Annotated in this window: 50 protein-coding genes, 1 tRNA gene and 1 other RNA gene (1 of these 52 only partly in view); 25 read left to right on the forward strand and 27 right to left on the reverse strand. The window is 51.7% G+C overall.

Annotated elements, in window-relative coordinates; translation table 11 throughout:
• Window positions 1-47: 47 nt before the first annotated feature.
• The 3 genes from BLR00_RS07270 to BLR00_RS07280 are packed head-to-tail and all read left to right on the forward strand — an operon-like array spanning window position 48 to window position 3,281.
• Window positions 48-1,133, forward strand: a complete 1,086-nt coding sequence (locus BLR00_RS07270) for an IS630 family transposase (RefSeq protein WP_074631760.1) — start codon at window positions 48-50, stop codon at window positions 1,131-1,133.
• A gap of 7 nt (window positions 1,134-1,140) precedes the next feature.
• Entirely contained in the window at window positions 1,141-2,448 is a 1,308-nt protein-coding gene (locus BLR00_RS17270) for a DNA-directed RNA polymerase subunit alpha C-terminal domain-containing protein (protein ID WP_442512576.1), read from the forward strand.
• A 20-nt stretch (window positions 2,449-2,468) separates the two neighbouring features.
• Complete coding sequence (locus tag BLR00_RS07280) at window positions 2,469-3,281, forward strand: DUF2971 domain-containing protein (RefSeq protein WP_074631761.1); 813 nt, start codon at window positions 2,469-2,471, stop codon at window positions 3,279-3,281.
• 94 nt (window positions 3,282-3,375) lie between these two features.
• Here the strand turns inward: BLR00_RS07280 and BLR00_RS07285 are convergent, their stop codons facing one another.
• Together BLR00_RS07285 and acs are read right to left on the reverse strand one after the other, a co-directional pair.
• Window positions 3,376-4,386 (reverse strand): MBL fold metallo-hydrolase, encoded by a 1,011-nt coding sequence (locus BLR00_RS07285; protein WP_074631762.1) that lies wholly within the window; start codon window positions 4,384-4,386, stop codon window positions 3,376-3,378.
• Between the two features lie 25 nt (window positions 4,387-4,411).
• Window positions 4,412-6,379 carry an acetate--CoA ligase gene (gene acs, locus BLR00_RS07290; RefSeq protein WP_074631763.1) on the reverse strand — a complete coding sequence of 656 codons (1,968 nt, stop codon included), beginning with the start codon at window positions 6,377-6,379 and terminating at the stop codon, window positions 4,412-4,414.
• Window positions 6,380-6,912: 533 nt separating this feature from the next.
• On the opposite strand from acs, the gene rimP reads away from it, so the two are divergent.
• From rimP to truB, 5 genes are read left to right on the forward strand one after another with little or no spacing between them, the layout of a single operon-like run.
• Window positions 6,913-7,341 carry a ribosome maturation factor RimP gene (gene rimP / locus BLR00_RS07295; RefSeq protein ID WP_074631764.1) on the forward strand — a complete coding sequence of 143 codons (429 nt, stop codon included), beginning with the start codon at window positions 6,913-6,915 and terminating at the stop codon, window positions 7,339-7,341.
• Between the two features lie 28 nt (window positions 7,342-7,369).
• Window positions 7,370-8,860, forward strand: a complete 1,491-nt coding sequence (gene nusA / locus BLR00_RS07300; RefSeq protein WP_074631765.1) for a transcription termination factor NusA — start codon at window positions 7,370-7,372, stop codon at window positions 8,858-8,860.
• Between the two features lie 18 nt (window positions 8,861-8,878).
• Window positions 8,879-11,497, forward strand: coding sequence for a translation initiation factor IF-2 (infB, locus tag BLR00_RS07305; protein ID WP_074631766.1), 2,619 nt, complete (start codon window positions 8,879-8,881; stop codon window positions 11,495-11,497).
• A gap of 33 nt (window positions 11,498-11,530) precedes the next feature.
• Window positions 11,531-11,911 (forward strand): 30S ribosome-binding factor RbfA, encoded by a 381-nt coding sequence (gene rbfA, locus BLR00_RS07310; RefSeq protein ID WP_074631767.1) that lies wholly within the window; start codon window positions 11,531-11,533, stop codon window positions 11,909-11,911.
• A gap of 48 nt (window positions 11,912-11,959) precedes the next feature.
• On the forward strand, window positions 11,960-12,910 hold the full coding sequence (gene truB / locus BLR00_RS07315; protein WP_074631768.1) for a tRNA pseudouridine(55) synthase TruB: 951 nt from the start codon (window positions 11,960-11,962) through the stop codon (window positions 12,908-12,910).
• A 240-nt stretch (window positions 12,911-13,150) separates the two neighbouring features.
• On the opposite strand, the gene BLR00_RS07320 is transcribed toward truB, so the two are convergent.
• The 3 genes from BLR00_RS07320 to BLR00_RS07330 all read right to left on the reverse strand — a co-directional run bounded on the left by BLR00_RS07320 (window position 13,151) and on the right by BLR00_RS07330 (window position 16,267).
• On the reverse strand, window positions 13,151-13,993 hold the full coding sequence (locus tag BLR00_RS07320; RefSeq protein ID WP_074631769.1) for a response regulator: 843 nt from the start codon (window positions 13,991-13,993) through the stop codon (window positions 13,151-13,153).
• 262 nt (window positions 13,994-14,255) lie between these two features.
• Window positions 14,256-15,191 carry a GGDEF domain-containing response regulator gene (locus BLR00_RS07325; RefSeq protein WP_074631770.1) on the reverse strand — a complete coding sequence of 312 codons (936 nt, stop codon included), beginning with the start codon at window positions 15,189-15,191 and terminating at the stop codon, window positions 14,256-14,258.
• A 215-nt stretch (window positions 15,192-15,406) separates the two neighbouring features.
• On the reverse strand, window positions 15,407-16,267 hold the full coding sequence (locus tag BLR00_RS07330) for a response regulator (RefSeq protein WP_074631771.1): 861 nt from the start codon (window positions 16,265-16,267) through the stop codon (window positions 15,407-15,409).
• Between the two features lie 570 nt (window positions 16,268-16,837).
• Here BLR00_RS07330 and BLR00_RS07335 point away from each other — a divergent pair.
• Both BLR00_RS07335 and BLR00_RS07340 read left to right on the forward strand, forming a co-directional pair.
• Window positions 16,838-16,914: transfer RNA gene (locus BLR00_RS07335), tRNA-Met, on the forward strand.
• A gap of 219 nt (window positions 16,915-17,133) precedes the next feature.
• Window positions 17,134-17,643 (forward strand): hypothetical protein, encoded by a 510-nt coding sequence (locus tag BLR00_RS07340; protein WP_074631772.1) that lies wholly within the window; start codon window positions 17,134-17,136, stop codon window positions 17,641-17,643.
• Window positions 17,644-18,211: 568 nt separating this feature from the next.
• Here the strand turns inward: BLR00_RS07340 and BLR00_RS16925 are convergent.
• The 11 genes from BLR00_RS16925 to BLR00_RS07395 form a co-directional block, all read right to left on the reverse strand.
• Window positions 18,212-19,021, reverse strand: a complete 810-nt coding sequence (locus BLR00_RS16925; protein WP_081346667.1) for a PEP-CTERM sorting domain-containing protein — start codon at window positions 19,019-19,021, stop codon at window positions 18,212-18,214.
• 591 nt (window positions 19,022-19,612) lie between these two features.
• Complete coding sequence (locus BLR00_RS07350; protein ID WP_074631773.1) at window positions 19,613-21,250, reverse strand: hypothetical protein; 1,638 nt, start codon at window positions 21,248-21,250, stop codon at window positions 19,613-19,615.
• 425 nt (window positions 21,251-21,675) lie between these two features.
• On the reverse strand, window positions 21,676-21,960 hold the full coding sequence (locus BLR00_RS07355) for a gamma-butyrobetaine hydroxylase-like domain-containing protein (RefSeq protein ID WP_074631774.1): 285 nt from the start codon (window positions 21,958-21,960) through the stop codon (window positions 21,676-21,678).
• Window positions 21,960-22,961, reverse strand: a complete 1,002-nt coding sequence (locus BLR00_RS07360) for a HEAT repeat domain-containing protein (protein WP_074631775.1) — start codon at window positions 22,959-22,961, stop codon at window positions 21,960-21,962. The genes BLR00_RS07355 and BLR00_RS07360 overlap by 1 nt, the downstream gene beginning before the upstream one ends.
• Window positions 22,962-22,986: 25 nt before the next feature.
• On the reverse strand, window positions 22,987-23,715 hold the full coding sequence (locus BLR00_RS07365; RefSeq protein ID WP_256324079.1) for an ABC transporter ATP-binding protein: 729 nt from the start codon (window positions 23,713-23,715) through the stop codon (window positions 22,987-22,989).
• A gap of 107 nt (window positions 23,716-23,822) precedes the next feature.
• Complete coding sequence (locus tag BLR00_RS07370) at window positions 23,823-24,659, reverse strand: ABC transporter permease (protein ID WP_218124311.1); 837 nt, start codon at window positions 24,657-24,659, stop codon at window positions 23,823-23,825.
• A gap of 12 nt (window positions 24,660-24,671) precedes the next feature.
• Window positions 24,672-26,129 (reverse strand): ABC transporter substrate-binding protein, encoded by a 1,458-nt coding sequence (locus tag BLR00_RS07375; protein WP_081346668.1) that lies wholly within the window; start codon window positions 26,127-26,129, stop codon window positions 24,672-24,674.
• Window positions 26,130-26,274: 145 nt separating this feature from the next.
• A complete protein-coding gene (locus BLR00_RS07380) occupies window positions 26,275-26,508 on the reverse strand; it encodes a 4Fe-4S dicluster domain-containing protein (protein WP_041514331.1) in 234 nt (77 codons plus the stop codon).
• Window positions 26,509-26,519: 11 nt separating this feature from the next.
• Window positions 26,520-28,277, reverse strand: a complete 1,758-nt coding sequence (locus tag BLR00_RS07385) for a fumarate reductase/succinate dehydrogenase flavoprotein subunit (protein WP_074631777.1) — start codon at window positions 28,275-28,277, stop codon at window positions 26,520-26,522.
• 57 nt (window positions 28,278-28,334) lie between these two features.
• The gene (locus BLR00_RS07390) at window positions 28,335-29,135 is read right to left on the reverse strand and encodes a GntR family transcriptional regulator (protein WP_176759944.1); all 801 of its coding nucleotides are present in this window, start codon (window positions 29,133-29,135) and stop codon (window positions 28,335-28,337) included.
• Window positions 29,136-29,467: 332 nt separating this feature from the next.
• Window positions 29,468-30,289 (reverse strand): TlpA disulfide reductase family protein, encoded by an 822-nt coding sequence (locus BLR00_RS07395; protein WP_074631779.1) that lies wholly within the window; start codon window positions 30,287-30,289, stop codon window positions 29,468-29,470.
• 783 nt (window positions 30,290-31,072) lie between these two features.
• Between BLR00_RS07395 and ffs the strand changes: the two genes are divergently transcribed.
• From ffs to rluB, 5 genes are all read left to right on the forward strand, one after another.
• Window positions 31,073-31,171: signal recognition particle sRNA small type (gene ffs, locus BLR00_RS07400), an RNA gene on the forward strand.
• Between the two features lie 148 nt (window positions 31,172-31,319).
• Window positions 31,320-32,999, forward strand: a complete 1,680-nt coding sequence (gene dnaX, locus BLR00_RS07405; protein WP_107797721.1) for a DNA polymerase III subunit gamma/tau — start codon at window positions 31,320-31,322, stop codon at window positions 32,997-32,999.
• A gap of 15 nt (window positions 33,000-33,014) precedes the next feature.
• Window positions 33,015-33,338, forward strand: a complete 324-nt coding sequence (locus BLR00_RS07410; protein ID WP_175443936.1) for a YbaB/EbfC family nucleoid-associated protein — start codon at window positions 33,015-33,017, stop codon at window positions 33,336-33,338.
• Between the two features lie 110 nt (window positions 33,339-33,448).
• Window positions 33,449-34,045, forward strand: coding sequence for a recombination mediator RecR (gene recR, locus BLR00_RS07415; RefSeq protein ID WP_074631781.1), 597 nt, complete (start codon window positions 33,449-33,451; stop codon window positions 34,043-34,045).
• A 74-nt stretch (window positions 34,046-34,119) separates the two neighbouring features.
• Window positions 34,120-34,941: a 23S rRNA pseudouridine(2605) synthase RluB gene (gene rluB, locus BLR00_RS07420; RefSeq protein ID WP_074631782.1), complete on the forward strand. Its 822-nt coding sequence runs from the start codon at window positions 34,120-34,122 to the stop codon at window positions 34,939-34,941.
• Window positions 34,942-35,071: 130 nt separating this feature from the next.
• Here the strand turns inward: rluB and prmB are convergent, their stop codons facing one another.
• From prmB to dapC, 4 genes are all read right to left on the reverse strand, one after another.
• Window positions 35,072-35,968, reverse strand: a complete 897-nt coding sequence (gene prmB / locus BLR00_RS07425) for a 50S ribosomal protein L3 N(5)-glutamine methyltransferase (protein ID WP_074631783.1) — start codon at window positions 35,966-35,968, stop codon at window positions 35,072-35,074.
• Between the two features lie 249 nt (window positions 35,969-36,217).
• The gene (gene dapE / locus BLR00_RS07430) at window positions 36,218-37,351 is read right to left on the reverse strand and encodes a succinyl-diaminopimelate desuccinylase (protein WP_074631784.1); all 1,134 of its coding nucleotides are present in this window, start codon (window positions 37,349-37,351) and stop codon (window positions 36,218-36,220) included.
• A gap of 29 nt (window positions 37,352-37,380) precedes the next feature.
• Window positions 37,381-38,202, reverse strand: a complete 822-nt coding sequence (gene dapD / locus BLR00_RS07435) for a 2,3,4,5-tetrahydropyridine-2,6-dicarboxylate N-succinyltransferase (RefSeq protein WP_074631785.1) — start codon at window positions 38,200-38,202, stop codon at window positions 37,381-37,383.
• Window positions 38,203-38,429: 227 nt separating this feature from the next.
• Window positions 38,430-39,623: a succinyldiaminopimelate transaminase gene (dapC, locus tag BLR00_RS07440; protein ID WP_074634191.1), complete on the reverse strand. Its 1,194-nt coding sequence runs from the start codon at window positions 39,621-39,623 to the stop codon at window positions 38,430-38,432.
• Window positions 39,624-39,711: 88 nt separating this feature from the next.
• On the opposite strand from dapC, the gene BLR00_RS07445 reads away from it, so the two are divergent.
• From BLR00_RS07445 to BLR00_RS07470, 6 genes are all read left to right on the forward strand, one after another.
• Window positions 39,712-40,611, forward strand: a complete 900-nt coding sequence (locus BLR00_RS07445; RefSeq protein ID WP_074631786.1) for a DMT family transporter — start codon at window positions 39,712-39,714, stop codon at window positions 40,609-40,611.
• Window positions 40,612-40,696: 85 nt separating this feature from the next.
• Window positions 40,697-41,647 carry a D-2-hydroxyacid dehydrogenase gene (locus BLR00_RS07450; protein ID WP_074631787.1) on the forward strand — a complete coding sequence of 317 codons (951 nt, stop codon included), beginning with the start codon at window positions 40,697-40,699 and terminating at the stop codon, window positions 41,645-41,647.
• A gap of 260 nt (window positions 41,648-41,907) precedes the next feature.
• Entirely contained in the window at window positions 41,908-42,327 is a 420-nt protein-coding gene (locus tag BLR00_RS07455) for a rubrerythrin family protein (protein WP_074631788.1), read from the forward strand.
• A 100-nt stretch (window positions 42,328-42,427) separates the two neighbouring features.
• A complete protein-coding gene (locus tag BLR00_RS07460; RefSeq protein ID WP_074631789.1) occupies window positions 42,428-43,756 on the forward strand; it encodes a heterodisulfide reductase-related iron-sulfur binding cluster in 1,329 nt (442 codons plus the stop codon).
• An 87-nt stretch (window positions 43,757-43,843) separates the two neighbouring features.
• Entirely contained in the window at window positions 43,844-44,443 is a 600-nt protein-coding gene (locus tag BLR00_RS07465) for a DUF3501 family protein (RefSeq protein ID WP_074631790.1), read from the forward strand.
• Window positions 44,440-44,961, forward strand: a complete 522-nt coding sequence (locus BLR00_RS07470; protein ID WP_081346669.1) for a CNP1-like family protein — start codon at window positions 44,440-44,442, stop codon at window positions 44,959-44,961. Before BLR00_RS07465 ends, BLR00_RS07470 begins: the two co-directional genes overlap by 4 nt.
• A gap of 41 nt (window positions 44,962-45,002) precedes the next feature.
• On the opposite strand, the gene BLR00_RS07475 is transcribed toward BLR00_RS07470, so the two are convergent.
• The 6 genes from BLR00_RS07475 to BLR00_RS07500 all read right to left on the reverse strand — a co-directional run bounded on the left by BLR00_RS07475 (window position 45,003) and on the right by BLR00_RS07500 (window position 53,591).
• The gene (locus tag BLR00_RS07475) at window positions 45,003-45,752 is read right to left on the reverse strand and encodes an MBL fold metallo-hydrolase (RefSeq protein ID WP_074631791.1); all 750 of its coding nucleotides are present in this window, start codon (window positions 45,750-45,752) and stop codon (window positions 45,003-45,005) included.
• 154 nt (window positions 45,753-45,906) lie between these two features.
• Complete coding sequence (locus BLR00_RS07480; protein WP_074631792.1) at window positions 45,907-46,239, reverse strand: protein tyrosine phosphatase family protein; 333 nt, start codon at window positions 46,237-46,239, stop codon at window positions 45,907-45,909.
• A gap of 30 nt (window positions 46,240-46,269) precedes the next feature.
• The gene (gene proB, locus BLR00_RS07485) at window positions 46,270-47,388 is read right to left on the reverse strand and encodes a glutamate 5-kinase (protein WP_074631793.1); all 1,119 of its coding nucleotides are present in this window, start codon (window positions 47,386-47,388) and stop codon (window positions 46,270-46,272) included.
• Between the two features lie 234 nt (window positions 47,389-47,622).
• A complete protein-coding gene (locus tag BLR00_RS07490) occupies window positions 47,623-50,769 on the reverse strand; it encodes an efflux RND transporter permease subunit (protein WP_074631794.1) in 3,147 nt (1,048 codons plus the stop codon).
• Window positions 50,770-50,836: 67 nt separating this feature from the next.
• Window positions 50,837-52,069 (reverse strand): efflux RND transporter periplasmic adaptor subunit, encoded by a 1,233-nt coding sequence (locus BLR00_RS07495; RefSeq protein WP_074634193.1) that lies wholly within the window; start codon window positions 52,067-52,069, stop codon window positions 50,837-50,839.
• A gap of 145 nt (window positions 52,070-52,214) precedes the next feature.
• Window positions 52,215-53,591 (reverse strand): efflux transporter outer membrane subunit, encoded by a 1,377-nt coding sequence (locus BLR00_RS07500; RefSeq protein ID WP_074631795.1) that lies wholly within the window; start codon window positions 53,589-53,591, stop codon window positions 52,215-52,217.
• A gap of 329 nt (window positions 53,592-53,920) precedes the next feature.
• Here BLR00_RS07500 and BLR00_RS07505 point away from each other — a divergent pair, with 329 nt between their 5' ends.
• The 4 genes from BLR00_RS07505 (at window position 53,921) to BLR00_RS07520 (ending at window position 57,209) form a co-directional block, all read left to right on the forward strand.
• A complete protein-coding gene (locus BLR00_RS07505) occupies window positions 53,921-54,184 on the forward strand; it encodes a hypothetical protein (protein ID WP_074631796.1) in 264 nt (87 codons plus the stop codon).
• A gap of 8 nt (window positions 54,185-54,192) precedes the next feature.
• Complete coding sequence (locus tag BLR00_RS07510; RefSeq protein ID WP_074631797.1) at window positions 54,193-56,010, forward strand: sirohydrochlorin chelatase; 1,818 nt, start codon at window positions 54,193-54,195, stop codon at window positions 56,008-56,010.
• Window positions 56,011-56,361: 351 nt separating this feature from the next.
• Entirely contained in the window at window positions 56,362-56,874 is a 513-nt protein-coding gene (locus tag BLR00_RS07515) for an RNA polymerase factor sigma-70 (RefSeq protein ID WP_074631798.1), read from the forward strand.
• A 128-nt stretch (window positions 56,875-57,002) separates the two neighbouring features.
• Window positions 57,003-57,209: a FecR/PupR family sigma factor regulator gene (locus tag BLR00_RS07520; RefSeq protein WP_074631799.1), complete on the forward strand. Its 207-nt coding sequence runs from the start codon at window positions 57,003-57,005 to the stop codon at window positions 57,207-57,209.
• Between the two features lie 40 nt (window positions 57,210-57,249).
• Here BLR00_RS07520 and BLR00_RS16625 read toward each other — a convergent pair whose 3' ends face one another.
• A protein-coding gene (locus BLR00_RS16625) for a DVUA0089 family protein (RefSeq protein ID WP_176759945.1) crosses the window boundary here: on the reverse strand, window positions 57,250-57,671 show its 3' portion. 298 nt of this gene lie beyond the right edge of the window; the window shows 422 of its 720 coding nt (coding positions 299-720); its start codon lies off the right edge, out of view — the gene reads right to left on this strand; the stop codon is at window positions 57,250-57,252.

Genomic DNA, 57,671 nt, shown 5'->3' on the forward strand with positions numbered 1-57,671 from the left:
TGTGCTGGCTGTCTCCCAGATATTGGGTTCGAGACAGCGAGGACGAGATGGCAGGCAGACCGAGAGCGAAGCTGGTGTTGAACGAAGCTGAACAAGAACAATTGCATGCCTGGGCACGGCGGCGCAAAACGGCGCAAGCGCTGGCCTTGCGTTCGCGCATTGTTCTGGAATGTGCCGGTGGGGCGGAGAATCAGGAAGTTGCGCTCAAGCTTGCGGTGACGCGGCAGACGGTGTCGAAATGGCGCGGACGCTTTGTGCAAATGCGATTGGATGGTTTGCTGGACGCCCCCCGCTCGGGAGCGCCGCGCACGATTGATGATGCGCGTGTCGATGCCGTGATCGCCAAGACCCTGGAAGAGCAACCGTCGAATGCCACGCACTGGAGCACGCGCACCATGGCGCGCGAAGCCAAGCTGTCGCAAACGGCGATCAGCCGTATCTGGCGTGCCTTCGGCTTGCAACCGCATCGACAAGAAACCTTCAAGCTCTCCACCGACCCCCTGTTTGTCGAAAAGACTCGTGACATCGTTGGACTGTATATCGATCCGCCGGTCAAGGCCATGGTGCTGTGCGTCGATGAGAAGAGCCAGATACAGGCGCTGGACCGGACCCAGCCTATCCTGCCGCTGGCCCCCGGCATCGCAGAACGGCGCACGCACGACTACCAGCGCCATGGCACAACTACCTTGTTTGCCGCGCTCGATATTGCTACCGGCGAGGTCATCGGACAGTTGCACCGGCGGCATCGCAGCAGCGAGTTCCTGAAATTCTTACGTATGATCGAGGCATCGGTTCCGAGTGACCTGGACATTCATCTGGTGATGGATAACTATGGAACGCACAAGACACCCGCCATCCGCAACTGGTTCGCCCGTCATCCGCGTTTCCATGTACATTTCACGCCGACCTCCGCCTCGTGGCTCAACCAGGTCGAGCGCTGGTTCGCCACTCTGACCGAAAAACAAATTCGCCGTGGAACCCATCGTTCGACCCGTCAATTGGAGGATGCCATTCGCCATTACCTCAAACTCAATAACGCCGGTCCAAAACCCTTTGTCTGGACCAAATCCGCCGATGACATCATTGCCAGCATCGAACGCTTTTGTCTGCGAACTTCTAACTCAGGACACTAGGGACGATTTGACACCAAAGCAGATCAGAAATGGGTTTACTCATAAGAATTATTCGGTTAGAGCCATCTTTGCCAAGCGCGAGGATTGCACATTTACACCAAAGCAAATCGAACGCGGACTTGCTGATGAGAAGAGTTGGGTTAGACAGGCATTTGCTGAACGTGACGATTACACCCCTACCAAAGCACAAATAGAGCGAGGATTAAGTGATAAATGCAACTCTGTTATACGGGCATTTGTCGGGCGCATCGGTTATAAGCTTACGCGTAAACAAATGGAGCGGGGGCTTACTGATCAGGATAGTGAGGTTAGACAGATTTTTGCTGGGTACGTGACCAAGCTTTCTAAACAGAACAGATACTTGCTCACAGCGGAGCAAATCGAACGTGGGCTTATTGATGGAAACAGTGGGGTTAGAAAGGCATTTGCTGAACGTGACGATTACATACCTACACCTCAACAAATAGAACGCGGACTTACCGACAAGAGCGCTGACGTCAAGCGGGCATTTGCTGGCCGAAGCGATTACACGCTGACGCCAGAACAAATTGAACGTGGTCTTATTGATGGACGCAGTGGAGTTAGACAAGCATTTGCTGAACGTAACGATTACACACCTACCCCTCAACAAATAGAACGCGGACTTACTGACAAAACCTTTGACGTTAGGTGGGTATTTGCCGGACGAAGCGATTACACGCTGACACCAATGCAAATCGAACGTGGAATTACTGATGAGTACGTTCGGATTAGACGTCGAATAATTCGACGTAGTGATTGCACATTTACAGGAGAACAAATCAAACGAGGACTGACTGATGAGTATAGTAGCATCAGAAAGGCATTTGCTGAACGCAACAACAGTGTGCCCACGCTTGAACAAATAGAACGCGGCCTGAGTGATGAGGTCGCCCAGATCAGAGAGAACTTCGCAAAGCGCGCAGACTACACGCTCACACCTGAGCAGATAGAGCGCGGTCTTCTTGACGGAAATAATGAGGTTAGACAAGCATTTGCTAAACGCGGCGACTATATATTTACCCCCGAGCAGGTAGAACGCGGTCTAGCTGATGAAGACAGTGTGGTGAGAGAAATATTTGCTGAACGTATTCCTATAATGGAGCATTTGGTAGATGTGCTAACTGTGCGTTCCGCCAATTGCCTTCACGCAGAAGGTATTCATTACATTGGAGATCTGATTCAGTACACCGAGAACTATCTGCTGCACATCCCGAACTTCAGTCGAAAATCGTTGCTCGAAATTAGAGAGATTCTCGCCGCGCACGGTTTATCGCTAGGCATGGCCTCTAGGTAGAGGTGACAGGTTTTATTCATATGGATTCAGATACTCTTTACCATTATTGTTCAGTTGATACCTTTGACAGTATTCTTAAAAAAAAAGAAATCTGGCTAAGTAACACAAGATTTATGAATGACTTACAAGAAGGTAGATATATTCATGAACTGATTCGTCAGGGTGTTAAGGATGATGATGAGTTTGTGAACTTTGCGACAAATTACAAGCGAATATATGGCGAAGCTTATGTAGCATGTTTTTCAGAAAATGGAGACTTGTTGAGCCTATGGGAAAGATATGCGAATGCTTGCAGAGGGTTTGCTATTGGTTTTGACAAGGCACTGCTAGAGGAATTGCTCGCTCAAATAACATCGGATGAACCAGATGAACACGATTCTAGTGAAGGTATTAATCTCATAAAAATAAACTATTCAAAAGATGTAGCTGATCTTTACGGAAAACTAAAGAAAAGCTACCCAAGTATGTTTAAAAAGGTGCCTAAACACAGTCTTACGATGGAAAGCTTTAGAAACGAGGATTTCGGGAAAACACTCTGGATATATAAACATCCATTCTTTGATCAGGAACTTGAACATCGAATTATCTATTTACCCGACAAATTTAAAGAATCAAATCGAGACATCCTGGGTAATAAGGTATCCAGACTAACCTGTGATGGTATTTGCGATCACTTTCCACTAAGATTTTCAACAGTTGAGAATATAGTCGTCCGGGTTGTTATCGGACCTTTAAACAAAGCCGGAAAGTCGGTTATAGAAGGCTATTTAAAAAACATTGGATCTTCAATCGCTGAAGTAACTTATTCCGATGGGTGTGGGGTGATTAAGTAGTCGTAATGTTGGATCGCCTACTCACTTCAAAATAGCAGGTTACACTTAATATGACGATTGACATACGGCACAATGCGCTTCGCTTATTGATGCCCTACGGTTTATATTCAACCCCCCCCATCTGATCCAGCCAGTGTTCCAGTCCCTGGGCATTTAGTCCGACATCTAGACTTAACAGATCACGAATTTCATCGTGTGGCAGTTTGCAGCCATGCGCGATGATCCGCTGTAACAACAGCGTTCCAAGTTCTTCCACCAATGCCGCATGCCTGTCGGGGACGTCGCGCAGCTTCCTGGCTATCGTTGCATGGGCATCGATCAGATCATGCATCTCCCCGGCATGGCGTGGCAAGTGGCCGATGCGGCCGTAGTGGGTCAGGAAGGCGTAGGCTGGATCATAACTCATGATGCGCTCGATCGAAGCATGGGCGGCCACGGGATCGAACTGCACCGGTGTGGTGGTGGGAAAGACGAATTCCATTCCGTCCACGTCAAATTCGCGATAAGAAAGGCCAAATGTATCGCCGGTAAAAAATGACTGGTTTTTTTTATCGAAGATACAGTAGTGATGGCGCGCATGGCCCGGCGTATCCAGGAACAGTAATGGCCTGCCATTAAAGTCCAGAGTGAAGCCATCTGGTGCTTCGACTATGCGGCTTGCATCCACCGGGCGAATCACGCCATACATGCGTTTGAATTCCGCTTCGCCATAAACTGTCATTGCGCTGGCGACGAGCCGGGCGGGATCAGCCATATGCCGCGCGCCGCGCGGATGCACCACCAGTTTCGCACGGGGAAAACTGTGCATGAATTCACCCGCGCCGCCGGCATGGTCGAGATGTATGTGAGTAACGAATACATAGGCCACATCCTCAGGGGCAAGATTTTTTTTTCGCAATACTTCCATCACGCCGGCAACGGAAGATGAAGTTCCCGTATCCACCAGCGCCGCTCTACTGCCCTCGACGATCAGGTGAATCGCAGCGAGCCCTGGCCGCAAGTAGTCCGCATCGATAGCGCTGACACCGTTGTCATAATCGGTGATGCGGGGCAAGGCGGAGGGCGTGGCAAGCGTCTTCGCCCCATGAGACAAATTGTTGTGCATAGGAGAATGAGGTGTAATGCGCGAATTACGCGATGGGCTGTTTCAACTGCTCAAGTATTGCCGGGTTCTCCAGCGTGGAAATGTCCTGGGTGATCTCTTCTCCCTTGGCGAGGGTGCGCAGCAGGCGGCGCATGATTTTGCCGGAACGGGTTTTGGGCAGGTTGTCGCCGAAGCGGATTTCCTCGGGCCGGGCAATGGGTCCGATTTCCTGGGATACCCAGTTGCGCAGTTCAATAGCGATATTATGCGCACTCTCACCCTGAGGACGCGTACCTTTCAGCACCACGAACGCCACGATGGCTTCACCTCTGATGTCATCAGGCTTGCCCACCACCGCCGCTTCCGCGACCAAGGGACTGGCCACCAGCGCGGATTCAATCTCCATGGTACCCAAACGGTGGCCGGAAACATTCAGCACATCGTCAATGCGCCCCATGATCCAGAAATAGCCATCCAGATCGCGATTGGCGGAATCGCCGGCCAGATAGTACTTGCCACCCAGTTCTTTGGGGAAGTAGGTATTCCTGAAGCGTTCCGGATCTCCCCATAAGGTACGTGCCTGAGACGGAAATGGCCGTTTGATGACAAGGAACCCCCCTTTGCCGTTTTCGATATCGTGCCCGGCTTCATCCACAATGGCGGCCATGATGCCGGGCAGTGGCAACGTGCAGGAACCGGGTTTGAGCGGGACCGCGCCAGGCACGGGGGCAATCATATGGCTGCCCGTTTCGGTTTGCCACCATGTATCCACCACCGGGCAGCAGGATTGCCCGACGACAGTGTAGTACCACATCCATGCCTCGGGATTGATCGGCTCGCCGACCGAACCGAGCAGGCGCAACGAGGACAGGTCGTATTTTCCCGGTAAATCCGGCCCATTTTTTATCAATGAGCGAATGGCTGTGGGTGCGGTATAAAAAGTAGTGACTTTATGGTCCTGGATTATTTTCCAGAAGCGGCCCGCGTCGGGATAGGTGGGAACACCCTCGAACACAATCTGGGTCGCGCCGACCGCCAATGGACCGTACGTCACATAGCTGTGCCCGGTGACCCAACCGACGTCGGCGGTGCACCAGAAAATATCGGTGGGCTTGTAGTCGAAAACCCATTTCATGCTCAGGATTGCACCCAGCAGATAGCCCGCGGAAGAATGTTGTACGCCCTTTGGCTTGCCGGTGGAGCCGGAGGTGTAGAGCGTAAACAGCGGGTGTTCGGCACCGATCCATTCCGGCTCGCAAACATCACTTTTGCCGTTAGTCAGTTCGTGCCACCAGACGTCGCGTGAAACGTGCCATTGCACATCTCCGCTGCCGCGTTTGTAAACCACCACGGATTTCACCGAATCGGTCCCACCCAGCGCAATCGCGTCATCCACCGCGGTTTTCAGATGGTTGATTTTACCGCCGCGGTGTTGTTCGTCAGCGGTAATGACAGCCACTGCACCCGCATCGATAATCCGTTCGTGCAGGCTCTTGGCGGAGAAGCCGCCAAAGACCACTGAATGCGTCGCGCCAATACGGGCGCAGGCCTGCATCGCTACCACGGCTTCAATGCTCATGGGCATATAGATAATGACACGGTCGCCTTTGCTGATACCCAGGGACTTGAGTCCATTGGCAAACCGGCACACACGGCCGTGAAGATCGCGGTAGGTGGACAAGGTAATCTTGCCGTCATCCGCTTCAAATATAATGGCAGCTTTATCGGGTTGAGAGGCGAGATGGCGATCGAGACAGTTGAAGGATACATTCAATTCGCCATCATCGAACCATTTGAAGAAGGGATGGTTGCTTTCATCCAGCACCCGGCTGAAAGGTGTATGCCACATGACCTCCTCACGCGCCAGCTTGCCCCAGAAGGCATCAAGGTCTTTCTCGGCTTCGTCGCAAAGGGCATAGTAGGCCTCCATGCTTGATAGATTGGCCTGCTTTACAAATGCCGCTTCAGGTGGGAATACGCGGGTTTCATGCAAGATGGATTTAATCGTGGCCACGGGGTGCTCCGGTAAGTATTTTCTGGAAAAGAGGTATATTTAACCCGAATGCTTCATAAATTGACGCGTATCTCGCTGGTCTTTTGTCTCGCATGGAAATTTTGTTCAGTCGGGCGTATGAATAACTACACCACTCTTTCACAGAATCTCCCTGAAAAACAAAATACTGCTCAATCATCACACGAATTTATGAAACATCTGGGTTAAAATTGTATCATTCATATTGGCCAGATGAATCTGCTTCCAGAGCGGTTATGGAAGAAACCTTGAGTAGCAAGTTATAATAGGGTGTGCGTCCGCGATTGATCTGGCATCCCGGGAGCCGAAGACGTATAAGCGGAAATAAATCCTCAATTGCTTGACAGAACCTCCGCTGAAAGAAGCCGCGTTAACGGCTGTAACCGAGCGCTGCCGTCAAGTTTTATAATTCGCCGGGCATCTATTTCATTAATTCTAAATTTTTGCTAAAATGGCAAAAATATTTATGGGCTCTTTCAGCCCATTTTTTGTTTGTGCGGGGACTATAGAGGTTGATGGATCTGCATGAATTGCTCGATTCAACTTTGACCGGGCTGGGTTATGAGCTGGTTGACGTCGAACGGTCGGCGCGCGGCAAGCTGATACGGGTGTTTATCGACAAGCCCAACGGTGTCAGTGTGGATGACTGCGTTGCGGTCAGTAATCATTTGAGCCGGTTGCTTGCGGTTGAAAACATTGACTACGACCGGCTGGAGATATCATCGCCCGGGTTGGACAGGCCGCTGAAGAAAGTAGCCGATTTTATCCGTTTTGCGGGAGAGTCGGCCAAGTTGAGGCTGCGTGTGGCGCTAGAGGGTCAGAGGAATTTTGTCGGGATTCTGCGTGAAGTGAACGATGGCGTATTAAAACTGGAAGTCGATGGGAAAATGCTGGATCTTGAGTTGAATAATCTTGAGAAAGCCCGTCTGATACCAAAATTGTAATTTTCCCGAGAATTTGGCTGGAGGTAACATGAGCCGCGAGGTTTTACTGCTGGTAGATGCGTTGGCGCGCGAAAAAAATGTCGAAAAGGACATCGTTTTTGCCGCACTTGAATTGGCGTTGGCGTCTGCTACAAAAAAGCGTTTTCAGGAAGATGCCGATGTGCGCGTATCGATAGATCAACAGACAGGTGATTACCAGTCTTTGCGCCGCTGGCAGGTAGTAGCCGACGATACCGTCGAGGATCCGGCACGTCAGATTGCGCTGAATGAGGCATTGCAGCGCGATTCGGAAATCAAGCTGGAAGAATTCGTTGAGGAAGTGCTGGAGCCGGTGGAATTCGGGCGCATCGGCGCCCAGGCGGCCAAGCAGGTGATATTTCAGAAAATACGCGATGCCGAGCGCGAGCAGATTCTGAACGACTTCCTCGAGCGTAAAGAATATATGGTGACCGGTACCATCAAGCGCATGGAACGCGGCAACGCCATCATCGAATCCGGCAGAGTTGAGGCGGCGTTGCCCCGCGACCAGATGATTCCCAAGGAAAACCTGCGGGTTGGTGATCGTGTGCGCGCTTATTTATACAAGATTGATCGTACCGCCCGGGGCCCGCAACTGGTGTTGTCAAGAATTGCACCGGAGTTTCTGATAAAGCTGTTCGAACTGGAAGTGCCGGAGATTGAGGAAGGTCTGCTGGAGATAAAAGTCGCGGCGAGAGATCCGGGTTCGCGCGCCAAGATTGCGGTAAAGTCCAATGATCAACGCGTTGATCCGATCGGTACCTGCGTCGGTATGCGTGGCTCCAGAGTGCAGGCTGTCACCGGCGAATTGGCGGGGGAACGGGTGGACATCATTCTGTGGTCTGACGACCCGGCCACGTTCGTGATCAATGCGCTGGCGCCGGCAGAAATCAGCAGCATCCTGGTGGATGAAGAAAAGCATAGTATGGACATCGTGGTGGATGAAGATAACCTCGCCCAGGCTATTGGCCGCGGTGGACAAAATGTCCGGCTTGCATCCGAGTTGACCGGATGGGAGCTCAACATCATGACGATGGAAGAGTCACAGGCAAAAAATGAAGAGGAATTTTCCGTCGTTCGCCGGCTCTTCATGGAAAAACTTGATGTGGATGAAGAGGTGGCGGACATTCTGGTGCAGGAAGGTTTTACTACCCTTGAAGAAGTCGCCTACGTCCCGCTCAGCGAAATGCTGGAAATCGAATCATTTGACGAGCAGACCGTCAATGAACTTCGTACCCGGGCTCGCAATGCTCTTTTGACCGAGGCTATCGTCAGTGAGGAAAAAGTCGAGCATATCGCAGAAGATCTGCTGTCACTGGCAGGCATGGACAGCCAGACCGCGCGTAAATTGGCGGCCAAAGGCGTGAATACGCAGGAAGATCTGGCTGATCTGGCTGTGGATGACCTGGTGGAAATGGTCGAGATGGATGCCGAACGTGCCAAGCAATTGATCATGGCTGCGCGCGCACCATGGTTCGCCGCTTCGCCGGATAAAGTATAGCGTTATTAAAGGTTATCAATGTCTCAAATGAGTGTAGAGCAATTCGCTAGTGAACTGGGCGTGCTTCCAGCCGTGCTGCTGGAGCAGCTCCAGGCTGCTGGTGTCAGTAAAAAAATGACCGCGGATAGCCTGACCGAGCAGGATAAAAGTCAGCTTCTCGATTATTTGCGTAAAATTCATGGCGCCCAGGAGGAGAAAGGCAAGATCAGCCTGCCCCGGCGGCAGACTTCTGAAATCAAGAAATCGGATAGCACCGGCAAAGCTCGCAGCATTCAAGTGGAGGTTCGCAAGAAACGCGTGGTTGTGAAAGGCGATTTGAGCGACAGAGCAGCTGTCGCGAGCAAGCCGGCCGAACCCGCCCCATTACCTGTTCCGTCCGCGCCCGCACCGGTTTCCACGTCGGTGATAGATGCCGCACAACAGGCGCTGCGTCAGGAGGAAGCAAGAAAACAGGCCGAGCTGATCGCACGGCAGACAGCCGAACTCAGGGAGAAGAAACAGCGTCAGAAGGCTGCGGTCGCTGATCTCAAGGAACCCGAACCGGTTGCCGCCCCCGCCGCCCCTGCGGAAGTGCCCGCCGCCACCGCTGCCGCTCCATCCGTGATTCAGGCCGAAGGGGAGGCTCCGCAGCCGCAGCCTGCGCCAACAGAAGGTACCTTGCATAAACCGGTGGTCAAGCCGGAAGACAAGGCAGCCAAAGCTGAAAAGAAAAAGAAACAGACCAAACAAGTCGTCTGGAAAGACGAAAGAGTTGAGAAGCGCGGGCTTAAGACACGCGGCGATTTATCCGGCGGCAAGGGGTGGCGTACACGCAGGGATAAGCACAGTAAATCTTCCACCGAAGATGTGGCCGCTCATAGTTTTTCCGCGCCGACAGAGCCTGTTGTGCATGAAGTGATGGTACCCGAGACGATTTCCGTCGGGGCTCTGGCTCAGAAAATGTCGATCAAGGCCGCAGAAGTTATCAAGACTCTGATGAAAATGGGAAATATGGTTACCATCAATCAGATGCTGGATCAAGAAACTGCCATGATCGTAGTGGAAGAATTGGGCCACATTGCCAAGTATGCGGCATTGGATAGCCCGGAAGCCTTTCTGGCGGATACCGAATCACCCGCCACCGAACTGAAAACAGAGCCGCGTGCACCGGTGGTTACAGTAATGGGGCATGTCGATCACGGTAAAACTTCGTTACTGGATTACATCCGCCGTACTCGCGTGGCAAGCGGCGAAGCAGGCGGCATCACTCAACACATCGGTGCCTATCACGTGGAAACCGAAAGGGGCATGGTCACCTTTCTCGATACGCCCGGTCATGAGGCTTTTACGGCCATGCGTGCGCGCGGTGCTAAAGTCACCGATCTCGTTGTATTGGTCGTGGCGGCGGATGACGGCGTAATGCCACAGACAATCGAGGCAATCCATCACGCCAAGGCCGCCAAGGTGCCAATCGTGGTGGCCGTCACCAAGATAGATAAACCGGAGGCCAATTCCGAGCGCATCAGGCAGGAGTTGGTGACGCAGGAAGTGGTTCCGGACGACTGGGGTGGCGATACTATGTTCGTTGAGCTTTCAGCCAAGACTGGTGAAGGCATCGACGCGCTTCTGGAAAGCGTGCTGCTCCAGGCTGAAGTGCTGGAGCTCCAGGCGGCCAAGGATGCGCCCGCCAGAGGGATTGTTATCGAATCGCGCCTGGATAAAGGGCGCGGCCCGGTGGCAACAATATTGGTGCAATCCGGAACTTTGAAGCGCGGCGATATACTGCTGGCAGGTGCGGTATTTGGCCGGGTGCGAGCCATGCTTGACGAAAATGGCAAGCCGGTGGAGCAGGCTGGACCTTCCATCCCGGTGGAGATTCAAGGGTTGTCTGAAGTGCCCGTGGCCGGAGAGGTGGTTGTGGCGTTGACCGACGAGCGCAAGGCGCGTGAAATCGCGCTGTTCCGTCAAGGCAAGTTCCGCGACGTAAAGCTTGCCAGACAGCAGGCTGCCAAACTGGAGAACGTATTCGATCAGAAAGGCGAGGTCAAAGTTCTTGCGCTCATCATCAAGGCCGACGTGCAGGGTTCCTATGAGGCGCTGACACACGCCCTGCAGAAACTTTCGACCGACGAGGTCAGGGTAAACATCATTCATAGTGCCGTAGGAGCGATTACCGAATCCGATATTAATCTGGCGCTGGCTTCCAAGGCTGTTGTCATTGGTTTCAATAGCCGCGCGGATACGGTTGCGCGCAAGCTCATCGGCTCTACCGGCGTGGATGTGCGTTACTACAGCATCATTTACGAGGCGGTGGACGAAATCAAGGCAGCGCTGTCAGGTATGATGGCGCCCGATCGCAAGGAAAATATCACGGGTCTGGTGGAAATTCGCGAGGTGTTCCGCATTTCCAAAGTGGGCGCCGTAGCGGGTTGCTATGTGCTGGACGGTATCATCAAGAGAGGTTCGCTGGTACGGTTGTTACGCAATGGCGAGGTTATTCACACCGGTGAACTGGATTCCCTCAAGCGTTTCAAGGACGATGTGAAAGAGGTTAGAGCGAGCTTCGAATGCGGCCTGTCGATCAAAAACTTTAACGATATCCAGATAGGCGACCAGGTGGAAACCTACGAAATCGTCGAAGTCGCGCGCAGCCTGTAATGCAAGGACTGTGCTCGCTCGGGTGGGTATTCCATGCCTAAGGATTATTCCCGCACACTGCGCATTGCAGACCAGATTCAGCGTGAGCTGGCCGACCTGATTCACAACGAACTCAAGGACCCGCGTATCGGCATGATTACCTTGACGGGGGTTGAGGTAACTCACGATTATGCTCATGCCAAGGTTTTCTATACTACGCTGCGCAGCGAAAACGATAATTTTCTCACCAGCCATGGACTGGAGCACGCCGCTGGATTTCTGCGCAGCCATCTGTCTCATCGATTGAAGCTGCGGGTAATACCGCAGCTTCATTTCATCTATGACGAGTCGATCGAGCGCGGGATGAAATTGTCACAACTTATCGATGAGGCGGTGGCTCAGGAAGGTTCGGAAAAAGAGACAGATGGACCATAATTTCCGCTTGCCCGCGTTCGACGCCCACATCGCATATTGAGCCCTCGGTTGTTAAATCCTGGGGCCGGACAGTTCAAACGCATCAAACGTAAAATCAGCGGCGTTCTGCTGCTTGATAAGCCTTCCCGTATTTCCTCCAACCAGGCGTTGCAAATCGCCAAGCGTATTTTTACGGCAAGCAAGGCCGGTCATACCGGTACGCTCGATCCCCTGGCAACGGGATTGTTGCCGATCTGCTTTGGTGAGGCTACCAAGTTCTCGTCGGCGTTGCTGGGTGCGGACAAGACGTATGAAGCCACGTTGAGATTGGGCTATATCAGTACGACCGGCGATGCCGAGGGTGAAGTTTCGGCATGCAATGTGCCATCTCGAAATATGCAGCTAACGCTGTCGCAGGTTGAGACGGTACTCCAAAGCTTTATCGGCTCAATTATGCAGGTGCCCCCGATGTACAGCGCCTTGAAGCACCGGGGGAAGCCCTTGTATGCCTACGCGAGAGCGGGTGTGGAAATCGAGCGGCAAGCGCGAGAAGTCATCATTTATGATTTGTATGTGGAGGCATTGGCGGGCGAGAAAATGGGCATCGTAGTCAAGTGCAGTACAGGCACTTACGTCCGCACGCTGGCTGAAGACATCGGCAAGGCGCTGGGATGCGGCGGGGCCTATCTTACCGCTCTGCGCCGCAGCGTTATGGATGGATTCGATCTGTCGCAGGCCTATACACTGGATGCGCTTGAAACAATGCCGCTGGCGCAACGAGACGCCTGCCTGCACCCGACGGACGGTCTTTTACATGATTTTCCCGCCGTCACGCTGGACGGCGCAACCGTGGTATCTTTACTGCAGGGGCAAGTGGTTAAAGCCGGTTTCTCCATGAGCGGTCTGCCGGAAGGAGCAAAAATTCGACTGTACGATCAGGGAAAGCACTTTCTCGGCTTGGGAGAGGTGACTACTCAGGGGGAAATAGCGCCGAGAAGGCTGGTAGGTTATACGGAATGAGCTTTATGAACCTAAGTCCGGCAGTTGACCGCTCATTTAATAGATCAGTGTTTTGATTAATAACAATATTTCGTATTATTTCACGCTCACCTTCTGGGTCAGTCCGCTACAGGGCAGATTGCACGGTTTTTACGGCGCATGGCAGTGTTGCAACTCCTTGGATGGAATGACCATTCCGCGTCGTTGCGCCTTGCCCTGCACCCCAAAAACCGCACACTCCGCCTCGTCCAACCGCCGGATTTAGGATGAATTTTGCTTCTCACGCATGCTTTCGGTGACATCCTTGCCAATTCCACGATAGCCGGTGAAACGGCCGGATGAATCGAACATCGGTTCGCCGCTGACCATCAGATATTGTCGTGAGCCATCGGATTTGGTGCGGCTGTAGACAAAATCAAGGAAGGGGCGCCGTGCTGCGATGTTTGCCTTGAATACCGCATAGTCGGCCTCATCCCAGCGGGCCTTGTTGTTTCCTTGAGGTTCACCCAGTAAGGCATCAACGGTAATGCCGAGCATTTCGAGGGCTGGACCATACACCTTGGTGAAACGCCCGTTCTCGTCCTGCTCCCAATACCAGTCGGAGGCCAGCTCGGTCAGGCGGCGAAAGCGCGCCTCGCTCTCGCGCAATTCCGCGGTTCGCTCAGCCACGGTCTGTTCCAGCCGCTTGTTGTAATTCTCGAGTTTTTTGTATAACAGGCGCACTTCCAGCATGTTGTGGATGCGTGTCTGGACTTCGACCAGATCGAACGGCTTGCTGACGAAATCTTTTGCACCGGCTTGCAGCGCCTGCAGCTTATGGCCCGGCTGGGCGGTGATCACGAGTACCGGAAGGTAGCCATCCGGTTCTATTGCCTTCAAACCTTCGAGCACCTGGAAGCCATCCATGCCGGGCATTTGCAGATCGAGCAGAATCAGATCATAGCGGTTCTGGCGATAGAGCGGGCAAACCTCGTAGGGGTCCATGGTCGAGGTAGTATGGGTATAACCGGCGTCGCTCAGCATCTGTTCAAGCAGCCGGACATTGACATCCTTATCATCAACAATCAGGATGCTGGCGTTAAGAATGTCAGGTTTGCTAATCATTATTTTGTCCGTTATTGATAATTAATCCATATCTTGTAACGCTGCCCAAGATACCCTATTGGCACTAAGGATAATAGGTAAATTGGTTATTATTCTATCTGCCCGAACCGGTACTCACATCATATCTCCTTCATTATAAGAAACAATGGCACTTTGGTATACCTGTTGGAGAACGTTCTTTGAAGATTGGCGGCTGGGAAGTGCTAAATCGGTGCGCACATTACACTTGAGCGGGCAGCATACAAAAATTAAATCAAAGAGATTAATTGGTACGCTCCGAAATGCGATAAGTGTTTTTGCTCGCTTGTTTGGCATCCAGCAAAGCAATATCCGCATTTTTTAGAAGGGTCTTCACATCTTCGCCATTATGGGGATACAGACCGATGCCCGCGCTGGCGGTCATGTTAACGTTGCTGCCTTGAACACTGTAGGGTTGCGACAATGCCCTGATTATTTTTTCTGCCGCAAGCGCCACGCCATCGCCGCTGGTGATATAGGGCATAGCGATCACGAATTCATCACCTCCAAGCCGTGCTACCGTATCTTCCTGCCGCACGGTAGCTACCAGGCGTGCGGCAACCAGCTTCAAAACCAGATCGCCGCCATCGTGGCCCAGATTATTGTTGATCTCCTTGAATCCATCCAAATCCAGATATACGACTGCCATGATGCCGTTATTTCTTTTTGCGTGAATGATGGCATGGGAGACTCTTTCGACCAGAAGCCGCCGGTTGGCAAGCCCGGTCAGCGGGTCATGCAGTGCCATGAATTCCTGAGTTTTGGCATAATGACGCGCCTTTTGATGCAACAGACGCACTTCTAATAGATTGTGAACGCGTGCAAGCACTTCGGCCACATCAAATGGCTTACTGACGAAATCCTTAGCGCCGGATTGGAGCGCACGCAGCTTATAGTCCGGATTGGCGGTAACCACCAGGACGGAGAGATATCCGTCCATCTCGATTTCCTTCAATGCTTCAAGCACCTGAAAGCCATCCATGCCCGGCATTTTCAGGTCGAGCAGAATCAGATCATAATGGTTCTGACGGTGTAGTTCATAGACTTTGTGCGGATCCATCACTGAAGCCACAGACGTGTAATTGGCTGTGGCCAGCACGCTCTCCAGCAACTGAATATTTGATTCCTGATCATCGACAATCAGGATTTTGGCGCCGCGAATGTCGCTCTCACTGATCATCCTAACCCCGTAGCGGACCCACCATGAAGGTGAAGATAAACTGGTTCAAAATGTCTCTGAGGATCATAACGCTGGACTGAAAAATAATCGATCGGGCCGTATTCTGGAATCATATTATTTCGATATCCATTTTTAATCAGCCATTCGTTTTATCAGGTTATTCGGGTTGTTGGGGTTCTGTAGCTGCTTTGTTGATTTGATGGGGTACGTAACCATTATGTAACCATACTGAACCGGCGTACTCGGTTAACCGGCCGTATACTTTCGGTGACATCCTTGCCAATTCCACGATAGCCGGTGAAACGGCCGGATGAATCGAACATCGGTTCGCCGCTGACCATCAGATATTGTCGTGAGCCATCGGATTTGGTGCGGCTGTAGACAAAATCAAGGAAGGGGCGCCGTGCTGCGATGTTTGCCTTGAGTACCGCGTAGTCAGACTCATCCCAGCGTGCCTTGTTGCTTCCTTGAGGTTCACCCAGTAATGCATCGACGGTAATGCCGAACATTTCGAGGGCCGGACCATACACCTTGGTGAAATGCCCGTTCTCGTCCTGCTCCCAATACCAGTCGGAGGCCAACTCGGTCAGGCGGCGAAAGCGCGCCTCGCTCGTTCGCAGTTCCGTGGTTCGCTCAGCCACGGTCTGTTCCAGTTGCTTGTTGTAATTTTCGAGTTTTTTGTATAACAGGCGCACTTCCAGCATGTTGTGGATGCGTGTCTGGACTTCGACCAGATCGAACGGCTTGCTGACGAAATCTTTTGCACCGGCTTGCAGTGCCTGCAGCTTATGGCCCGGCTGGGCGGTGATTACGAGTACCGGAAGGTAGCCATCCGGTTCTATTGCCTTCAAACCTTCGAGCACCTGGAAGCCATCCATGCCGGGCATTTGCAGATCGAGCAGAATCAGATCATAACGGTTCTGGCGATAGAGCGGGCAAACCTCGTAGGGATCCATGGTCGAGGTGGTATGGGTATAACCGGCATCACCTAATACTTGCTCAAGCAGCCGGACATTGACATCCTTATCATCGACAATCAGGATGCTGGCGTTAAAAATATCGGATTTGCTAATCATCATACCTGTCAGTGAACAGCGCTTGAACGAAGACGCTAAATTGTAATGCTGCCGTTATTCCGGAAGATACTCTGTGCGCTAACTCTCATAAGAAAATAGAAAATGATTTCATTTAGAAAGAACATTGACGTTCTTCGGAACAATGATGGCCTGAGTGGAGTAATGCAGCCAGATTTCGTCATGGTTGCGGGAAATAATTTCGGGCTCGCGAGGAGATTACGCAGGATTTAGCTGCCTGTAACGCACGGCACGACCGCGCCGTAGCCGGGGAATGCTTAATGAAAAGATAGCTAAGTTGATAAGTGCGCGGTTTTTAGCTAAACAATCGATGTCTGACAGTCTGTCGGATCTAAAGGAAATCGGCCGGAAAAGTGTCTGGCTGGATCATATCTCGCTTTTTTAACCAGTGGAATAACTACCGGAGCCTTAAAATTGCCATAATCTGTCCTCACTGAATCGCTTTTCCGCTTCGATTCCTCAAATCCGGCAGGCTGCTAGCCGTTGTGACTGATGGGGATAATAAGATTTGACCTTGATAAATCGGGTTTGCTATAATAGCCCTCCTCCTGACGCGGGGTGGAGCAGTCTGGCAGCTCGTCGGGCTCATAACCCGAAGGTCGTAGGTTCAAATCCTGCCCCCGCAACCAATATAATCAAGCATTTAGCCCAACTTGGAAGTTGGGCTTTTTGTTTTTCTATTATCTGTAAGCATTAATCAGTTTTCAAGGACTATCCCCAAGCGAGGAAAAACAGCAAACAGAAATATCCTCGGATACTCTCGGATTAGGGCGGGGGAGGTGGCTTACGGAGCTGCGAAGGTGGTAGGGTGCGTGCTATATTAATCGTCTGATGGTTAGGGAATTAATATGGAAAAGAGTAAGTTTGAATTGTCGGTTGAGCTCATCAAGGCGCTTGCGTGGCCTGCTATTGTTGGGGTACTTCTATTTTCATTCTGGGCTCCGCTACAAAAGACAGCCAATATTTTACCGAGCCTTGTTGATCGCTCCGAAACGATTAGCATTGCTGGGATGTCCCTGAAAGTAAGCCAGAAGTTACGAGCCCCTCCAGAAATTCAAGCCAAACTCCAAGCGCTTTCGCCAGTCGCCATCGGGCAGCTATTACGTAACGATACCATGTTGTATAACGATTTGGAGGGGAAGAGAGCTTACACGAGGGATTACGCGGAATTATTATCCCTTGGGCTTATGGATGATCATGCAGATGAAACTGGAAAATTCATGGGAATAGTCGAATTATCTCACTCGGGCAAGCAAGCCCAGACTTTCTTGCTCTCTGTCATAGACGAATTTATAAAAGAGCTGGACGTGATAAAAGGTCCTGAAACGGACATTGATAATTCCAAGATTACTCGATAAGAAGCTGTCGCGAAGAAGTAAAAACCCGCCGAAGCGGGTGCGATAGACCACGTCGAATTAAAATCTAGTCTCCCGCAATCTTTATGATGAAATTTCATATTCTCCGCACGAAAGTCGCTCTCGTTATCTTCTTTCTCTACAGCTATTTCGGTAAGTTCTGACATATACCCTCCGTTGACAAAAAGCCTGTATTGCATCAACCGAAATACTACTCATTGCTGAGCTTCATATCAATATCGACCAAAGTCCAATAGATAACTGCAGATTTTCGAAATATAAATATCACTGCTTGGCCTCTCTTTCTTTTCGTGTCTCTCGGTGAACCGTAACGCGCGCGGGCAACTCAGAAAGTAGGTAAATGCCTATGACTAATAGTCAGAAAAAGACCCCTGAAGGTTATCAGTGGGTTTGCAGAGCTTGAATTACATGATGCTCTTTGACATGTTCTGGCCGAAACTTCTGACCCCATGAGCGAGAGTGCGGTCTATTGCAGGTAATTTAATCGGGCTCGTAATTGAAAAACGGGAACCTTGGTTCCCGTTCCGGAAGCGTTTCTTCCTTAATCAATTCATGGAAGCTTTCTGCGACGGCTTATTGCACCTATCAGCCCAAGGCCTGCCAGTAGCATGGCATAGGTTTCCGGCTCGGGTACAATGCCGGTATATATGAAGTCATCCATGGCAACGAGATCAGCAACATTACCGGTGCCCAAAGGGGTGCCATCATTAACCCCTGCACCAAGTGCCGTATTTCCGCTGGTGATCCGGACATGCGAAATGAGGGTCCTACCGAAACCAAATGATACTCCCAGGAATGACAAGCTCTCCGAGCCCACTATGCCAACGGGCACAGCGAAAACCCCGAGCGAGTTATTGGCGGCATCGAAATACTCCATCGTCGTTGAATTTGTCAGATCGACATCCGTAAATACTGCGCCGAAGCCCCCAACAAGTCCTCGAGAGCCGGGTTCGCCAAACGAAACGTCCACAATATTGCTACCCACGCCTGTAAAAAGGCGTTGCGAACTGAAAACACCAAAAGTCGATGAGTAGGTGGGATTGGTATTATCGAATTCAACAGGGGCTACTCCGTTATTCGCACTCACCTGAAAACCTGCCCCGGGCGTCGAAAGCTTCACGCCATTAAAGAAATTTGCCGGCAGGTTATTCGGGACCGAAAAGCTATCTGGTACGCCATCCCAATTTATTTCGGATATGCCGTCGCCCCCCAAATCGGCACGAAATTGATCGCGAACACCGGTTATTGACGCAGGCGTAGCATCGCCCCCTATCGAACGGACAAGGGGAGAGCTTGCCGCAAGCGATGAGAACCCTAACGATGTTACCGACAAAGCACCTAAAATTAACTTCATTCTCATTTTCTTATCTCCTCGATTTATGGATTCCTATGATCCGCTTAGTATCAGTATCGGTGCGGCAATCCGATATACGACTCGCTCGTTAGATAGAAAGTGCCGACAGCGGCCAATTCAACATGGTAGCTGGTTTTTATGAATTTTAAATTAATAGTTCATTACATTGGATTAAGGCTAAATTGGTGTTTTTGGCTCCTGCCTCTGCTAGGGCTAATCACAGCATTATCTTGAGAGCCCCTATCCATGCGGACTAGGGCAGGTTCAAATTCTGCCAAAACAACCAATATAATCAATGGCTTGTAAGCCATTTGTTTTGTGAGCCCAGAATGGGGCGTACTCTTCAATCGCTGCACTATGTCAATTTACATTCGCTGCTGACACGCCAGCCGGTACAGAACATGGCGTTGATCCAGTAGCTGCTCCAGGCGCAGGCGGAACAGGCCATCACAGGTATTTGACTCTTGCTTTTTCGGCTTCATGAACTCACCAGAAATCAGGGGAAAATAACCCCAATTCCGGCAAATTCTGCATCTGTTGTATACCCATGGATCCCAATATTGACGTGAGTTATATGGGTATTTCAGGGAAGACTAATTAGAAGGCTATTTGATACTGCAATACAAATTGACCTTTGCTGGAGGTTCTCAGTATTTCACCTGAGCTGGTAGTGTTAAATATGGGTCTGTTCTGATAATCAAAAGTAATTTTGCTGGTGTGTCCTTTTATAAGCCAATTGATTCCGACGTTAAAAACATTCATTCGGTTGTCCAGGCGTTCATAATTGGCGCTCATCAGCGAGACATAGGGCATCAACTGGCCATTATTCGAACCGAGTAAATCCTTGCCCATTAGATATCCAAGCTGGCCATACCAGACATCTCCCGTGCCAAACATGGGGAAGGCATTGCCCGGACCATTGAAACTTCCTCCCATTGGACTCGTATCGCTGGCAGGATTCATTGCACCATTGTTGCGAATATAACCCGGGCCATAGTCCAGATTAAAATATCCAAGGTATGCGGAGATAGCCGTTTCCTTTATCCGATCAACCGGTGCATCCAGATAGGCAGCAACCGACCAGAAGTTAATGTCATGAAGTCTTAGGTTATCCGCAGTGCCCGTCGAGGTCGCATTCTTTTGCGTGATGAAACCTGCTTCGAGATTCAACACGCTCTTCTTTCCAAGATAGGTTCCTTGCATAAAAGTATTAGTCATTGGTTCCGTATCCCAGAAATTCCAAACAAAGAATCCCTGGTATTGTTTTGTATGGTTATTTGCAAAAGTTGCGTTATCTGGAGAGAGGGGAGCGAGGGGCTGACCGGTAGTCGATATGGAGAAAGGATCGCTTGCGATCACACGGTAATTGAATTTACCCACTTGCCCCCTTAAATAGAGGCTCAGTTTCCGGCTAAAAAGGTCAGTCTGGTCTACCGTGGCTTGGGCAAAAATAGGAAGATCCATTGTCATGCTTGTCGCAGCGCTTGGATTACTAAACCGGGAAAGCCCGTTGGCTATGGTAAGTCCGCCCCCTAGAATGGCTTGATGACCTTCTGTCAGCCGCAATTCACCAAAAGCATCATGAAAGTAGGCTGCGATATGTCTATTGCCATTCATTTGAGACAAGAAGTTGAAATTATTCATCCCGTACTGGGTATAAAAATATACGCGATCAGTAAGTTGGCCCTGGAGGACAAGGCGGGTCCGGCGAAGACCGATATCGGTTGTATCGTCTACCGGTTTGTCGAGCACTAATGATCCTGGATTATTTTGTTCATACCGAAGCCATGTTTGATTTAACAGCCCGAACTTGATGTATTGACTCCCATCCTCGTTCAAATTGAATTTAAAAGGATCTCTCTCCTTCCAGTTTGCATAGCCAAATCCCCTTGGGGATTCGCCGGTCTTTTGATTACCTGGTATCGATACTGCTGCCTGTTTGCTTTCCTGGCTTTGTTTGAGTGAGGTACCGTTATCTGTGGTGGGGGTTCCGCTTGAAGCTGCAGGGGACGTCTGTTGCGCAGGAGTATCTGCGATCTTCTGAAAAGATCCCATGCGAACTCGACCTGCGCCCGGTTCCGAATAAATTTGCTTGGTTTGGGTATCGACATATAAATCGATGGCTACCTCTTGAAGGGATCCACCGGCAGAATTTGCGGGTTCCTTGCTATTCGCATTATGAGAGGATAGGGCCATGAAGAGAAGAAACAAAACTAGCGAAAGATTTAATTTCATGAAACGGCCTTGGAAAAAAGAGAGAGCGATAATATCTAAACGGTATAATGCATGTGAATATTATCCGCGTACTATTCTTGATAGTTAAACAATAAAAATTCATTTGTTTATCTCTTTTAAAGGTAGCTGAAACAAACCCATATATCATTCTAACAATATGATTATTATTAATATTTTAATAAATTAAAGGCGAGCGAATTTTATCACAGATGTATATTTTGTTGATTATCCATTTCATGACGTATAAGTATAATACAAGGCTGATTAATCAAGACGTGTCGCCAGAGAATCTAATATGGCTTCACAGAATGTGCCTTAAGACAACGGGTAGTTGAAACATAAAATGTAATTTCTAATTATTAATCTATAAAAGGCCTCCTTATACCGAAACGAATGGTTAAAACAGTATGTTGATTACCAAACTATCATTGAGCCAAGTCGCGCAGATATATCCAGGGATAAATTCCGCGATCATGTCCGTCATTGAAAATAAATTGCACGCCATACGTTCCGGCGGGATGAATCCCGCTAATACGCAGCTGGGGCGATACCATGCCAGTCACTTTTCCTTGCAAGCGATGTGACTTGCAGTGCGCACACTGACACTGGGTACGTAAAAAAGCGTGAGTGAAAAGTTGCCGTTTGCCGTCATTCCACAGAATCTCCAGCGTGCCATTTGGAACATCGCTGGAAATGGTTTTGACCTGCATCACAAATCCGTCCTCGATCTTTCACGTGCATGCCTTGCTGCCTCGCGATCGGTTGCCTGGATTTGGGCAATGGAAAGCCGGACGGATTTGCGTACTTCCGGATCCGGGTCGGTTTCAATTTGCTCAAGCGCAGGTAGAGCGCCCGCAAAGCCTATCTCTCCCAGCGCCAGGGCTGCTTCCTTGCGTAAATTGCTGATCTGGTGGTTTAGTGTTTCGATCAGCGCGGGCACTGATCGAGGATCCCGAAGGCGGCCGAGTGCACGCGCTGCACATAACCGGACTTGCCAATAGCTGTCGTTTAAGGCGCCAATCAATTGTTCGACAGCATTCTTCAATTGAAGCTTGCCAATAGTCGCTGCAGCTTCTTCACGCACTTGCCACGCCGAATCGGATAAGGCGCTCAATACTGCAGTCAATGTCACATCCCCGGATTCAAATCCTATAGCGCCTATGGCGGCTCGCCGTACTTCGGCTTCAGGATCGTTCGCGGCGAGGATGGCTAAAGCGGGCAGTGCATGCGGCTGTTTCAGATAACCAAGTACCGCCACCGCCTCTCGTCTAACCGTCGCATCTTCATCAGTCAGCGCAGTCAGCGCCGGCTCGAAACTATTCATAACTCGTAGTTCACGCAGTGCGCGAAATAGTGCCGCACGTACGGATGCCTCAGGGTTTATCAGGTGAGGAAATATGACCCGTGCCGATTCCTGGTTTTTAAGGTCATGCAGGCTGTGCGCAGCGGCTTGTCTGACGGAAGGATCGGGATCATCCAAAACGGCTATCAATGCAGCAATGCTCATGTTATTTTCAAAGGCCTCAAGTGCCTTAGCCGCCTCGGCACGAACCGCAGCCACGGGGTCCCGTAAACTGGCAATGATAAGGGGGACATGATCCTCGCCTTCAAAATCGGTGATGTCCAGCAACGCGATGCGGCGCACTTCGCTATCAGCCGCGTTTAATCGCATCTGAATATCCTGTAGTTCCGGGTTATCTAGGGGATTCATATTCTCTCGCATGAAAATACTGGTATCAGGAGATCGCTCCCAGGGGAGTAAGGCGTTGCAACGGAAAGTCGGCACTTTGCGTATGCAACAATTCAAGGCAATGACGCTTGAGTTGAATGAAACGATCTGACGTTAGCAATTCGGGCTTGCGCGGGCGCACAAATTCAAGAACAGTTTGCTCGATGATCCGGCCGGGGCGAGGGCTCATTACCAGTATTCGGTCAGCCAGGAACAGCGCCTCGTCAATGTCATGCGTGATGAATACAATAGTGGTTTTGATGCTTTCCCATACGTCCAGCAGCAGTTGTTGCATCATCATGCGTGTTTGCGCATCGAGCGCACCGAAAGGTTCATCCATCAACATTACCTTCGGATGATTAATCAGTACTCGCGCGATCTCGACTCGCTGCTGCATTCCACCTGACAACTGGAAAGGATAGTGTTGCTCGAATCCAGCAAGCCCCACGAGTTCCAATAGCTCAGCTGCGCGTTTATGACGTTCAGCACGCAATATCCCTTTCATTTTGAGACCGAAAGCAACATTGTCTATGACTGTTTTCCATGGAAACAGCGTGTGTTGCTGAAATACCAAACCGCGTTCTGGATGCGGACCATTGAGCGGTAACGCATCAACGTGAATACTGCCGCTACTGGCTTGCAAATGGCCGGCGAGCGCGCCAAGCAGCGTCGATTTGCCGCAGCCGGAAGGGCCCAGCAGACAAATAAACTCCCCGGGCTTGATTGAAATCGACATGTTTTGAACAGCCTCAAACGCATGTTCGCCAGAGCCCAACCGGATATAGAGGTTCTTAATTTCTATATGGCCCTGTACACCTGGAGAGGAATGATTTGCGACCGGATTCATGATTTTTTTATTTCGGAAGCATGCCAGGGCATCAACATATTTCCCAGTTTCTTAACCAATACGCTGCTTCCCATGCCCAGTAAACCGATCAGCAACATGCCGACCACTATGTCTGCATAATTCTGGATCGTATAAGAAGCCCAGGTGTAGTAACCAATGCCGAATTGGCCTGCTATCATTTCGGCTGTTACGAGACAAAACCAAGCCGTCCCCATGCCGATGGATAACCCGGTAAATATGCCGGGCGCCGCCGCGGGCAAAATTACTTCGGTAAATACCGCGCACCGGCCACTTCCAAGACTGCGAGCGGATGCAATCAGTCTTGCATCCACCGCTTCAACGCCATGGACAGTACTCAGTAAAATTGGAAACAGTGCACCGGTAAAAGTAATGAATATCATCGATAATTCAGAAGACGGAAACATAAGAATCGATAGTGGAATCCAGGCTACTGCAGGGATGGGTCTTAGCATTTCCAGAGGTGGAAGCAAAGTATCTTCCGCAAAACGTGAACGGCCAATCATTAATCCTAGTCCGATGCCAACGACCGCAGCCCCGAGAAAACCGCTAAAAACGCGCGACATGCTGGCTGTCAGGTGAGATAGCATTTTCTGGGATTCAAGCAATTCCCAGGCAGCCGCCAACACTTCCTCAGGAGATGGCACATTGTGAAAAGTTATTACCCCCAGATCTAAATGTCTGGTGGAGGCCAGATGCCATAACAGAACGCAAATGGCAATTGATGAAACGCGCCGTAGCCTATGGCCAGCTTCGCGTCGATTGGGATCCATTCTTTCAGCAGGAACGGAGTCAGCTTCAGTGATGCTACCCATGAGTGTGCTCCTTTATCTGGTAGTTCCAGGCGCAAGGGTCGATTTGGCGAGAGGCCCGGCGATCCCAAATGCACCGACCGTCATGACGTTTTTTGCAGCACCAAAATTAAGCACCTTGCCTCCGTTGGCCCGAACCCAGGCGTCCGCATCGTTTTTGAGTAAGAACCCATTCACCACATTGGTGCCGTGAACAAACCAGGCGTCGTGAGCGAGCAACTTGATGCCGCTATTGCTATCCTGAACATATACTACCCGGATCTGCTTACCTGCTTTTTCGAGTGCGTTCAGATCGGCAAACGCGGATTCGGGTGACGCGTAGTGACGTACCAGCGGTTCACCTTTAACCCAGATTTGTGCGGCGCGTTTGCTGTCGATGACAGGTTTTCCGGTATGGGCATCTTTCGTGGCAAGCGGTAGCTGGGCATAATTTTTCAGCTGTGCTTCATAATCGAGTCCGGCATGTCTGAAAGCGGCGCGGATATATTGATCGTCAATGAATTTCTCTATATCCAGGTCCGCTGCGGTGCGTTTCATCAACCGCAAGGTCTCAATTGAAGTCTTTACCGCCTTCCGGTATTCCGGTTTCCAGGTGAAGTCACGTGTTTGCAGCCCGAGAGGGCCATGAAACAGATAAATGACTTCGGCCTCGATGCCGGTCACTTTGGAGATAAGTTCGCTATATCTCTCCGGTTCCGCCGCAAGCAGCCTATCTGCTTCGATTGCTGCGCGCAGGAATGCGACGACGACTTCGGGATGTTTTCTCGCATATTCAGCATCTACCAGGGTGCCATGCATGGTTGGCGCGTTGGCTTGCGATCCGTCATAGACTTTTCTGGCAAAACCCCGATAAGGGTACAGTTCGGCAAAAGGCACAAAATCGGCATGCGCATCGATCTTATTGGCTTGGAGCGCTGAGCCCGCAATTTCCGGCGACTGCGTGATGATCGTTACATCCTTATCCGGATCCCATCCCTGTTGCGCGACTGCTCGAAGCAGCATGCCATGTGAGGTTGAAGCAAATGGGACTGAAATAGTCTTGCCTTTCAACTCAGCCAGAGACTGGACAGGAGAGGATTTGGGCACCACGATGCCGTTGCCACTGCCCGTGATGCTGCCGGACAGGACGCTAATAAAAATGCTCTGTTTGCCCGCCTTTTGAAATGCAACGCCATTGAACGAACCTGGGAAATCGGCCATCGAGCCAATATCGAGCTTTCCGGCTACCATTTCATTAGTTAACGGGGCACCGGAGGTAAAGTTTTTCCACTGGATATCGTATTGGGTATCCTTGTATTTGCCGTCGTGAGGCAAATACTTTTCAAGGAGCTTCAATTCACGGATCAGTGTGCCCCCGGCGGCACAATTTATGGTGGTATCTTGAGTGCCGATAGCGATGCGGAGAATTTCGGCGTGGACCGAACTTGCGAATATGATGCTTAACCCAAAACTGATCAGCCGCTGCAATTTCATATTTCCCCTCCAGAATTATTGACTTCACTCCGTAGCACAATGTTTTGCTACTGGCGAGATACGAATGAAAGAGATTTAAGACTTCGCGCCTTGCCTCCACATTTTTTGTGTAGCAACGCGGGTGCGAAATAAGTGTTAACAGGCCCTAGCGAAGTAGATACGGAATATCGACCGTCACCGCACCGGTGGGGCAATCCTTTTCACACGGCATGCAATACCAGCATTCGTCAAATTTCATATAAGCCTTTCCCTTGGTAAAATCGATCGCCAGCACGTCGAGAGGGCAGACATCTACGCATACAGTGCAACCTTTGTCCGCGATGCATAACTCTTCATCGATCCGTACGGGAAGACTGGCAGGAATAAAAGCGGTTGGCATAGTCTTTCTCCTTAAATCGCGGCGGTGCGCGCTTCTGTTATTTTCTCGGTGGAAGCATTCTTTTGGATACGCATCCCCTGATACGCAGCTTTCTCATGTTCATCCAGATCGATGATATAAGGCTCTATAGGGCGCTTAAAACACATCATCTTGTCGTTAATCTTTTTCAGTTGAACATGCACAAACCACTCGTGGTCGTCCCGATCGGGATAATCGATGCGGTTGTGATAAAGACCCCATCGGCTCTCGGTTCGATACAGAGATGCGCGCGCCGCCATTTCAGCGCAGTCGCGGATAGCATGCACCTCTAGCGCACGCATCAGTTCATGGGGATCACGCGCCCACAACATGTCGAGATCGCCTCTAATTTCTTCGAATCGGGCCAGCCCAATTTCCATCTTGCGGGTAACTTTGGGAGGCTGCAGGTAGTCATTGACCATGCGCCGCAATTTGTATTCAACCTGCGATGGCGGCAGCCCATCGCTACGCAACAAGGGAGCTTGCACTCTTGCGTATTCCGTTTCCATTTGCGTTTGGTCGACGTCTGCAAGGGGCGCACTGGCGCAATAGCGGGCCGCGCTTTCGCCTGCGATTTTTCCGTAGACAAAGGCTCCCAGCATGTAATTATGCGGCACGCATGCCAGATCGCCGGCGGCATATAATCCTGGAACCGTGGTTTCTCCATGTTCGTTGATCCAGACTCCTGATGCGGAATGGCCGCTGCATAGACCGATTTCCGAAATATGCATTTCAACCATTTGTTTGCGGTAATCGGTTCCACGCCCCTCATGAAAACGGCCACGGCTCGGCCGCTCATTGGTATGCAGAATAGTTTCGATGGCACTAATGGTTTCGTCCGCGAGATGGTTCAACTTTAAGAATACCGGTCCATCGCCCCCTTCCAGTTCACGATAGAACTCCATCATCATTTGTCCGCTCCAGTAATCGCATTCGATAAAGCGCTCACCTTTGCTGTTAGTGGTATAACCGCCCATTGGACCCGTGACATAAGCACAAGCGGGGCCGTTGTAATCCTTGATCAAAGGGTTTATCTGAAAGCATTCGATACCACTCAGTTCTGCTCCGGCGTGATAGGCCATGCTGTACCCATCCCCTGCATTGGTCGGATTCTCATAAGTGCCGAACAGATAACCTGATGCGGGTAGACCCAGTCGCCCCGCCGCGCCGGTGCAAAGAATTACTGCCTTGGCGCGAATGATATGAAATATGCCGGTGCGGCAATCGAATGCCATTGCGCCGGCAACACGTCCGTCGGTTGCCATCAACAAACGCGTGGCCACCAGGCGATTGGTAATACCAACGCGGGTGCGCTTCAACCGTCTGTACAACACTCTTTTAATATCATGACCTTCCGGCATGGGCAGTACATACGTTCCCATGTGATGCACTTTGCGCATTGCATAATCACCCGTCTCATCCTTTTCAAATTTCACTCCCCACCGATCCAGTTCTTCAATCATGGAAAAGCTGTTTTGCGCATAGGCCATTACAGTTTTCTGGTTAACGATCCCGTCATTGGCGATCGTGATTTCCTTCACGTACTGTTCCGGCGTGGCGTGGCCCGGGACCACCGCGTTGTTCAAGCCATCCATACCCATAGAGATAGCGCCGCTACGCTTCACGTTGGCTTTTTCCAGCAGTAATACATGCAACGCCGGATTGGCCTCCTTGGCCTTGACTGCTGCCATGGGACCAGCGGTGCCGCCTCCAATGATCAATACGTCTACCGTGTGAGTTTGAGATTGCATGAATAGCCTGGTTTGAGATCAATGTATCCAGAGAGATTGCGCCTGAGGTAGGAGAAGCTACGGCAACGGATCGCCGGCCTGGTTCTGGGGCACGGCAGTCGCATCGACTGCGCGCCGCGCGATTTGCAAGCGATATTGAAATGCGTCTCCGCGAAAATAAAGGTATTCAAAATCCAGCGGCTTACCCGCCGCGGTATGGGTAAGCCGTTCCATACGCAATACAGCTGAGCCTTCTTCTATCTTTAACTGATGAGCCAAGTCATCGTCAGCCAGCATTGCGTCAATCTGCAGATCCGCATATCCCAATGCGATGCCAAAATCATTTTCAAGCACCAGGAATATATCGCGCGTGGGAAGATCGAAGCTCCGCAAACGTTCGCCAATATCCTCCATCAGGTAAGTGACCTCCATTGATAGGGGTTCACGGTTGAGATAGCGTACGCGCCTGATTTCACTTACAGGTGTACCGGTTTCCAGCTTCAGTTTCTTTGCGACGATGGCCGAAGCGGGAACTGACTTATGGCTGATCACTTTGTTGTAAATCTCATAACCCATACGCAACATTGCCTCGGCAAATCCCTCCAGTTGCGTCAATTGCTGAAAAGCCTTGGGTTTGGCGACAAACGTTCCTTTGCCGGGAATTCTGAAAATCAGTCCTTCATTTTGCAGGTCACTCAAAGCCTGTCGAACAGTGATTCGGCTTACATCGAATAAGGTGCTCATCTCGCTCTCCGATGGCAATTTATGGTGTGGCTTATATGTGCCTTCCAGAATCCGTTCCCTTAAGATATCTTTAATCTGCGTATATAAGGGAAGCGGTGACGGCACGAGGGTTAAAGAACTTATCAATGGTTTCACCTATTAATATAACTTGTCATTACAGGTAATACTGCGTTGCTACAGGTATAGTAGTGTCGGAGCAAACAGATTGAAACCAAGATAAAGTGATTTAGTTATTACTAAAATAGATATTGATAGTCCGACTACTTTCGTGAACTGTCCCATTCGGGCAGCTTGAGGGCCATGAGCTCCGCATGGACTGGAGGAGGCCCGCAACTGATTCTGGTGGGTGGCATGGCGGGACGAAACCGCATGCAAGAAAGGTTCGTCATTTTTTTCCTGGTTTTATCGGCATCAGAAAAAAAATTCCGAGGGTTCGGGCGTACAACCCTGGCTAATCCCGACTGCGCTTACGGGTCGATGTGACGCGTCGTGATTCCCTCGATTCTTTGTGCCAGCGTAGCGGCCGATAACTCGCCAATACGGCGATCGACCAGCGCACCCTTTGCATCAAAGAACAACGTTGTTGGCAACCCTTGAGAATTGGTCTGGCTGCTGAGTTCGAGGCGAGAATCGAGCAACACGTTATCAAGGATGAGTCCTTCCCGATCCAGAAACTTCTGAATCACATCGGCCGATTCACCCTGATTGGCAAAGATGAAGACCACATCTGGACTATTCTTTTGCGCATCCCGCAGTACCGGCATTTCCCGTATACAAGGCGGACACCATGTTGCCCACAGGTTGACCACCATAGGCTTGCCGGCCAATGAGCCAAACTGGACAGCACTGCCATCAAGGCGAACCAGCTCTGCTTGCGGCATCTGCACTGGAACGGCAAAGACTGCCGCCGCCGCCACCACGCCAACTGCCCAGGCGGCTCCTCCCGTCAATGCCGATAGCAGCAGGGTGCGCCTCCCTTCCCGTACGTGCCATGCATACCCGATGATGCCGGTCGCTGCAGCCAGAATGCCCGCTGCCGGTGAGAATCCGCCATCAAGGATATTCAGAATGCTCCATGGCGCGCTCTTGTACATATCGAAATAGGCAATCACGAAGACAAGTCTCGCCGCTACCAGGGAAGTAATGAAAACTCTCCAAAGAAGCGGCTCGACATCAATATTTCGCGGTCGCCCTATCCGTTTGGCGACGAACGAGCCGATCAGCATTGCACCCAGCAACAGTAAAAAATTGATGTGAAACGCAACCAGTCCGATATTGACTGAGCTCATTAAGTGCCTCGGTTATTGAAAACGGGTGCCGAAGGGCATTTCGTCATTGGTATACAATTCCTCGTCAGGTGCGACACGCAGCATTCGAAGTTTTTATAATGTTGCGCCGCAAATTCGGCTGGCGTGAAATTGCCCAAGGAACTGTGCGGTCGCTATTAGGGCCTATTAACACTTATTTTGCACCCGCGACGGCGACTGATTTCATCCAGTACGAGGCATGAGCCGCGCGGCGGAGCAGGCCTCCGTAAGCGGCGAGTAACGAAGGGCTGGATGAAATCCGTCCCGTCCCTTCGGGTTGCTACACAAAAAACGCGGATGCCGCGTTGCAAAGCTTGGCCATAGACCCGCTATGGCCTGCGCTTCGCGTCTTGCCTCCGCATTTTTTGTGTAGCAACGCGGGTGCGAAATAAGTGTTAATAGGCCCTAATTGTAATCCTATCGCCATGCTTCGATAAGAACGTGTGCTTTATGCAAGAGGATGCTGACTGGCGCCCTGGTGGGTGCACAGGTGGGGGTTGAGGGGTTTCCTTGATGGTCTTGAAAACGGAGAGGAATTGCTGGCGCTGGCCAAAAAAATCGGGACTCAGCCTTAACTAGGCTACTCTTATGACTATGGCAGTAGACGCGGGCGCCGACTCCGTGCACAATGACACAATTGATGGGTAGTGCAAATCATCGCCGTAGTCCTAAATTCTATCAAGTATAGATAATTGATTATTATAGATATAACGTTTCATTGTGAGTTTCTGGTTATTACTGGCTGAAACTATTTTAACTTTTTATGGCGGGCCTCCCCGCATTGCATAGTAGTGAACCTGGTCAGGTCCGGAAGGAAGCAGCCACAGCTATTTTCTGCAAGTGCCGGGGGTCAGGCTCGCCACCCGTTTTTATTTGGATAGGTAGTCAGAGCGGAGCCGGCATTTGCGATGTCGGCTCCGCTCTACCCTTGGGCCGTCCGCGGAACGAATTCAAGTTCCCGGCCAGTCTGCAATAAACTTTTCTATCGCCCCTCGGTTATTACTTTCCCGCTATCGTGCCGACTCAAGTCCTTGCCCGCAAATGGCGCCCCAGGAGTTTTGCCGAACTGACCGGACAAGATCATGTGGTCAGGGCGCTTACCAACGCGCTTGAACAAAAAAGGCTGCACCATGCCTACCTGTTTACCGGCACACGCGGCATCGGCAAAACCACTATCGCACGCATTCTGGCCAAGGCGCTTAATTGCCAGACCGGGATTACGTCCACGCCTTGCGGCATTTGTTCCGCCTGTACTGAAATAGACAGTGGGCGTTTCGTCGATTTGATCGAGATGGACGCCGCCTCCAATACGCAAGTGGACAAGATGCGCGAATTGCTGGAAAACGCGCTTTATGCTCCCACCAGTGCCCGCTACAAGATTTACATCATTGATGAAGTACACATGCTCTCCAAGTCGGCTTTCAATGCCATGCTGAAAACCCTGGAAGAGCCGCCGGAACATGTCAAGTTTGTTCTCGCCACGACCGATCCGCAGAAGATTCCTGTCACCGTTTTGTCGCGCTGCCTGCAATTCAACCTGAAACAGATCCCGTTACCATTGATTGCCGCCCACCTCAAGCATGTGCTTGAACAGGAAAAGATAAGCTGCGACGCCACATCGTTACAGTTGCTGGCGCGGTCTGCGCAGGGCAGCATGCGTGATGCCTTGAGTATCCTGGATCAGGCGATCGCCTTTGGTGAGGGAAGAATCGAAGAAGCCGGGGTGCGGGACATGCTGGGTGCTATCGATCAGGGCTATCTCTATGACTTGCTGGATGCCCTGTCGCAGAAAGATGGCGTCAAGATACTGGCGGTAGCGGATGCGATGGAAACCCGTAGTTTGTCGTTTGATGCGGCTTTGCAGGATCTGGCGACGTTACTGCACCGGCTTGCTCTGGCACAAATTGTGCCGGTGGCTATCGGCGAAGATACCCCGGAGCGTGAGCGAATTTTCACGTTGGCGAAGACGTTCACACCCGAAGATATTCAGCTGTTTTATCAGATTGTCATACATGGCCGCTCCGATCTGGCTCAGGCGCCGGATGAGTATGCGGGTTTCACCATGACATTGATGCGGCTGCTGGCATTCATGCCGGAGGGCATGCCGAAGACTACAGGACCCAAGCATGATAAAGAGATAAAACAGCCTTTGTCTTCAATTTCAAAGATTACAGAAGCATCAGAAATATCGGAAACGAGAAAAACAACAGAAGTATCTAGCACAGCAGAAACAGTAAAAGAAGCAAAAACAGCCGAAACAACCGAAACAACCGAAACAACAACGGTTAGACCTGAATCAACCGTGAGTTTGTTTGGCAGTGACTGGATGGTGGTAGCAAACCAGTTAAAGTTGAGCGGCATGGCGAAAGAGCTGGCTCAGAATTGCGAGATCAAAAATGTTTCCCCGAACGAGATCGAATTTTGTGTACCGGAGACGCATAAGCAACTGCTTCAGAAGACCTATCAGGACAGGATGCAAACAGCCGTCAGAGAGCATTTAGGTAAGCCCGTCCGGCTAAAATTCTCAGTTGGGATCAGCACAGGAAAGAGTCCCGCGGAGCTGGAAAATCGTGAAAAACAGCAGAAGCAGTTGCAGGCTATCACGGCCATCGAAACAGACCCGTTTGTGCGAGAGCTGGTGGAAAATTTCGATGCAAAACTGATCGTTTCTTCGATCAAACCCATTCAATAGCGGAGGTAAAAAATGATGAAAGGTGGCTTGGGCAATTTTATGAAGCAGGCTCAGCAAATGCAGGAGAACATGAAAAATATGCAGGAGAAATTGGCCTCGATCGAAGTTGAAGGCCAATCCGGTGCCGGCATGGTCAAGGTGGTGATGACCTGTCGTTATGATGTCAAGCGCGTGGCTATCGACGACAGCCTGATTGGCGACGATAAGGACATGCTCGAGGATCTGATCGCCGCCGCGGTAAACGATGCGGTGCGGCGGGTGGAATCTACCACGCAGGAAAAAATGGCTGGCTTGACTTCCGGAATGGCTCTGCCGCCGGGGATGAAATTGCCGTTTTAATTTGCGGAAGATGAGATCGGATGGATCAGATATTGGAATGCGTGCGCCGCTTCGTGAAGAAGTAGCCGCCATTCTCATGTTGCAATGCTCTCCCTCCCGCTTTATTTACAATGAAAACGCCAACCAGTCTAGAAGATTTGATCGAATCGTTACGTTGCCTGCCCGGCGTGGGTCCCAGGTCGGCGCAACGCATGGCCTATCATCTGTTGCAACGGGATCATGCCGGCGCACAGCGGCTTGCCAATTCGCTTGCCTATGCGCTGGAACATATCAGGCATTGCGAGAAATGCAACAACTTTACTGAAGAAATCGTATGCGAGTTGTGCCGTTCCGAACGGCGTGATGCCACATTGCTATGCGTGGTGGAGATGCCGGCTGATCTGCTGATGATGGAGCAGGCACACTGTTATAAGGGGATGTATTTCGTGCTGATGGGCAGACTGTCACCTTTGGATGGCATCGGCCCCAGGGAAATTCATCTTGACCGGTTGCTGAAGCGGGCTCAGGATGGGCTGGTGCGGGAAATTGTACTCGCCACCAATTTTACCGTGGAAGGCGAGGCGACCGCTCACTATATCGGCGAGCTTCTGCACGGCAAGGGGGTGAAGGTTACCCGGATTGCGCGCGGATTGCCGGTGGGTGGAGAGCTGGAGCACGTGGATAGCGGCACATTGGCACAGGCTGTGATCGAGCGCAGAGAAATTTAACGGTGGGCGTGAGCATGTGCTTAGTTTTTTTGAAGCAGGGAGAAGTTCTGCATGGTTTTAAAGGTGAGCTATAGATGAAAGCGAGGCCGATCAGGCCGATAAAGAAAAAGGATTCTCCATCCGGTAGCGCTGACGCCAGTTCTATGTCCACATCGGTATCCGCGCCGGTTACGCACAAACTCCATAAGCTGCTGGCGCAAGCGGGGTTGGGATCGCGGCGCGAGATGGAGGAACTGATTGCTGCCGGCGGGGCAACTATTAATGGAAAAGTGGCGGGAATCGGTGACCGGGCGGGGCCGGACGATATCGTGCGGGTAGGGAAGCGCACCATTCACTTCAAATCCGATGACCGCCTGCCCAGGGTTGTGCTTTACCATAAACCGGAGGGCGAGATTGTCAGTCATGATGATCCCGAGGGCCGGCCGTCAGTATTCGACAAGCTGCCGCAATTACGATCGTCTAAATGGATATCCATCGGCAGGCTTGACTACAATACCAGCGGGCTACTGATTTTTACGACCGACGGAGAATTGGCTAACCGGCTGATGCATCCCCGGTTCGAAGTCGAGCGTGAATATGCGGTAAGAATCATGGGGCGCCTGACTCCGGAAGTGGCGACACTGTTGACGACGGGCATTGAACTGGAAGATGGCCTGGCGAAATTCGATCACTTGTCGGATCAGGGCGGCGAGGGGTCCAATCACTGGTACCGGGTGATATTGAAGGAAGGCAGGAACCGTGAAGTGCGCCGCATGTTTGAAACGGTGGGAATGACGGTGAGCCGTTTGATGCGGGTACGCTTTGGCCCGATTAATTTGCCGCCGCGCCTGAAACGCGGAAAATGGATGGAGCTGGATGAGACCGAGACAAGGCGTTTGTTGGCGCTGGTGCCCTAATTATTCAGCAAGTAAGTACCACAAATCTCGTCATTCCGGACTTGGTCCGGAATCCGGTCCAGACCAATAATGACGTACTTCGCACGCTGCCGGATACTACCTTCGGAAGGTATGACGCCTGTATTGTTTGCTATTGGGGAAGCTGATCGCGTTTCAGCAGGAAAACAAATTCATCACCTGCGCTGGTTTCAAGCCAGGTGAAGGGGGTCTGGCAGAATTCCTGTTCCAACGCCTCTCGGTTATGACCAATTTCGACAACCAGCACGCCCTGCTCAGTTAAATAGTCGGCTGCTTCGCGCAGTATTGCACGGGCTGCCTCCAGACCGTCTTCGCCGCTTGCCAGGGCAGTACGTGGTTCATGCCGATACTCTTTGGGAAGCGCCGACATTGATTCAGCACTGACATAAGGCGGATTGCTGATAATGAGATCGTAGCGGCGTCCGTGCAGACCTGCAAACAAGTCGGATTGCATAAGGTTGACGCGATGCTCCAGGTTGTAATCCGTTACGTTCTTCTGTGCGACATCCAGCGCCTCACGTGAAATATCCGTGGCGTCTATGGCGGCATTTCCAAAAGCATGTGCCAGCAACACTGCAAGGCATCCCGATCCGGTGCAGAGATCCAGCGCGGCATGGATTTCATCGGGGTTTTCTATCCATGGCGCGAGCTGCTCGTGCAGCAACTCGGCAATAAAGGAACGCGGTACGATTACGCGTTCATCCACGTAAAAGCTGAAATCTCCCAGCCAGGCTTCATGGGTGAGATAAGCGGCAGGAATTTTTTCTACCGCGCGTCGCTCGATTATATGCAGTGCCTGTTCCAGTTCCGTTGTGGTGAGACGCGCTTCCAGAAACGGCTCCAGCCGGTCGAGCGGAAGATGGAGTGTGTGGAGAATGAGATAGGCAGCCTCATCGTACGCCGAGGCTGAACCATGGCCGAAATAAAGACCGGCCTCGTTAAAGCGGCTTACCGCGAAGCGTAGCAGATCGCGTAGCGTTTGGAGCTGGGTCTTGGCTTCAATATACATAGGGACACCTTCACTTTCAGATTGCTACGATTCAGGTGCCTGCTTATTGCTCCGGCGAGCAAATAGTATAAGCGTCATACTGACGGAAGCCAGTATCCAGCGGCATGCAAGGCACGCGATGGTTGGTGTGGGCTGGATTCCCGATTAAGCCCGGAATGACAAATTCATGGTATTTTCTCGCCGGCAATCAGGAACCTCCGAATAAATTATCAACAGAGCATTCTATGGAGATTTATTCAGAGACTTCTATTATTTCAGCAACAAATGCTCCAGCGTCAGCCGGTAGATTTCCGGCAACTGTTCCAGATCTTTTACTTCCACATATTCATTGAGCTTGTGAATGGTGGCATTACGCGGCCCGATCTCTACTACCTGCGGGCAAATATCGGCGATGAACCGCCCATCGGAGGTGCCCCCGGAAGTGGAAAGTTCCGGCTCGATTCCCACAACGGTTCGGATCGCATTGCTGATCGCGTCCACCAGGCTGCCCCTGGGCGTGAGATAGGGTTTGCCGGAAAACTCCCATCGCAGGTCGTAATCGAAATCCTGCCGGTTGAGGATTTCGTGCACTCTGGCTTTTAGCGATTCAACCGTGCTGGCGGTGGAGAAACGAAAATTGAACAGCATGGTGACCTCGCCAGGAATCACGTTGGTGGCGCCGGTGCCGCCATTGATATTGGAAATCTGCCAGGTGGTGGGCGGAAAGTATTCGTTGCCTTCATCCCACCGGGTTTGCGTCAGCTCGGCAATGGCAGGGGCGGCGAGGTGGATGGGATTCTTTGCCAGATGCGGATAAGCGATATGGCCTTGTATGCCTTTTACGGTCAATGTTCCCGACAACGAGCCGCGCCTGCCATTCTTGATGGTATCGCCCAGATCGTTGACGCACGTGGGTTCACCGACGATGCAATAATCTATCAGCTCATTGCGCGCCTTGAGTGCTTCAACCACCCTGACGGTGCCGTCTATGGCGACGCCCTCTTCGTCCGATGTGATGAGTAGCGCAATCGAGCCGCCATGGTCAGGGTGCACTGCGACAAACGCTTCGATCGCGGTCACGAACGCTGCCAGCGATCCCTTCATGTCAGCCGCACCCCGGCCGTACAGCCTCCCATCACGGATTTCCGGTTTGAATGGATCGCTGTCCCATTTATCAACGGGGCCAGTTGGCACCACATCGGTATGGCCGGCAAAACACAGCAGCGGTGCGCTCGTCCCGCGCCGTGCCCATAAATTATCCACTTCGCCGCAGCGTACTCTCTCGATATTGAAGCCGATTTTTTCCAGGCGATTGATCAGAATTTCCTGACATCCTTCATCGAAGGGTGTCAGCGAACGACAGGCGATCAACGCCTGTGCAAGAGTCAGCGTATCATTTTGCATGGGATATTTTCCTGGAAATCGAACAATGGTTAAATCCCGCGCAACAGTTCATTGATGCCGGTTTTTGCGCGGGTTTTGGCGTCCACCTGCTTAACAATAATCGCGCAGTAAAGGCTGTACTTCCCATCCGCGGAGGGCAGATTGCCTGACACCACCACCGACCCCGGCGGGATGCGGCCATAGCTTGTTTCACCAGTTTCCCGGTTATAAATCTTGGTGCTCTGACCAATATAAACGCCCATCGAAATCACCGAATTTTCTCCCACGATCACGCCCTCGACGACTTCCGAACGTGCGCCGATGAAGCAGTTATCCTCGATGATGGTCGGGTTGGCCTGCACCGGCTCAAGCACGCCGCCTATGCCCACGCCGCCGGACAGATGCACATTCTTGCCGATCTGGGCGCAGGAGCCCACCGTGGCCCAGGTATCAACCATGGTACCTTCATCCACGTAGGCGCCGATGTTGACATAAGATGGCATCAGCACAACGTTGCTGGCGATAAACGATCCCTTGCGTACGGCGGCGGGCGGCACCACACGAAAACCGCCATTACGGAAATCCTTGGAGCTGTAATCCGCGAATTTGGAGGGCACCTTATCAAAATAATTGGAGAAACCGCCCTTGATAAAGCTATTGTCTTCTATGCGAAAGGAAAGCAGCACCGCTTTCTTGATCCATTGATGCGTATTCCATTCACCGTTGATTTTTTCCGCAACCCGCAGCTTGCCGCTGTCGAGCATTTCCAGTACTTGAGCAACGGATTCCTTGAGTTTGGCTTCGACATTGCGCGGTGTAATCTCGGCACGGCGTTCGAACGCTTCTTCTATGGTGCTTTGGAGCTGATCCATGGTTTTCCTTTATTTTTTCTGAGATATTTAACCCGAATGTTTCATAAATTCGCGCGCCCTCGCTGGCCTTTTGTTTCGTAGGGAAATTTTGTTCAGTCGGGTGTATGAATAACTACACCACTCTTTCACAGAATCTCCCTACAAAACAATATCCTGCGCAATCATCACGCGAATTTATGAAACATCCGGGCTAAGATGTTTTTGATATTCAAATTTTTCGGTGCACGCTATAAACAAGACATCAGCATTTTTATCCGGCTGGCCGCTTCAATACATTCCGTCAGCGGTGCGACCAGGGCAATACGCACGAAATTTTCACCAGGGTTAATCCCATGCGCGTGCCGTGCCAGATAACTGCCCGGTAATACCGTTACATTATAATCTTGATATAGCTTGCGGGTGAACTCGACATCGCTAACCGGCGTTTTTACCCACAGATAAAATGCCGCGTCCGGTTTGGATATTTGCATGGTACCCGCCAGCAATTCGGTGACCGTTGTGAATTTCTCCTGATACAAGCGGCGGTTCTCGATCACATGGGATTCGTCATTCCAGGCCGCCTCACTCGCTGCCTGTACCGCGGGGTTCATCGCGCTGCCATGGTAAGTGCGATAGAGCAGAAATTTTTCCAGCACCGCCGCATCTCCCGCTACAAAACCTGAGCGCATACCCGGCACATTGGACCGTTTCGACAAGCTGCTGAATACCATCAGCCGTGGAAAGCCGCTACGGCCGAGATGATGGGCGGCTTCCAGGGCGCCGAGCGGGGGCACGGCTTCATCGAAATAGATTTCGGAGTAGCACTCGTCCGCGGCGATGATGAATCCATGCCGGTCGGAAAGCTCGAATAATCGCCGCCACTCATCCATCGACATCACTCTGCCAGTAGGATTGCCGGGTGAGCAGACGTATGCCAGTTGCGTACGGAACCAGATATCATCCGGTAATTGTGCATAGTCAAGCGCGAAATCATTCTCCGGCAACGTGTTCAAGAAATAGGGTGTGGCACCGGCCAGCAAAGCAGCGCCTTCATATATCTGGTAAAACGGATTTGGGCATACTACCGCCGCGTTTGAAAGAGATGAATCAACCACCGACTGGGCAGCGGAAAACAGCGCTTCGCGGCTGCCGTTAACGGGAATGATCTCTGTTTCTGGATTTATCGCAGGCAAGCGGTAACGCCGCATCAGCCAGGCGGCAATACTCGCACGCAGCGATCTGGTTCCAAGCGTTGTGGGATAATGCGCCAGACCAGAGAGGTTATCCGTCAGGGCCTGGCGGATGAAATCAGGCGTTGCATGTTTGGGCTCGCCGATATGCAGGCTAATGGGTGTGAACGCCCGGCTGGGCGTGATTCCCTCGAACAGCTTGTGAAGCTTCTGAAAGGGGTAGGGTTGCAGGCGGTTGAGATTGGGATTCAATTTTATAAAGGAGGCAACCTGCGACCGTAGGCAGTCATTTTCAGGATGGAATCTCTTGATCGGAGCAGAATTATAAAGGGCTGATGGCTTGCTGACCAAGCAAAATAATCAAAACAAACAAAACCTTTTGCCGGTAACGGCGCTACTCGGTGGCGCTATTATCTGGGGGCTGCTCTGGTATCCCTACCGGGTACTGGAACAAGCCGAGATAAGTGGTTCAATCGCAACGGCGATTACTTATTTTATTGCCTTGCTGCTGGGATTGGTGTCGTTCCGGAAAGATTTGCGAATGTCGCATATTGCCGGCGGTGAACCCTATCTGTTGTTAGGGATCGCGCTATTTGCGGGCTGGACCAATCTCGCTTATGTGCTCGGCGTGATCCATGGCGAAGTCATGCGGGTGCTGTTGTTATTTTATCTCGCTCCGCTTTGGACCATTGTGTTTTCGCGCCTTTTGCTGAAAGAGAAATTAAGTCTGCATGGCTATCTGGTGATCATTGTTTCGCTGGCTGGCGCGATAACCATGCTGTGGGAACCGGAAAGTGGTTCCTTGCTGCCTTCATCCTACGGCGACTGGATGGGGTTGTCAGCCGGTTTCATGTTTGCGCTCTTGAATGTACTGAGCCGCAAAGACCAGTATCACAATGTTCAATCGAAATCCGTGGCAGTGTGGATGGGTGTCACCCTGACAGGATTCATTTACAGCCTGTTCTTGCCTGACTTATCCGTTCTGAGCAGTATTTCCATGGATTCGTATCTGCTACTGTTCGGATTGGGGATCATAGTGTTTGTGCTGAGTGTGGTCGTGCAATATGGTGTCACGCATGTTCCCGCGAATCGGGCTATCATCATTATGCTATTCGAATTGGTGGTCGCGGCGGTGGCGGCGTATTTTCTGACTGATGAGGCCATGACGCTCAAGAGCTGGATGGGTGGTGCGCTGATTGTCTCGGCCAGTCTGTTTTCCGCAAGGATGAATCGGGAGTAGCGTTGTCTCTTTCTTATAGTTGTCTTTGGCGGCATCGGCGCCATTGCCATTGTGGCACCTGCAAATCCCAACGAGGGGGATGAATATGGGGCACCACGTAGTTTTTCTGGAGCGCGATTCGATCAAGGCGCAGGTACGACGGCCGAGTTTCGAGCATACTTACGAAGAATACGCCCACACAGCATTTGATCAGATCGTGCCGCGTCTGCGCCATGCGACAGTGGCAATGATCAATAAAGTACAGCTGAGCGATGAAACCCTTGCGGAATTGCCCAAGCTGAAAATGATCGCGGTGACGGCGACCGGGTATGACGGCATCGATATTGCGGCTTGCCGCAGCCGCGGTATCGCGGTGGCGAATATTCGCAATTATGCGATTCATACTGTTCCGGAGCACGTGTTCGCGCTGGTACTGGCGTTACGCAGGAATTTATTGGCGTACCGGCAGGAGATTGAGCAGGGCGCCTGGCAGCAATCGGAGCAATTCTGCCTATTCACGCATCGTATCGCCGAGTTGTCCGGCTCCACCATGGGTATCGTTGGTGACGGCGCCATTGGACAGGGAACGGCTGCCATCGCGCGTGGCTTCGGCATGCATGTACTGTTTGCCTATCATCCTTCACCCAAGAAAAAAGAGGTGGTACTCACGCCGTTCGACCAGGTGCTTGCGGAGTCGGACGTACTCTCGCTGCACTGTCCGTTGACCTCTGCAACGCGAGATCTTATTGGTATCAATGAACTGAGCAAGATGAAGCGCAGCGCGCTGCTGATCAATACCGCGCGCGGCGGACTGGTTGATGAGGCAGCACTGGTTCAGGCACTGGATAAAGGCCTGATTGCCGGAGCGGGTTTTGACGTGCTGACTGTCGAGCCGCCAAAGAATGGCAATCCGTTACTCGATCTGCGCCGTCCCAACTTCATTCTGACGCCGCATGTGGCATGGGCATCAGATCAAGCAATGCAGTCTCTTGCCGATCAACTGATCAATAATATTGAAGCCTGGGTGGCTGGCAGGCCGCAGAACCTGGTCACTTGAGCGATGGGTCTGGTCCGGTGATTCAGGGATGAAGCCCGTCTGCTTCAGCCGTTCTAAACACTGTCCATGTACCGGGTATTTATCCAATAGGCGTCCAGTAAGTCCTGTTGACAAGCTAAGGACCCTCCGATAGTCTCCTACAGTTTGGTTAGCCTGATATTAAGGTGAGGGCAGCTGGAATTCATCCGCTATACCCCCTCAGGCAGGCTGGAATCCTTGATCAATTTGATTGTCACTATGTTATATAAGAGGAGAGCATCATGGAACTTAAAGGATCAAAAACTGAAGAGAATCTAAAAGCAGCTTTTGCCGGGGAATCTCAGGCCAATCGCCGTTATCTCTATTTTGCGGCCAAAGCGGACGTGGAAGGTCAGAATGATGTGGCGGCGGTATTCCGTTCCACCGCTGAAGGAGAAACCGGTCATGCTCATGGTCATCTGGAATATCTGGAAACCTGTGGGGACCCGGCTACGGGTCTGCCTTTCGGCCCGTCGCGCGACAATCTGAAAACGGCCATCGCCGGCGAAACCCATGAATACACCGACATGTATCCGGGTATGGCCAAATCCGCGCGGGATGAGGGCTTTGATGAAATCGGCGATTGGTTCGAGACGTTGGCCAAGGCTGAACGCTCTCATGCCAACCGCTTTCAGAAAGCTCTGGATAATCTGGCCGATTAGGTAAGCGTTATAAAAAACGGATAGACCGGATAGCAATCGATCCGGTTGGTCCGCTTTATTCTGCAATTTCTTTAATTCTTTTATCTATTTCCATTTTGCCATGACCACTCGTGAAGGCAGTCTGGAGCCTCCGAAGCGGCATCCGCTCGACTGGGTAAATTCGGATTTTTATGATGAGCCGAAGCTATTTCAGGAGATGGAGCGCGTCTTCGACATCTGTCATGGCTGCCGCCGTTGCGTCAATCTATGCACGGCTTTTCCACGACTGTTCGATCTTATCGATGACGGGACTACCGGCGAATTGGATGGGGTGGAAAAACAGAACCTCTGGGAAGTGGTGGATCGCTGTTATCTTTGCGATATGTGTTTCATGACGAAGTGTCCCTATGTGCCTCCTCATCCATGGAATATTGATTTTCCGCACCTGATGCTGCGAGCCAAAGCGGTCAAGTATAAAAAAGGGGAAACCGGTTTCCGTGATAAATTGCTTTCCAGTACTGATCTCATGGGTAAGCTGGCCAGCATTCCAGTAGTGGCCCAGACGGTAAACGCCGTTAACAAGACGCCTGCCGCCCGCAAGTTGATGGATAGCATGCTGGGTATTCACGCCGAACGGGTACTGCCCGATTACGACAGCCACAAATTTCGTAAGAATGCCAGGGTCAATTCCTCTCATGAAGTTCGCAATGGTGCCAGGACATCGGGAAAGGTGGCGATTTATGCTACCTGCTACGTGAATTACAATGAACCTGGCATTGGACACGATTTATTGAAAATACTCGAGCACAACGAGATTCCGGCATGTCTGGTGGAAAAAGAGGTTTGTTGCGGCATGCCAAAGCTGGAACTGGGTGATCTGGATGCGGTGAATGAGCTCAAAAAAGTGAATATTCCCCACCTGGTAAAACTGGCGAAGGAAGGTTATGCGATACTCGCAGCCGTGCCTTCGTGCACACTGATGTACAAGCAGGAATTGCCGCTCATGTTTCCCGAGGATGACGACGTGCAAGCAGTAGCGGCAGCCATGTTCGATCCGTTCGAGTACCTGATGCTGCGTAATCGGGACGGTCTGCTGAAAACCGATTTCAAGCAGCCATTGGGGAATGTTTCCTACCATATCCCCTGCCATTTACGGGTGCAGAATGTCGGGCAGAAGACGAAGGACATGCTGCAAATGATTCCCGGAACCAAGGTGAGCGTGGTGGAGCGTTGCTCCGGTCATGATGGCACGTGGGGAGTCAAAAGCGAGCACTTCGCCGATTCCATGAAGATCGGCAAGCCGGTGTTCAAGCAGATGGCCGCACCCGGCCCCGATTACATTAGTTCCGACTGTGCCATCGCCGGGCGCCATATTCAGCAGGGTATGGGTGAGAACAGGGCGCAGAAGCAGCACCCATTGACGCTGATACGGATCGCTTACGGACTCTGAACAGGTCATGACTGAACGGCTCAACTCCAGGCGGCATATTTATCCATAACCATTCTTGTTACGCCAATTCGGAACTATCTATCAATCATGCCTCAAATTACCCGCGATAGCCTGATGACACTGGAAGCCTATGCCAAAGCGCGGCAGGAATTCCGCGCCAAGGTGATGGCGCACAAAAAAAACCGCAAAGTTTATCTGGGCGAAAACGTGACGCTCATTTTCGAGGATGAGTTGACCATACGGTATCAGATCCAGGAAATGTTGCGGGTAGAGAAGATTTTTGAGGAAGAGGGCATACTCGACGAATTGGATGCGTACGGCCCCCTGGTTCCTGACGGCGGCAACTGGAAAGCTACCATGATGATTGAATATCCAGATCCGGTCGAGCGCGCTGCCAGACTGGCGGAATTGACGGGTATCGAGGATAGAGTATGGGTAAGGGTACATGACCATGACCCGGTTTACGCCATCGCCGATGAGGATCTCGAGCGGGAAAACGCGGAAAAAACCTCCTCGGTGCATTTTTTGCGTTTTGAGCTGGGCAACGGGATGATAAAGGCATTGCGCCAGGGTGCCCCTTTGAGCATGGGCATCGCCCATCCCGCGTATGAGGTTCCAGCTAAACCGGTAACAGGAACGGTGCGCGACGCTTTAATCAATGATTTGACCGCGGATTTGGCTACATGATGAAAAAATTCCTGACGTTGTTATGCTTTCTGCCGATTGCGGCTGATGCCCAGCAAAATAAATTCGAGTATGAATTTGATCATGAAAAACCCTGGATCGAACTCCAGACACAATTGCCGAGCTATCCCCAGCCGGAAAACATGCTGCAATTTGATGCTGGTCCGGCCAGTAACAACCTTCATTACGTCGATGCCTCCTCCATTGCGGTAGGAGAGGATAGCGTAGTGCGCTATAGCCTTGTGGTCAAATCGCCCTCAGGGGCGATGAACGTGAGTTATGAGGGAATACGCTGCCAGACTGCAGAGAAAAGAACTTATGCCTACGGCCGCAGCGATAATACCTGGAGCCGGGCAAGGCTGTCTAAATGGGCTGACCTGGAAAATATTGCCCAGAATTACGCCCAGCGGGCACTCTACCGGTATTACTTCTGCCCCCTCGGAATCCATATGGTGAAAGATGCGGAGGAGGCTATCAGTGCGTTGAAAGCTGGGATCCACCCGCGCGCCGTGCGTTACTGAGTCCCTATCGTGCGGATTAACCAGTAAGGTCAAAAAGTGCGCTATCCCTGGGGACTATCCGTCATATGCCGGCAGTATTTCTGCAGATTCTCCGGTAAATCATCGGGGCAGACACCGCACTGCCGGTTTCCCGGCACGGCATAATCCATAAACGTCGGATATGGCAATTTGAGACTTGCCATGATCTCCCTAAACTCTTCCAAAGTGCGGTGAGTTCCCAACCGGGGGTTGCGTTTTTTTTCTTGTGCAATGGAGGAAACCCGCCGGTCGTTATAGTCATGGGCCGGATATACCAGACAGTCATCCGGTAACGAAAACAGCTTTTCCTTCACGCTTTTATATAATGCGTCCATATCGCCGTTCTGGAAATCGGTACGCCCGCACCCTTCAATCAGGAGGGCATCGCCGGTAAAGACCCTGTTACCGCATTGGTAAGCAAAGTGCCCGTCGGTATGCCCAGGCGTATGTAACGGTTGCAATGCAATGCCTCCTACCTGCAACGATTTGCCTTCTTCAATACCAAAATCTGTGCAGGATAGCCGGTCGAAAGCTGGTACGGCGATTTTGCTGCCTACCTGCTTTTTCAGTTCAAGTGCGGCGGTGATGTGGTCCGCGTGAATATGCGTTTCAACGCTATAGGCTAAACTCAGTCCGAGGCGGCTGAGTTCAGCCAGATCACGATCCATGGACACAATCACCGGATCAATCAACACGGCCTGCCCGGTTTCCTCGCAGCCGAGCAGGTATGTGAAGGTGCTGGACAAAGGCTCGAACAATTGCCGGAATATCATTCTAAATCCGGCAGCTGCAGCGAATTCACCAAGAAGGTGAAGGTCAAGTAGGATACACAGTCTTTGTGGATCATGATGTTAAACTAAAAAGCGAGCGGTCAACCGCCGGATTTAGGATCGTGGCATTACAGACTAGGCTGAATCGAAGAGCGTATTACCGTGATCGTTCGTAGAGGATCTTTGAACGAATCCCCAGCCGGCAATAGCCCATGGTCGGGCCAGGTAAATTGGCGATCACTGTCTTGAAAGTGGCAACGTTCGTATCGTTTATTTGACCGGGCACGACCGGCAGGTAGGCAAATTCCAGCCCCAATTTCTTCGCTGTCTCTTCAAGAAGATTGTGATCCGGATGAATACCGCCATCCTCGCTATCGGGCCGGTTACAAATTATGCTTTTGAATCCCGCTGCTTTAATATCAGGTAAGTCCTCCAGGTCGATTTGCGGGCTGGTCGAGAAATTGGCGTCAAGTCTGGTGAGCGATTTCATAGAGCATCCTTCGAAGAGTATTGATTCATACTATAGCAGAACCAGATTGTTCCTATGAATGAGTTCCGGTTCTCCCACATATCCCAGGATGGATTCGATTTCGTTACTGGCCCGCCGCAGGATTCTCCGTGTTTCAGCCGCGTTATAATTAACCAGCCCACGGGCGATTTCCCTGCCAGCCGGATCAAGACAACCCACCACCTCACCACGCTCGAAATCACCATGAACATCCGTCACACCTATCGATAAAAGACTTTTGCCGCTACCCATGAGTGCTTTTACCGCTCCTTCGTCCAGTATGACGTTCCCGCGCATTTGCAGGTGATCGGCGAGCCATTGCTTGCGCGCCGCCAATGTCATGGTTTCCGCCAGCAATTGCGTGCCGATGGCTTTTCCTTCAGCGAGAAGAAGCAGGACGCCGGTTTCGTGCCCGGACGCGATGACGGTGTGGGCACCGCTGCGCGCCGCACGTTTTGCGGCTATTACTTTGGTCAGCATGCCACCGCGGCCTATGGCGCTGCCAGCTCCGCCCGCCATGGCTTCGATTGCCGGGTCTCCGGCGCGAGCTTCCTCTACCAGTATGGCTTTCGCATCCTTACGCGGGTCGGCAGTGAATAACCCACCCTGGTCGGTGAGAATCACCAATACGTCAGCTTCGATCAGGTTGGTTACCAATGCGGCAAGTGTATCGTTATCACCAAAACGGATTTCGTCGGTCGCTACGGTGTCATTTTCGTTAATGACAGGAATGACGTTCAGGCTTAGCAGCGTAATCAGAGTCGAACGAGCATTCAAGTATCGCTTGCGGTCCGACAAATCCTCATGCGTGAGCAACACTTGAGCTGCCTGTATATTGTGCTTGCGGAAACAGGATTCATACGCCTGTACCAGGCCCATCTGTCCGACGGCGGCGGCAGCCTGCAACTCGTGCAGCGCGTGAGGGCGTTTCTTCCAGTTCAGACGCTGCATGCCTTCCGCGATCGCGCCGGAAGAAACCAGCACGACTTCCTTGCCCATTTCTTTGAGCTTGGCGATCTGCTCCGCCCAGCGCGCGAGCGCGGCATGGTCGAGCCCCTGTCCCTGGTTGGTGACAAGGCTGCTGCCGACTTTAACAACGATGCGCCGCGACTGTTTTACAATGGATTGCATGCCTGGTTTTGCCTGTTTTTTTCGCGAGGAACAGTTAATTCCTTACAGATTTGAGCTGACAATAAGAACTGCTGGAGGAATTGAATGTAAGCGCAAGTATAATCTTTGCCAAGCGCTTTATAAAGATAGCGTCAGCGCACTGGTCACGCTGACTTGCAGGCGAGCAGCCTGCTATATTGCTGCTTACTTGACGACATGAAACACGGATTTCGCCAGCTGATCAGGCAGTCTGAATCAGGATTTCTCTACAATGGCATAACAGACCGGTGTCAGTATGAGGCTGGCAGTCATGCCAATCATCAGGCCAACAGTCAAAGAAAGCGTCATCGGGACCAGAAACTGGGCCTGCTCGCTGGTTTCCAGCAGGATGGGAAGAAAACCGACGAAATTAGTCAGGAAGGCCAGCAAGATCGGACGAAAGCGCGCCGTACAGGCTTCGAGAATCAGGTTTGCAGTGGGCTCATCGGAATCCCCTCTCTTGTGAACATAGTCCAGCAGGACCAGACTGTCATTCACCACCACGCCGCTTGCGGCTATCATGCCAACCAGCGACTCCATGGACACCGTGAAGCCAAGCAGCCAGTGCGCCCATACCGCGCCACTCCAGGCGACGGGGGCACCGAGCAAAAAGATGAGCGGCTTTACATAAGACTGGAACGGAATTGCAATCAAGGCGTAAATTACCGTCAAAGCAATCGCAGTCAGGAATAGCAGGGTTTGGGCGGTTTCTTCCTGCTCCTGGCGCTCTTCACCGATGTTGACATCCAGTCCAGGGAACTGTTGTTTTAATTGCAATATTTCTTCCGCCGCCAAGCCATTATGGACGGCATTGACGTCTGTCACGTCGGGATCGATCTGGGCTTGAATTTTCAGGATGCGCTGTCGATCCTGGCGGATCAGCAAGGACTGGCCGGCCACCACGTCGATCTCCGCCAATGTTCCCAAAGGTGCTTGTGCCCCATTTGGCAGCCGTATGGGAAGACTTTGCATGTCATGCAAAGATTCTCTCTCGCTGCGAGGCAGACGCACTATTACTTTGACCTCGTTGCGCCCTCTTTGGAGCCGATGCACTTCATCACCGTGATACGCATGCCGCATTTGTTCCGCGACGTCTTCCAGCCGAAGCCCCAGGTGCTCGGCCTCCGGTTTCAAGCGTAGGCGAACTTCTGGTTTACCCGGTTCGGCGGAATCCACTACATCGTATACGCCGGGATATCCCGCCAGTTTTTGCTTGAATTGAGCAGCCGCCACGGCAAGAGTCGCGGGATCAGGATGCCCTAAATCAAACTCAATATCGTAGGGGAGATCACCTTCCTTATAAAGGAATTCAATCTTGGCGCGGCCTATGTCACCAATGCGTTTGCGCCACTCGCGGATGAAATCCTCCACAACAATATGCTTTCGTCCCGCGGGCGATAATTCGGTCCAGAAACCAGCCTCATGCTCCGTGATGATTGTTTCCACGCCGACAATGACACTTTCCTGCATATCAGGGTCACGAATTCTGGCTTCTTTGTCCAGTTCGCTTTGAACTTCCATTAACGCACGTTCCACTTTTTCCGCGATCCGGCGGGTTTCACTATAGGGAAGATCTTTGGGCAATTTCAGTGTGACCCAGAAGCTGTCCTTCGTAACGTCGGCTTGCAAAGAAAGCCGAACATAACCTCCCGCCACCAATGCGCTAGCCAGCATCATCAGCACGGCGAACGCAGCAACAGTAAGATATCGCCAGGCGAGGGCTTTTTTCAGCAATGGGCCATAAACCCTATGGATAAAACGCTGCAAACCTTGATTCAGGGCGGTCCGTACCCGCAGCAGAGGGGTGTACGATGCATTCGGTTTGGAGGGGACTGCGAGATGGGAAGGTAAAATCAGCAGCGCTTCAATGAGTGAAAACACCAAAGTCAGGATCATCACCACACAAATTGGCTTCATCATCTGACCCGCCCAGCCCGGCAAAAATAAACCAGGTAGAAAGGCAACAAGGACGATCATGACTGCGATGATAACCGGCAGTGAAACCTCGCGGGCTCCGGATATGGCGGCTTCCAGATAGGCAAGATTCCTCATGGCTCCTGCCATGAGCGGCTGTCCGGTGCCGGACCCTGGCGAACCGGCGGCATCCGCAGCCTCCTGCTTGGCGTATATGGATTCGCCTATGATAATGGCATCATCCACCAGAATTCCCATGGCTAGAAGAAAGCCGAACAGGGATAACATATTAAGTGATACGTCCAGCGCCGGCATCAACCAGAAAGCGCCAAAAATCGAAGTGAGTATCCCGATACCCGCCCAGATCGCCACTTTAAGCTGGAGAAATAAAGTGAGTATCAGGCAAACCAGAACAAAGCCGGTTAGGCCATCTTCAAGCAATGTTCCGATTCGCTCCTCGTAAGCTTGCGAGTCATCCCACCAGGTAATCAGTCCCACCCCTTGCGGCAGCTGAGTTTTCATTTCCGCCACATAAGCTTTAACCCGGCGCGCTACCGCAACGCTATCCTTTTCAGCATGGATCTCCCAGCCCTGCGCTGTTTCTCCGTTGTGATGCCACTCCGACAGACGCTCCTCCAGACCGTCCTTGATCACCGCGACGTCGCGAAGCAGCACGCGACTGCCATCCGAATTGGTTCGCACCACCAGATTCCCGACCGAGACGTCATCCTGGGCTCTGCCTTTGACCCGAAGTAATAGTTCGCCCATCGGATTTTTTATTACGCCGCCGGGCAAGTCCACCGAAGCACGCCGAATGGTTTCGGTTACTTCATTCAGGGATACGCGGAACTGACGCAGCCGCTCGGAAGAAACCTCGATAGCGATCTCGTAAGGCAGATCGTAATAGTTATGTGCGCGGGTTACGCCGGGTATCTGCGACAGATCACCCTGGATGCGGTCGCTCAGGCGCTTGAGCGTAAGTGCGTCCGTAGGGCCGTGTAACGCCACCCAGATAACGCCATCGTCGCCGATGCGGTTGCCCGGCAGCACCTCAATTTTTTCCAGTCCTTTCGGCAGGCGCTGTATGGCTTGCACCCGTCCCTGCACAGCATTCATTACCTGATTCTTGTCATAGTTCGGTAAGACCATTACCTTGACGAGGCACTCCCCTTCGATGATCGCCGTCTTAAGCTGTTTTACTCCGGATAAACTGTAGATTGCTTCTTCGATGCGTATACAAACCGATTCCTCGAGTTCCAGGGGGCCCGCGCCGGGATAGATCGCTCGGACTTCGATTTGATGAGGCATAAACCGGGGGAATACCTCCTTGTCCATCAGAAGCAGACTACCAGCACCACCGAAGAGAATCAGCAGCATCAGCAAATTGGCGGCAATGGGATTGGCGGCAAACCACGCGATCAAGCCAGAGGGGAGTGAAGCACCGAGCATTGGCCTCACTTGATTCCTTCCTTAACTGAAAGTGAAAAGCATCTGACAGAAGGAAAAAAACAAAACTTCACGGTGTTGCGTCCGGCATGGAAGTGTCCAATACGGGTGTATCAGATTTCTGCCCAGGCGCTACGATCTCGGTCCTGACTTTCATACCCTCCACCGGAATCTGGATTCCGGAGATCACTACTCGATCTCCCGCATTCAGACCTCCCTTGACAAGGACTCGATCAGGCTCACTACGCAATATGTTCATGCGGCGAATGTGCAGGTGGTCTTTTTCGTCAACCAGCAATGCTTCATGAGAGGCGTTTACTGTGCCAGCCGGCAGTATGAATACATCGGTTTGTTCTCGTCCCTCAATTTCAGCCTTCACGAACAATCCGGGCATAAGCGGCGGCTGGTCCAATTTAACGGCATAAGGATCTTTTACCTCAGCCACGGCGTGGAGAAGGCCGGTTTCTTCATCCAGGGCGCCTTCGGCTTGGACGATGCGGCCTTCCCAATGCCGGAGGGCGCCTGCGAATTCTGTACTTAAAATTACTTTAGGACCTGTTTCCTGTTTGCTATTGCGGTGATCCAGCAGCACATCGAGATAAGCAAACTGATCGGTGGCCAAAGGCAGGCGTACCTGCACGACGTCAATCGCATATAGCCGGGCGAGTTTTTCGCCTAGTTGAACATACTGCCCGAGACCGATGTGCTTCTCCCGCACCCTTCCGGCAAATGGTGCGCGCCACTCGCATCGGCTACGTTGTAAATGAGCCTTGGTCAGATCGGCTTGCGCTGCTTTCAATTTGGCGCGGGCTTCCGCCAGTTGCGGTTCGCGCAGAGTCAGGGCCGATGGCTGTCCTTCACCAAGGGAATGCCACTCATTGCGCGCCTGCTCCGACTGGGCTTCCTCCATCATCACCTGCCGTTCAGCTTCGGCAATCCGGGCACGTGCTTGGGCGATTGCATAGTCGTAATCACGCGGATCTATGGTGACCAGTATATCGCCGGCTTCGAAGAATCCTCCCGCGACAAGGCTGGGATGGAGCCGGATTATCTGACCCGCTACCTCTGGCACCAGATCGATCTCCGTGCGGGGCACGACGACACCCTGGGAGTGAATGTTCAGTTTGACGGTCTGCGGCTCGACCTGGATTACCTGCACCAGCGGTACTTCGTTTTCCGATATTTGCGATTTTAATGGTGGCCGATGGACGACAATCGCCCAGGAAATACTGATGCCAGCGAGTACAACAAGGATGGGAGCGATAATTTTCAGCATGCCTTTACGTTTTGAATTTTTCAGCATGCTTATAGTGACCCTCTGGACAAGTCTTTCTTGGAACGCGTTTCCAGGCTTCCAGGCCATTGTGCTTTCCAGGTATGCCGCGATGTCAGGCTACCGGTAAAAGGAGTCGACCATTCCGGAACCTTACTCAGAGGTTCCTTGATTTTCAAACGCCACCTCCCAATGCCAGATAAAGGTTGATTCGATTGGTGAGTAACTGGCGTTTGACAGAGAGATGAGCGCTTTGTGCATTCAATGTGCTGCGATAGCTATCCAGCAGTGTCAGAATTTCAATAATGCCAAGCTGATAAGAATAGATAGCCAATTTTCGGCTCGCTTCCGTTTGTTCGACGGCATGCCGTAGCGCTTTTTCTTGTTCACGCAACCACTCATCCGTGGCCAGCACCTGTTCTACTTCGCGAAAAGCATTGAGTGCCGTGCTCTTGTATAGATTGACAGCTTCCTCCGCGCGTGCCTCGTTCAGATGGATCTCTCCGCGAATACGTCCGCCGGTGAATAGTGGCTGCAGCATTCCGATCACCACATTCCAGGCAAGGGAGCGAGGATCAACCAGATCGGTTAGGGCTGTACTGCGCGTGCCTCCTGCCGCAGTTAGGACAATTCTCGGTAGCAATAGTTTTTTCGAGCTTTCCACGCGGGAGTCGGCAGCCAGCAGGCGATTGAAAGCCGCAATGAGATCGGGCCGCCGCTCGAGCAATTCGGAAGGCAATCCGGAAGGAAGGCCGGGCGGAGGTTCCGGAAGGGTGGAAGCTTCAGTCAGGCGTCCTGCGGGATAACGTCCAAGCAGCACTTCCAACCGGCGGATGACTATCTGGATCTGATTGCGAGCTCCAGTAAGTTCCGACTCAGCGGTGGCGAGGTCGGTGAGCGCAAGGCGCAAGTCCAGGGCATTCGTTATGCCACGTGCAAAGCGTCCACGTACCAGCTGGACAATCGTACGGCGATCTCTGACCGATTGCTCGGCTACCTCGGACTGAAGCCTGGCCTCGGCCAGGTCGAAATAGCTTTGCGCAATTCGTGCTGCCAGGGATAACCGTGCACCATGCAGGTCAGCTGCGATCGCATCGGCGTCCCGAATCGCTGCCTGCCTGAAGTCGCGAATGCGGCCCCATACATCCAGCTCCCAGTTCAGACTGAATATGGCTTCGAATACACTGAATTTTGCCGACCCAAATCCTTGCTCGCGAATTTGTGCTCGCTGGTGATCCGGATTAAAAAATACTTGAGGCCAGAGTAAAGAGCCATCGATTCGCGCCTGGGCTATGGCCGCGTTTACCCGGGTGGCTGCCGCTTTCAGGTCATAGTTGTCAGCCAGCGCGCTATGCACCAGTGCGCTCAAATCAGGGTCGCCAAACGTTTCCACCCAATGTTCCGGCGCCGGTTGGCCGGATTCACCGGTCCCGCTCCAGTGGGCTGGTATTTTAGCTCCAGCATCATCGGTACGCCGCTCCGGCGCTGTTTTGCAACCGCCAATACTTAGCAGGAAAATTGAGAGAATGGTTAGCCCAAGGATCTTTGGCATGTGTTTTCGCCAGATTGAGAGGCCAATTGGTAGCAGGAGTCCAGGGAAGCCTATAGCGGCTAAATTGCCGTGACAAAAATATATAGACGAATCTGCTATCGTCTTACAACAAATTTTGTCTGATTTTTCTGGCACCGTAGATGTAGCTGTTCCATGCAGCAATCGTGGGATTCTGTTCCTATTTATGGGGGGAGCAAAAGATAACCCTGTAAATACAAATTTTTTGATAAGGGTCGGTATCAGCTAAGTGGAACAAACAATTATTATATAGCATTATCTCATGTATGATAATAAGAACAATTCTCGTTAGTGTTTGTGAAGGGGGCTAAATGGTTCTGGATCGCTTCTCAGGCGCAGCTGTGCGGGATTACGTTGAATACCATAATCGTGCGCGCATGAAGGATAGTCGAATTTCTATTTCAGGATTACCGGAACGGCAGGTAATTGAACGTCAAGCCATCAATGCTTCTTCCTATGGCGTGCAGTCGGGATCCGTTTATTTATTCGTCTATTATGTCACCCGCATGGCACTTGATCCGGCGTTCTATTTTTTCGTCAATCCTGCGAGTATTATGTACGCGGATTATCAATAAGGAGATCCATGAACACGCAAGAATATATGTCAAGGTTTAAACGTTTTTACTGGATTACCTTGACGGCATTGTTGGTAGCGGCATCGATCAGGCCTGGTTTTGCGGATGAGGCGCTGAGCAGAAGGGACAGGCAGACAGGCTTCCTGGTTGTGGCAGAGGATCGCGGCTTTATCGGCAATGAAGAAATTATCGATGAGTTCCAGTTATTTGCAAAGACACGCAATGCCTCGTTGATTTTTGTCACCGATGAGCGTACCGGGAAATACCTCAGGAACAGCCTGGATAGGCTGCTGAAGAAAGGGGCTGAGCGCATCGTGGTAATTCCCCTGTTCATTTCCGCGGCGGCGCCGCGCTATGAGCTCGTCCATCAGTTGCTGGAACGCGAGAAGCTCGATGTACCCGTTTCCTACACGCGTCCTTATGGCGAGAGTTACTTTGCGGTTGAGGATCTGGCGGATAAATTCCGTACCATCCCGCAACCGGCGGATACGAATCTGATCGTTGTCGGTTATGGGGCGGTCGATAGCGACAGCGAGCGGAAGATGCAGGCGGACTGGAAGCGTATTGCTGAGAAAGCCGCTGCCGGGTTCGGCTTTGCATCCATCAATATATTGATCGGGCATGATAAAAAGAAAAAAGATGATGATGCAGTAGCGCGCACCGAAAAATTAACGCGGGAGCTGGCTGACGCCGTGAATGGGGATGGTGATGGCGGCCGCAAGACTGTCGTGATACCGTTTCATCTCGGTCCCAAGCTCGACAGCATGATGTCGTTCGATGCGAGACTTCAGCAACTGTTGCCTCCCGGCACTAAATTTCTGGCCGATGGTGGTTCGGAAGTTCGCGCGGATGCCAACTCGGCTACCATAAATTTGGCCACCTGGCTGCAACGTGAAGCCAATCAAAGTCAACCGCTTGCCAGGGAAGACGTCGGTGTTGTCATCCTGTCCCATGGCTCCGACTTCAATTGGAACGAGACCATGCGCGAGGCGGTCCAGCCGTTGATGAAGCAGTATAAAATCGAGTTCGTATTCTCCATGGCGGATCAGCCAACTATTGAACGCGCGCTCCGCAAGCTGGAGCAGCGCGGCGCAAAAGCGGCGGTAATCGTGCGCGTATTTGCCATGGAAAGCAGTTTCCGCAAGCCTGTCGAACGTATGATCGGACTGGATATCGAAGGTGTGGCGCAGGACACCGCAGATGTCCATGCTGGGTATGGTCATAGTCATGGACATGGGGCAGCCCCCTCCGTTCCGGCACCTCGTATTCGCACCAGCCTGCCCATTCAGACGGTGGGCGGCCTGGGTGCCAGCCCCTTGTTTGCCGCCGCGCTGCTTGAACGGGCACGCACACTCTCCAAAAATCCCGCTCGCGACACGGTAATTCTGATCGCGCACGGTTCCGGCAGCGACCACCAGAACGAGCTGTGGACCCAGGCGCTGGAAGATATGGCGGAGCAGATGCGCAAGAGTGGTGGAAAGGAGTTCCATGCAATCCGGGTGGCCACCTGGCGTGAAGACTGGCCCGACAAGCGCGCACCGTGGGTGGACAAAATACGTGCAATGGTTGAGGACGCAAAAACGGAAGGGGGAAAAGCGATCGTCATCCCCGCGCGAACCACCGGGCAAGGCCCTGAAGACAAATTTCTTTCCGGGCTTGAATATGATCTGGGTAGCGGCTTTGCACCGCATCCGATGTTTGTTCAATGGGTAGATGAGCAAGTCAGGGTGGGGCTGGCACGATTCGCTGATATTCGCCGTACCGGTATGACCACGGTGGAGGCGAAGAGTCATTCTCCCTATCCGGAAAAATGGTTATGGTGGTAAGTGCCGCTGGAAACAGGTGTTGGAAAACAGGGGCGGGCAGGCCGGGTTGAGTCAGCCTGCATTCGCTTCCCTACATGGCTTCCCAGGCCTGTAGATCAAGTCATTATAAAATGAGAATCATTTTGCGATAATGCGGTGGATAAAAAGGAGAATGGGAACCCGGCAGTCAACCCCATGCTTCCTTTCTTCCCTCCATCCGATATTAAATACATATATTATAATCAGTATCTTATACGAACTATATGCCGCAATGAGCATCATTGCAATTTACTTCTATTGTAAAAACCTTTTCCTTGTATGATAATAAGAACAATTCTCGTTATTGTTTATAAGTGAAACAGGGGGTGTTAAATGCTTCCGGACCAGCAGTCTGCTGATTTAAGTACAGTTTTTGTCGCTCATCTGGCGCAACTGCGGCGGGTTGCATTGAATATCGTGCGTAATCCCGAGCGAGCAGAGGACATTGTGCAGGATGCTTATATCAAGGCAACCGAAGCGGCGGACATACTAAATATCAAACAACCATTAGCATATCTGCTTCAAATGGTGCGAAATCTCGCGATCGATCGTCATCGGCGGACTGCGTTTGAGACAGGGCTTTTTGAAAGCGAGGAAGAAGGGCTGCACGTTCCTGCCCTGATAGGAGCGCCAGAGGCGACTGCGATCAGCCGGCAGCATCTGACGCTGATTGCACACGCTTTATCGGAGCTCCCTGAACGGACGAGACAGGTTTTTGAACTCCATCGCCTCGACGGGCATACGCACTGCGCAATTGCTTCCAAGCTGGATATCTCGACTTCTCTGGTGAATATCCTGATCCATGATGCAATGGATCATTGCCGGGCCGCGCTTCGATCCATCTGATCTCATTTCTCCGTCGATAAATTCTCAATGTCAGTTACAATCACCTTGTATGGTTAATAGTCAATTTAGACTAAACCAGGAAGATTCCAGGCATCTATATAGATCGATCTGGTCACAAGGTGAACCTTATGGCAAATTCACGCCATGACGATATTGTCTGGCAAACCGCGGTCGAGTGGATCATACGCAAACATGAGTCGCCATTGGACAGTGTTGCTGAGGATGAATTGATCGCCTGGCTGGAAAAGGATCCTGTCAATCGCGCGGCTTATGAGGAAGCTTCCCATGTGTGGCGGTTGACGGGTCTGGTTCCACGCTCTGATGAACCTGAATAAACAGGATCAGGGGCCGAAGCCCCCTTTTACCTACTCAAACTTAACGTTCGATAAAAGCTTTCCTGCGGCGAGCCATCGCACCCACCAGGCCTAAGCCGGCCAATAACATGGCGTAGGTTTCTGGTTCAGGTACCACGGAAACGCCCGACAGTCTGATACGGTAGTCCTCATTGAGAGTCACCACATCACCCGGAGCGACAGGCGCCCATCCTGTTAAAGGTGAAGCGCCACCAGGACCGGAAGCACCGATAACTGATGTAAAGGGAGCGCTGGTATTAGGAGCGATATAATGGTCGGGAGTGGTGCCATTGCCACTGGTAGGGGTGGTGTCAAGACCAAATATCGCCAAATAGTACCAGCCTGGTGCCTGAGGGCCGAGGAGGCTGCCGGCGGGTAATCCCGCATTGGAATCACCGAGGCGTGCATCGTCATTTCCATATACTCCGAAACCGCCTTGATTAA

Origin of the sequence: Nitrosospira multiformis, from assembly GCF_900103165.1 — a bacterium.
Lineage (GTDB): Bacteria > Pseudomonadota > Gammaproteobacteria > Burkholderiales > Nitrosomonadaceae > Nitrosospira > Nitrosospira multiformis_D.

Coding starts and splice junctions, on each gene's coding strand:
- prmB (WP_074631783.1), bottom strand. CDS start 35,968: ATGTATATTGAAGCCAAGACCCAGCTCCAAACGCTACGCGATCTGCTA.
- recR (WP_074631781.1), top strand. CDS start 33,449: ATGAAAACGCCAACCAGTCTAGAAGATTTGATCGAATCGTTACGTTGC.
- BLR00_RS07365 (WP_256324079.1), bottom strand. CDS start 23,715: ATGTCGATTTCAATCAAGCCCGGGGAGTTTATTTGTCTGCTGGGCCCT.
- proB (WP_074631793.1), bottom strand. CDS start 47,388: ATGCAATCCATTGTAAAACAGTCGCGGCGCATCGTTGTTAAAGTCGGC.
- BLR00_RS07330 (WP_074631771.1), bottom strand. CDS start 16,267: ATGATTAGCAAATCCGATATTTTTAACGCCAGCATCCTGATTGTCGAT.
- BLR00_RS07490 (WP_074631794.1), bottom strand. CDS start 50,769: ATGCTCGGTGCTTCACTCCCCTCTGGCTTGATCGCGTGGTTTGCCGCC.
- BLR00_RS07520 (WP_074631799.1), top strand. CDS start 57,003: ATGGCAAATTCACGCCATGACGATATTGTCTGGCAAACCGCGGTCGAG.
- BLR00_RS07410 (WP_175443936.1), top strand. CDS start 33,015: ATGAAAGGTGGCTTGGGCAATTTTATGAAGCAGGCTCAGCAAATGCAG.
- BLR00_RS07340 (WP_074631772.1), top strand. CDS start 17,134: ATGGAAAAGAGTAAGTTTGAATTGTCGGTTGAGCTCATCAAGGCGCTT.
- BLR00_RS07465 (WP_074631790.1), top strand. CDS start 43,844: ATGCCTCAAATTACCCGCGATAGCCTGATGACACTGGAAGCCTATGCC.
- BLR00_RS07495 (WP_074634193.1), bottom strand. CDS start 52,069: ATGCTGAAAAATTCAAAACGTAAAGGCATGCTGAAAATTATCGCTCCC.
- BLR00_RS07460 (WP_074631789.1), top strand. CDS start 42,428: ATGACCACTCGTGAAGGCAGTCTGGAGCCTCCGAAGCGGCATCCGCTC.
- rluB (WP_074631782.1), top strand. CDS start 34,120: ATGAAAGCGAGGCCGATCAGGCCGATAAAGAAAAAGGATTCTCCATCC.
- BLR00_RS07355 (WP_074631774.1), bottom strand. CDS start 21,960: ATGCAGGTCAAAACCATTTCCAGCGATGTTCCAAATGGCACGCTGGAG.
- BLR00_RS07370 (WP_218124311.1), bottom strand. CDS start 24,659: ATGGGTAGCATCACTGAAGCTGACTCCGTTCCTGCTGAAAGAATGGAT.
- BLR00_RS07320 (WP_074631769.1), bottom strand. CDS start 13,993: ATGATTAGCAAACCTGACATTCTTAACGCCAGCATCCTGATTGTTGAT.
- BLR00_RS07270 (WP_074631760.1), top strand. CDS start 48: ATGGCAGGCAGACCGAGAGCGAAGCTGGTGTTGAACGAAGCTGAACAA.
- BLR00_RS07350 (WP_074631773.1), bottom strand. CDS start 21,250: ATGAAATTAAATCTTTCGCTAGTTTTGTTTCTTCTCTTCATGGCCCTA.
- BLR00_RS16925 (WP_081346667.1), bottom strand. CDS start 19,021: ATGAGAATGAAGTTAATTTTAGGTGCTTTGTCGGTAACATCGTTAGGG.
- BLR00_RS07455 (WP_074631788.1), top strand. CDS start 41,908: ATGGAACTTAAAGGATCAAAAACTGAAGAGAATCTAAAAGCAGCTTTT.
- nusA (WP_074631765.1), top strand. CDS start 7,370: ATGAGCCGCGAGGTTTTACTGCTGGTAGATGCGTTGGCGCGCGAAAAA.
- BLR00_RS07360 (WP_074631775.1), bottom strand. CDS start 22,961: ATGAATCCCCTAGATAACCCGGAACTACAGGATATTCAGATGCGATTA.
- BLR00_RS07470 (WP_081346669.1), top strand. CDS start 44,440: ATGATGAAAAAATTCCTGACGTTGTTATGCTTTCTGCCGATTGCGGCT.
- rimP (WP_074631764.1), top strand. CDS start 6,913: ATGGATCTGCATGAATTGCTCGATTCAACTTTGACCGGGCTGGGTTAT.
- dapE (WP_074631784.1), bottom strand. CDS start 37,351: ATGCAAAATGATACGCTGACTCTTGCACAGGCGTTGATCGCCTGTCGT.
- BLR00_RS07515 (WP_074631798.1), top strand. CDS start 56,362: ATGCTTCCGGACCAGCAGTCTGCTGATTTAAGTACAGTTTTTGTCGCT.
- BLR00_RS07385 (WP_074631777.1), bottom strand. CDS start 28,277: ATGCAATCTCAAACTCACACGGTAGACGTATTGATCATTGGAGGCGGC.
- BLR00_RS07505 (WP_074631796.1), top strand. CDS start 53,921: ATGGTTCTGGATCGCTTCTCAGGCGCAGCTGTGCGGGATTACGTTGAA.
- BLR00_RS07450 (WP_074631787.1), top strand. CDS start 40,697: ATGGGGCACCACGTAGTTTTTCTGGAGCGCGATTCGATCAAGGCGCAG.
- BLR00_RS07325 (WP_074631770.1), bottom strand. CDS start 15,191: ATGATCAGTGAGAGCGACATTCGCGGCGCCAAAATCCTGATTGTCGAT.
- BLR00_RS07475 (WP_074631791.1), bottom strand. CDS start 45,752: ATGATATTCCGGCAATTGTTCGAGCCTTTGTCCAGCACCTTCACATAC.
- BLR00_RS07375 (WP_081346668.1), bottom strand. CDS start 26,129: ATGAAATTGCAGCGGCTGATCAGTTTTGGGTTAAGCATCATATTCGCA.
- BLR00_RS07280 (WP_074631761.1), top strand. CDS start 2,469: ATGGATTCAGATACTCTTTACCATTATTGTTCAGTTGATACCTTTGAC.
- BLR00_RS07480 (WP_074631792.1), bottom strand. CDS start 46,239: ATGAAATCGCTCACCAGACTTGACGCCAATTTCTCGACCAGCCCGCAA.
- dapD (WP_074631785.1), bottom strand. CDS start 38,202: ATGGATCAGCTCCAAAGCACCATAGAAGAAGCGTTCGAACGCCGTGCC.
- BLR00_RS07510 (WP_074631797.1), top strand. CDS start 54,193: ATGAACACGCAAGAATATATGTCAAGGTTTAAACGTTTTTACTGGATT.
- BLR00_RS07285 (WP_074631762.1), bottom strand. CDS start 4,386: ATGCACAACAATTTGTCTCATGGGGCGAAGACGCTTGCCACGCCCTCC.
- BLR00_RS07380 (WP_041514331.1), bottom strand. CDS start 26,508: ATGCCAACCGCTTTTATTCCTGCCAGTCTTCCCGTACGGATCGATGAA.
- BLR00_RS07500 (WP_074631795.1), bottom strand. CDS start 53,591: ATGCCAAAGATCCTTGGGCTAACCATTCTCTCAATTTTCCTGCTAAGT.
- infB (WP_074631766.1), top strand. CDS start 8,879: ATGTCTCAAATGAGTGTAGAGCAATTCGCTAGTGAACTGGGCGTGCTT.
- BLR00_RS07395 (WP_074631779.1), bottom strand. CDS start 30,289: ATGAGCTCAGTCAATATCGGACTGGTTGCGTTTCACATCAATTTTTTA.
- rbfA (WP_074631767.1), top strand. CDS start 11,531: ATGCCTAAGGATTATTCCCGCACACTGCGCATTGCAGACCAGATTCAG.